This window comes from Nitrospira sp., assembly GCA_015709715.1.
GTDB lineage: Bacteria > Nitrospirota > Nitrospiria > Nitrospirales > Nitrospiraceae > Nitrospira_A.
The window spans coordinates 459,601-517,271 of record CP054184.1; the positions used below are offsets into that span (position 1 = coordinate 459,601).

Annotated in this window: 53 protein-coding genes (2 of these 53 only partly in view); 22 read left to right on the top strand and 31 right to left on the bottom strand. The window is 60.7% G+C overall.

Annotation, left to right across the window (positions count from 1 at the left end):
- The 9 genes from HRU82_02140 to HRU82_02180 form a co-directional block, all read right to left on the bottom strand.
- Window positions 1-1,864 carry the 5' portion of a transposase family protein gene (locus HRU82_02140; protein QOJ33819.1) on the bottom strand. Its footprint begins 233 nt before the window's first position, so 1,864 of the gene's 2,097 nt are visible here — the first part of the coding sequence; its start codon is at window positions 1,862-1,864; the stop codon falls past the left edge of the window.
- A gap of 131 nt (window positions 1,865-1,995) precedes the next feature.
- Window positions 1,996-2,661, bottom strand: a complete 666-nt coding sequence (locus tag HRU82_02145) for a TnsA endonuclease N-terminal domain-containing protein (GenBank protein ID QOJ33820.1) — start codon at window positions 2,659-2,661, stop codon at window positions 1,996-1,998.
- Between the two features lie 410 nt (window positions 2,662-3,071).
- Window positions 3,072-4,028: an IS5 family transposase gene (locus tag HRU82_02150; GenBank protein ID QOJ33821.1), complete on the bottom strand. Its 957-nt coding sequence runs from the start codon at window positions 4,026-4,028 to the stop codon at window positions 3,072-3,074.
- A 182-nt stretch (window positions 4,029-4,210) separates the two neighbouring features.
- A complete protein-coding gene (locus HRU82_02155; GenBank protein QOJ33822.1) occupies window positions 4,211-4,732 on the bottom strand; it encodes a Mov34/MPN/PAD-1 family protein in 522 nt (173 codons plus the stop codon).
- Window positions 4,720-6,528 carry a ThiF family adenylyltransferase gene (locus HRU82_02160; GenBank protein ID QOJ33823.1) on the bottom strand — a complete coding sequence of 603 codons (1,809 nt, stop codon included), beginning with the start codon at window positions 6,526-6,528 and terminating at the stop codon, window positions 4,720-4,722. The genes HRU82_02155 and HRU82_02160 overlap by 13 nt, the downstream gene beginning before the upstream one ends.
- Window positions 6,521-7,543: a hypothetical protein gene (locus tag HRU82_02165; GenBank protein QOJ33824.1), complete on the bottom strand. Its 1,023-nt coding sequence runs from the start codon at window positions 7,541-7,543 to the stop codon at window positions 6,521-6,523. The genes HRU82_02160 and HRU82_02165 overlap by 8 nt, the downstream gene beginning before the upstream one ends.
- Before the next feature lie 79 nt (window positions 7,544-7,622).
- A complete protein-coding gene (locus HRU82_02170; protein ID QOJ33825.1) occupies window positions 7,623-8,657 on the bottom strand; it encodes a patatin-like phospholipase family protein in 1,035 nt (344 codons plus the stop codon).
- 710 nt (window positions 8,658-9,367) lie between these two features.
- Window positions 9,368-12,904: a vitamin B12-dependent ribonucleotide reductase gene (locus tag HRU82_02175; protein QOJ33826.1), complete on the bottom strand. Its 3,537-nt coding sequence runs from the start codon at window positions 12,902-12,904 to the stop codon at window positions 9,368-9,370.
- A 334-nt stretch (window positions 12,905-13,238) separates the two neighbouring features.
- The gene (locus HRU82_02180) at window positions 13,239-13,610 is read right to left on the bottom strand and encodes a DUF4359 domain-containing protein (protein QOJ33827.1); all 372 of its coding nucleotides are present in this window, start codon (window positions 13,608-13,610) and stop codon (window positions 13,239-13,241) included.
- Window positions 13,611-13,762: 152 nt separating this feature from the next.
- Between HRU82_02180 and HRU82_02185 the strand changes: the two genes are divergently transcribed.
- Window positions 13,763-14,056, top strand: coding sequence for a hypothetical protein (locus HRU82_02185; GenBank protein QOJ37083.1), 294 nt, complete (start codon window positions 13,763-13,765; stop codon window positions 14,054-14,056).
- A 324-nt stretch (window positions 14,057-14,380) separates the two neighbouring features.
- On the opposite strand, the gene HRU82_02190 is transcribed toward HRU82_02185, so the two are convergent.
- Entirely contained in the window at window positions 14,381-14,509 is a 129-nt protein-coding gene (locus tag HRU82_02190; protein ID QOJ33828.1) for a BrnT family toxin, read from the bottom strand.
- Between the two features lie 57 nt (window positions 14,510-14,566).
- Entirely contained in the window at window positions 14,567-15,832 is a 1,266-nt protein-coding gene (locus tag HRU82_02195) for an MFS transporter (protein QOJ33829.1), read from the bottom strand.
- A gap of 161 nt (window positions 15,833-15,993) precedes the next feature.
- Here HRU82_02195 and HRU82_02200 point away from each other — a divergent pair, with 161 nt between their 5' ends.
- Window positions 15,994-16,392 carry a hypothetical protein gene (locus HRU82_02200; GenBank protein QOJ33830.1) on the top strand — a complete coding sequence of 133 codons (399 nt, stop codon included), beginning with the start codon at window positions 15,994-15,996 and terminating at the stop codon, window positions 16,390-16,392.
- Here the strand turns inward: HRU82_02200 and HRU82_02205 are convergent, their stop codons facing one another.
- Genes HRU82_02205 through HRU82_02245 form a run of 9 tightly spaced genes read right to left on the bottom strand, consistent with a single transcriptional unit; the run spans window position 16,393 to window position 25,328 of the window.
- Window positions 16,393-17,289 (bottom strand): formate/nitrite transporter family protein, encoded by an 897-nt coding sequence (locus HRU82_02205; protein ID QOJ33831.1) that lies wholly within the window; start codon window positions 17,287-17,289, stop codon window positions 16,393-16,395.
- Window positions 17,235-19,958 carry a formate dehydrogenase subunit alpha gene (gene fdhF, locus HRU82_02210; GenBank protein QOJ33832.1) on the bottom strand — a complete coding sequence of 908 codons (2,724 nt, stop codon included), beginning with the start codon at window positions 19,956-19,958 and terminating at the stop codon, window positions 17,235-17,237. Before fdhF ends, HRU82_02205 begins: the two co-directional genes overlap by 55 nt.
- Window positions 19,959-19,966: 8 nt before the next feature.
- On the bottom strand, window positions 19,967-21,457 hold the full coding sequence (locus tag HRU82_02215; protein ID QOJ33833.1) for an SLBB domain-containing protein: 1,491 nt from the start codon (window positions 21,455-21,457) through the stop codon (window positions 19,967-19,969).
- A 6-nt stretch (window positions 21,458-21,463) separates the two neighbouring features.
- Window positions 21,464-21,874 (bottom strand): NAD(P)H-dependent oxidoreductase subunit E, encoded by a 411-nt coding sequence (locus tag HRU82_02220; GenBank protein QOJ33834.1) that lies wholly within the window; start codon window positions 21,872-21,874, stop codon window positions 21,464-21,466.
- Window positions 21,875-21,884: 10 nt separating this feature from the next.
- Window positions 21,885-23,249, bottom strand: a complete 1,365-nt coding sequence (locus HRU82_02225; protein ID QOJ33835.1) for a hypothetical protein — start codon at window positions 23,247-23,249, stop codon at window positions 21,885-21,887.
- Window positions 23,233-23,427: a DUF2934 domain-containing protein gene (locus tag HRU82_02230; GenBank protein ID QOJ33836.1), complete on the bottom strand. Its 195-nt coding sequence runs from the start codon at window positions 23,425-23,427 to the stop codon at window positions 23,233-23,235. Before HRU82_02230 ends, HRU82_02225 begins: the two co-directional genes overlap by 17 nt.
- Window positions 23,428-23,458: 31 nt before the next feature.
- Entirely contained in the window at window positions 23,459-24,397 is a 939-nt protein-coding gene (locus tag HRU82_02235) for a universal stress protein (protein QOJ33837.1), read from the bottom strand.
- Window positions 24,398-24,400: 3 nt separating this feature from the next.
- Window positions 24,401-24,784, bottom strand: a complete 384-nt coding sequence (locus tag HRU82_02240; GenBank protein ID QOJ37084.1) for a hypothetical protein — start codon at window positions 24,782-24,784, stop codon at window positions 24,401-24,403.
- Between the two features lie 43 nt (window positions 24,785-24,827).
- A complete protein-coding gene (locus HRU82_02245; GenBank protein QOJ33838.1) occupies window positions 24,828-25,328 on the bottom strand; it encodes a universal stress protein in 501 nt (166 codons plus the stop codon).
- 416 nt (window positions 25,329-25,744) lie between these two features.
- On the opposite strand from HRU82_02245, the gene HRU82_02250 reads away from it, so the two are divergent.
- From HRU82_02250 to HRU82_02260, 3 genes are read left to right on the top strand one after another with little or no spacing between them, the layout of a single operon-like run.
- Entirely contained in the window at window positions 25,745-26,695 is a 951-nt protein-coding gene (locus HRU82_02250) for a magnesium transporter (GenBank protein ID QOJ33839.1), read from the top strand.
- Window positions 26,696-26,728: 33 nt separating this feature from the next.
- Complete coding sequence (locus tag HRU82_02255) at window positions 26,729-27,415, top strand: dienelactone hydrolase family protein (protein ID QOJ33840.1); 687 nt, start codon at window positions 26,729-26,731, stop codon at window positions 27,413-27,415.
- Window positions 27,412-28,275 (top strand): universal stress protein, encoded by an 864-nt coding sequence (locus HRU82_02260; GenBank protein ID QOJ33841.1) that lies wholly within the window; start codon window positions 27,412-27,414, stop codon window positions 28,273-28,275. The genes HRU82_02255 and HRU82_02260 overlap by 4 nt, the downstream gene beginning before the upstream one ends.
- A 51-nt stretch (window positions 28,276-28,326) precedes the next feature.
- On the opposite strand, the gene HRU82_02265 is transcribed toward HRU82_02260, so the two are convergent.
- Window positions 28,327-28,731 carry a hypothetical protein gene (locus HRU82_02265; protein QOJ37085.1) on the bottom strand — a complete coding sequence of 135 codons (405 nt, stop codon included), beginning with the start codon at window positions 28,729-28,731 and terminating at the stop codon, window positions 28,327-28,329.
- Window positions 28,732-28,876: 145 nt separating this feature from the next.
- On the opposite strand from HRU82_02265, the gene mtaB reads away from it, so the two are divergent.
- The 3 genes from mtaB to HRU82_02280 all read left to right on the top strand — a co-directional run bounded on the left by mtaB (window position 28,877) and on the right by HRU82_02280 (window position 33,155).
- Window positions 28,877-30,223 (top strand): tRNA (N(6)-L-threonylcarbamoyladenosine(37)-C(2))-methylthiotransferase MtaB, encoded by a 1,347-nt coding sequence (gene mtaB, locus HRU82_02270; GenBank protein QOJ33842.1) that lies wholly within the window; start codon window positions 28,877-28,879, stop codon window positions 30,221-30,223.
- A complete protein-coding gene (gene miaB / locus HRU82_02275) occupies window positions 30,220-31,566 on the top strand; it encodes a tRNA (N6-isopentenyl adenosine(37)-C2)-methylthiotransferase MiaB (GenBank protein QOJ33843.1) in 1,347 nt (448 codons plus the stop codon). Before mtaB ends, miaB begins: the two co-directional genes overlap by 4 nt.
- Before the next feature lie 587 nt (window positions 31,567-32,153).
- A complete protein-coding gene (locus HRU82_02280; protein QOJ33844.1) occupies window positions 32,154-33,155 on the top strand; it encodes a hypothetical protein in 1,002 nt (333 codons plus the stop codon).
- A 19-nt stretch (window positions 33,156-33,174) separates the two neighbouring features.
- Here HRU82_02280 and HRU82_02285 read toward each other — a convergent pair whose 3' ends face one another.
- From HRU82_02285 to HRU82_02300, 4 genes are all read right to left on the bottom strand, one after another.
- Window positions 33,175-33,891, bottom strand: coding sequence for a ribonuclease H-like domain-containing protein (locus tag HRU82_02285; protein QOJ33845.1), 717 nt, complete (start codon window positions 33,889-33,891; stop codon window positions 33,175-33,177).
- A gap of 6 nt (window positions 33,892-33,897) precedes the next feature.
- Window positions 33,898-34,293 (bottom strand): (deoxy)nucleoside triphosphate pyrophosphohydrolase, encoded by a 396-nt coding sequence (locus tag HRU82_02290; GenBank protein QOJ33846.1) that lies wholly within the window; start codon window positions 34,291-34,293, stop codon window positions 33,898-33,900.
- Window positions 34,294-34,353: 60 nt separating this feature from the next.
- Window positions 34,354-35,076 (bottom strand): A/G-specific adenine glycosylase, encoded by a 723-nt coding sequence (locus HRU82_02295; protein ID QOJ33847.1) that lies wholly within the window; start codon window positions 35,074-35,076, stop codon window positions 34,354-34,356.
- 143 nt (window positions 35,077-35,219) lie between these two features.
- A complete protein-coding gene (locus HRU82_02300; GenBank protein QOJ33848.1) occupies window positions 35,220-35,585 on the bottom strand; it encodes a hypothetical protein in 366 nt (121 codons plus the stop codon).
- Between the two features lie 298 nt (window positions 35,586-35,883).
- Here HRU82_02300 and HRU82_02305 point away from each other — a divergent pair, with 298 nt between their 5' ends.
- Complete coding sequence (locus tag HRU82_02305; GenBank protein ID QOJ33849.1) at window positions 35,884-36,168, top strand: PilZ domain-containing protein; 285 nt, start codon at window positions 35,884-35,886, stop codon at window positions 36,166-36,168.
- A gap of 113 nt (window positions 36,169-36,281) precedes the next feature.
- Window positions 36,282-36,899: an acetate uptake transporter gene (locus HRU82_02310; protein ID QOJ33850.1), complete on the top strand. Its 618-nt coding sequence runs from the start codon at window positions 36,282-36,284 to the stop codon at window positions 36,897-36,899.
- Between the two features lie 5 nt (window positions 36,900-36,904).
- Here the strand turns inward: HRU82_02310 and HRU82_02315 are convergent, their stop codons facing one another.
- Window positions 36,905-37,624 (bottom strand): SDR family oxidoreductase, encoded by a 720-nt coding sequence (locus tag HRU82_02315; protein ID QOJ33851.1) that lies wholly within the window; start codon window positions 37,622-37,624, stop codon window positions 36,905-36,907.
- Window positions 37,625-37,677: 53 nt separating this feature from the next.
- Window positions 37,678-39,831: a PAS domain-containing protein gene (locus tag HRU82_02320; GenBank protein QOJ33852.1), complete on the bottom strand. Its 2,154-nt coding sequence runs from the start codon at window positions 39,829-39,831 to the stop codon at window positions 37,678-37,680.
- 178 nt (window positions 39,832-40,009) lie between these two features.
- Here HRU82_02320 and HRU82_02325 point away from each other — a divergent pair, with 178 nt between their 5' ends.
- From HRU82_02325 to HRU82_02335, 3 genes are read left to right on the top strand one after another with little or no spacing between them, the layout of a single operon-like run.
- The gene (locus tag HRU82_02325) at window positions 40,010-40,225 is read left to right on the top strand and encodes a hypothetical protein (protein ID QOJ33853.1); all 216 of its coding nucleotides are present in this window, start codon (window positions 40,010-40,012) and stop codon (window positions 40,223-40,225) included.
- A gap of 3 nt (window positions 40,226-40,228) precedes the next feature.
- Entirely contained in the window at window positions 40,229-40,507 is a 279-nt protein-coding gene (locus HRU82_02330) for a hypothetical protein (GenBank protein QOJ33854.1), read from the top strand.
- A complete protein-coding gene (locus HRU82_02335; protein ID QOJ33855.1) occupies window positions 40,501-40,809 on the top strand; it encodes a hypothetical protein in 309 nt (102 codons plus the stop codon). Before HRU82_02330 ends, HRU82_02335 begins: the two co-directional genes overlap by 7 nt.
- A gap of 89 nt (window positions 40,810-40,898) precedes the next feature.
- Here the strand turns inward: HRU82_02335 and HRU82_02340 are convergent, their stop codons facing one another.
- The gene (locus HRU82_02340) at window positions 40,899-41,441 is read right to left on the bottom strand and encodes an NUDIX hydrolase (GenBank protein QOJ33856.1); all 543 of its coding nucleotides are present in this window, start codon (window positions 41,439-41,441) and stop codon (window positions 40,899-40,901) included.
- A 29-nt stretch (window positions 41,442-41,470) separates the two neighbouring features.
- Here HRU82_02340 and HRU82_02345 point away from each other — a divergent pair, with 29 nt between their 5' ends.
- The 6 genes from HRU82_02345 (at window position 41,471) to HRU82_02370 (ending at window position 50,558) form a co-directional block, all read left to right on the top strand.
- Entirely contained in the window at window positions 41,471-42,655 is a 1,185-nt protein-coding gene (locus HRU82_02345) for a class I SAM-dependent RNA methyltransferase (GenBank protein QOJ33857.1), read from the top strand.
- 102 nt (window positions 42,656-42,757) lie between these two features.
- A complete protein-coding gene (locus tag HRU82_02350) occupies window positions 42,758-44,245 on the top strand; it encodes a trehalose-6-phosphate synthase (protein ID QOJ33858.1) in 1,488 nt (495 codons plus the stop codon).
- A gap of 80 nt (window positions 44,246-44,325) precedes the next feature.
- Complete coding sequence (locus HRU82_02355; protein QOJ33859.1) at window positions 44,326-46,368, top strand: hypothetical protein; 2,043 nt, start codon at window positions 44,326-44,328, stop codon at window positions 46,366-46,368.
- 95 nt (window positions 46,369-46,463) lie between these two features.
- Entirely contained in the window at window positions 46,464-48,863 is a 2,400-nt protein-coding gene (gene lon, locus HRU82_02360) for an endopeptidase La (protein QOJ33860.1), read from the top strand.
- Between the two features lie 22 nt (window positions 48,864-48,885).
- Window positions 48,886-49,305 (top strand): peptide-methionine (R)-S-oxide reductase MsrB, encoded by a 420-nt coding sequence (msrB, locus tag HRU82_02365; protein ID QOJ33861.1) that lies wholly within the window; start codon window positions 48,886-48,888, stop codon window positions 49,303-49,305.
- A gap of 194 nt (window positions 49,306-49,499) precedes the next feature.
- Window positions 49,500-50,558, top strand: a complete 1,059-nt coding sequence (locus HRU82_02370) for a hypothetical protein (protein QOJ33862.1) — start codon at window positions 49,500-49,502, stop codon at window positions 50,556-50,558.
- A 174-nt stretch (window positions 50,559-50,732) separates the two neighbouring features.
- Here the strand turns inward: HRU82_02370 and HRU82_02375 are convergent, their stop codons facing one another.
- Window positions 50,733-51,308: a DsbA family protein gene (locus tag HRU82_02375; protein ID QOJ33863.1), complete on the bottom strand. Its 576-nt coding sequence runs from the start codon at window positions 51,306-51,308 to the stop codon at window positions 50,733-50,735.
- A gap of 14 nt (window positions 51,309-51,322) precedes the next feature.
- A complete protein-coding gene (locus tag HRU82_02380) occupies window positions 51,323-52,132 on the bottom strand; it encodes a cyclase family protein (protein ID QOJ33864.1) in 810 nt (269 codons plus the stop codon).
- 123 nt (window positions 52,133-52,255) lie between these two features.
- Here HRU82_02380 and HRU82_02385 point away from each other — a divergent pair, with 123 nt between their 5' ends.
- The 3 genes from HRU82_02385 (at window position 52,256) to HRU82_02395 (ending at window position 57,066) form a co-directional block, all read left to right on the top strand.
- Window positions 52,256-53,413 carry a ribulose 1,5-bisphosphate carboxylase large subunit gene (locus tag HRU82_02385; protein QOJ33865.1) on the top strand — a complete coding sequence of 386 codons (1,158 nt, stop codon included), beginning with the start codon at window positions 52,256-52,258 and terminating at the stop codon, window positions 53,411-53,413.
- 96 nt (window positions 53,414-53,509) lie between these two features.
- Entirely contained in the window at window positions 53,510-54,829 is a 1,320-nt protein-coding gene (locus HRU82_02390) for a DUF3391 domain-containing protein (GenBank protein QOJ33866.1), read from the top strand.
- 47 nt (window positions 54,830-54,876) lie between these two features.
- Entirely contained in the window at window positions 54,877-57,066 is a 2,190-nt protein-coding gene (locus HRU82_02395) for a B12-binding domain-containing radical SAM protein (protein QOJ33867.1), read from the top strand.
- 109 nt (window positions 57,067-57,175) lie between these two features.
- Here the strand turns inward: HRU82_02395 and HRU82_02400 are convergent, their stop codons facing one another.
- Window positions 57,176-57,671, bottom strand: partial view of a peroxiredoxin gene (locus HRU82_02400; protein QOJ33868.1) — the 3' portion only. 140 nt of this gene lie beyond the right edge of the window; only the last 496 of its 636 coding nucleotides appear in the window; the start codon falls outside the window, past its right edge; the stop codon is at window positions 57,176-57,178.

Here is a 57,671-nt window from a genome sequence, read left to right on the forward strand (position 1 = left end):
TGATGACATCCTTTATCTCCGCCCTCGAATCAGCGAGGCGCTGCTCTTCATTTGAGCGCGAGCGTTCCCTCTGTTGCTTTTTCACAGCAAAATAATCGATCACGTCATCCCAATGTCGATCGGCAAAGGCATGATCGCGTCCAAGCAAGTGGCATTCCTCAAGCCGCCCGTTTGGAAGCCTCACGAAAATGCTGCTGGTATTTTCTTCGTGGTAGCTAACTCTGATCGATTCCGTGCCGTTCACGCGAGCCCTATCAAACCAATGTCCTCGTATTGCCGATTGGCAACTGTAAGACAAACCCTCAAAGATAATGCCCTTCGGTGTGATGCGCGCTTGAGCACTGGGAAGTAGATTTGGCAAGAGTTCGGGTGACACTTCTCGCAGATGGCTACGATTACCTGCTCCCCAATGCCATAGATCCACTGGATACGGCGGCACGTCGTCCTCGATCATGAACTCCTCGTAGGGATACTCTTTTATCGGAAGTACATTGTTATGCTGATAAACGAGTTGAACGAACAACTGTTTGAACTCGAGCAAGGTCAACTTCGCATCCAGCCGGTAGTCTTCCCCCATCAAGGTTCGCTCTTCACGTACTGCCCCTGGCGTCCAACTCAACCCACGTTCATTGATCAACTTAAACTGTCGTTCCACTAGGCCTTTCCAGTCCGCTCGATAAGGCGCAGTGTTGTCCAACTGAATGTCAAGCCCCAACACAAGATCATCTGATGCATAACTCAAGTATTCTTTGCCGCGATCTGCGCGAATGGTCTCTGGCAAGTAATGGCAGGGCCATTCCTCCTCTGTTATCGGCCTAGCTAGCCCAATGGATTTGCAATATTCCGTTTTATCTTCCGCAGCATTCTTGATTGCTGCTATCGCACCACGCCATGAGGCGGGTCTAAGACCAATGTAGAAACCAACGATCAGACGACTAAAGACATCGATGACGACATAGATGATCGGTCGTCCGATGATCCTTCTCCGGGACAGTTGGCTCACGAGATAGACGTCGGCTACAGTGGAGTCAATTAGAAAACACGAACCAGGCCCAAAGGCACGCTTGGTTGGGCTGCCCACCATTCCTCTGTATTTGAGCTTGACGATGCGCTGGCCTTTTCGTCTCGACAAGTCGGCGATCCAGCGATCGCTATGACGATACCAATAGTGGGCCTGTCCTTTGGTTGGGCGCCGAGAAGGGGGGAGCAGGATTGGGGCGAGTACGCGGCTACGCAGCTCATATTCGCCGGCATTGAAATACTCTTCGGTCAGCCTTCTAAATGCTTCAGCGAAGGATATCCCTTTATGCTTGGCGAATATCTTTCGAAGCCCACGCAGGGTTCGATCTCGCATCTCGATAGTCATATTGGGGCCGGTTTGCTCGTTCGTAGATCTGCTTAAGTCACTAGGCCGTCCCCTCTTAATGCATTCTGTCCGCTTCTCCTCTTTTTCAGATCGCAGTCGTGTCTTTCCCTTTCCGCCGCACAGGTGACGGAAAGGCAAAAATGCATTCTGAACTTGCCCCGCTTGCCACCAGCGATGGAGGTATTTGTAGATGACAGGCTTTTTCCATCTATGGATTTGAATGAGCTCATTAACGATCTTGCTTCGTTCTTCCCGATCAAGGATGTTGATCCCTTCGACATACTGCCCCAATACTTGCCACACCTTGTCTCGCTCGTCGCGATGCGCTTCTGGCAGATCCTTTTCCTTCCATAAAAGACGATGAACGGGCAAACCACCCTCAGCACCATCTGTCTTATCAGTTGATGGCTTTTGCGTATATAGATCTTCCAAAACGATCTTGGCCGTACCATTATCAACTGACGATTGCAGAACGTCGGCCTCGATGTCGTACGGCATACCAATCGGCTTCTTGTTATTGACGGGCATTGGATAGAGTGAGGCCCAATTCCGCTCCAGATCGATACGGAGTACCCGGTCTAGTCGACTATCCTCCACCCACTGAATAAGCGAGTTCTTAGCGATACCCATTAGGCGGCCGTCACGTATGAGGCGAGGGGTGTGTCAACTGTGTGCGTCAAGGAGAGAGGCCGGCGGGGGTTATAGGGCTTGTGCAGGTCTATGGGCCACTCTCGATTGGCAATTAAATGCCTCGAGACCTTTAAACATGTTCCCACCCGATACCCCAAATTGTGGTCCAGGACAGTGCACAGCTTAACGAGGCTCGTCTTCCGCCTGAGCACTCCCGGTCTCAGTAGTCTTGCAATTCTTTTCACCTCTCGAGCCGAAAGGGGATAGAGCGACTCTAGTCGCCTATATGGACGGATGATTTCCAAGTTTCCTACATATGGAAGCGACGCCTCCTCCTCCGTCAATATCACGTGTCGGACAAGAGTGGGCATTGAATGCCAGTAGTCGCGTTCTATGGCTAATTTGTTCCGAACTCGTGGCCTAATGGCATCCTTCATGTATTTGACCGCGATGGCGACATCCCATTGTCGGCATCCACGCTTGAAGGTCACCAGAAAATCCGTCGTCATAACCGTCGGCACCCCTGTCCTAGGATAATAAGGATGACGAATGCCGAGATTATCGGCAATAACAAGAGTCCTAGCCCTATCGAGTGGGTATTGCTCTCTGATGTCCCACACATTGGGGAGGTCTTCGAGGAGCAAAAGTACTTGTCGCTCGAGCATGCTAAATGTGTGATGAATTCGATCGCAGAAAAGACTCTTTACTCGGCTCGATAAACCATAGGACGAAAATCTTCTTACGGTGAGCCACGGCTTATAAGAATCGCGAGAGCCACTTCCGAGTCCCTCCTCATACCATTTAGTGATCTGATCTTCAGAGATTGGAGTCCGGCGAGCCATCGTACTTTCCTGCCGTTCCGAGTAATAGTAGACACTCAATATCAGCAGGCATATCGGATAATCTGACCAGAAACTTGAACTAGGGAACGTCTGATTAATTCGCGTTTCCACGAAGCAATCTGTTTCTCGGTGGATCAAGACGGGCCATCAGCTGGGAACCCGCTGGTCCGAGAGCGCCTTTCTCGGATTCCTCCGCCGTCAGGCGGCCCGCGCCCCGTTCGCACCCCCGTCCGCTAGGCTGCCGCCAGCAAGTGCCGGCGTGCTACATACAGATTCGCCAAGCCGCAACTGATAGACAACCAGTGCGCATTCTTCGCGAGCCCCCGGTACCGCACTTTGGCCCACCCGAAGATCCGCTTGATCACCAAGAACACATGCTCGACTTTGGCACGAACCTTCGACTTCGTCCGATTGCGGGCCCGCTCCGTCTCGCTCAAGGGCCGATGGCGATGGGCTTTCGTCTGGACGAAGCTCTTGGCATGGGGAGCATGGTGCTGAATCATGTCGCGTTGCCCGCTATAGGCGGCATCGCCCCATACTCGTGTCTCCTGTCCATGCAGCAACTCCGGCAACACCTGGCTGTCATGGACATTCGCCGCCGTGGCCGCCACTGAGTGAACCAGCTTCGTCCGGCTGTCCACTCCAATATGCGCCTTCATGCCGAAATACCACTGGTTCCCCTTCTTGGTCTGATGCATCTCCGGATCTCGCTCTTTCTGGCGATTCTTCGTCGAACTGGGCGCATTGATGATCGTGGCATCCACGATCGTGCCCCGGCTGACCTTCAGCCCGTGGGCAGCCAGATACGCGCCGATCCGCGCAAAGAGCTGTGCGCCCAAGTGGTGGGCTTCCAGCAGATGCCGAAACTTACAGATGGTGGTTTCATCCGGTACGGGCTCGCGGCCCAGATCAATCCCCACGAACTGCCGCATGGCGTGTGAGTCGTACAGCGCTTCCTCCACCGCCGGGTCCGACAGGTTAAACCACTGTTGCAGACAATGGAGGCGCAACATGCGTTCGACACCCACGGGCGGACGCCCTGGGCCCTCGGCCTTGGGGTAGACCGGCTCGATCGCCGCTACCAATTCCGCCCATGGAACAACCTGGTTCATCTCGTTGAGAAACTGCTCCCGGCGGGTGGGCTTGCGATACTGTTCAAACGAGACTTCGGCAAACGTCTGTTGCTGCATGGGGCACGCCTCCAGTTCAGTGCTGCGCTACCCTTAGCACATCATGCAAAGAGAATAAATCAGACCTTCCCTAGGTGAATCTGATGACTGATATAGCCAGGCAACAGAAGTTTCTGTCTATGCTGCCTCTTAGGAAGGTAGGTAATGAGTCTCAGCGATCAAAGCTAACTGATAGCCTATTTTTATGATAAGCGTTGTCCCGACCCCAGCTGTATCTCTTCAACGAGTCGTGAGGAGTAGGTACCATCATGCCAACCGACCCATAATCCATCAGCATGGTTAGCGGTCCCTACGATGACCAAGACGAACCCGACGAGCTCATGTGTGGATTTCTTGAAGGAGTCAGCAATTCTACTCAAATCTTCGCTGGAAGGTTCAGGGTGCCTCTGTGGATGTGTATGCCAATCACCGACATAGTGCAGGCCCTGCATGAAGCAGGCTTCTATATCACTGTTCTCCTTTCCACGATCAGGACGAAAAAAGTACCGTCCTCGACTGTCACTTGTATAGGGCCCCGTTGCTTTAGAGATTTCAATCTGCGAGGGAGACAGCTTTGCGAACAACTGTCCTCCCGCCTCAGCGCGCCATGACCAGCGCTGACGATGGCGCCGAAAGTGCTTGACCGCGTCTTCGGTGAAGAGAAGTGTGTGACCGGTCTCTGCAACCCGATAGCGGAGCGGCGGCCGACCTGTCATTTTTGGCATAAAGGACAGTGCTCCTGTACTGGCCACGCTAAACGGTAGACTCGTTCACCTGTGCCTATCTCGCCATACCGGGCGATCCAGGCTTCGCTCCATTGGGCACCATGGCTGGTCAAAGCTTCCGAAGAACCAACCCAGAGTCGGTGGTGGGATCGTGCGATTGTTCCTTCAAGCACATCCAGGGCAGTCGAAGCAATCATGGCGTTGATGGGATTTGTTGCGATAGAACCAAACGGTTGAAAAAATCCGCCGCAGCCTGGTTCTCGTTGCGGTATCGGCGTCACGGACCATGAGATGGGCGAGTGCTGAAAGGTGCCTAATCCATCCATTCCACATGTGAGGCAGCCCCCCATATCAAGCACCGCCACCGCGTGGCCAGCACAGGCGTAGGCCTCGCTCCATCCGAAGACCACGGGAGGAAAGTGCGGACTCCGTCTAGCAAGCAGATTCAAGGCAGCCTCGGAAGCCCAATCTCCTGTCGTCGACACGATGACATCGCATTCCCTAAAGAGTTGCTCCTTCTGCTGATACACGTCTTGCCATCGACGACCAGCCGCGACGATATCCAACTCCGGAAACCGCTGTTGCAGTTCCTTGCCGATCGCCTCAGCCTTGTTCGTTCCAACCTGGCCCGGACCACCAAGGATATGCCTCCCTACATTGTCCCATGACAGTGTATCGTGATCCACAAGCACCAGTCGTCCGACTCCACCTTGTGCAAGCAACTCTGCGATTTGTGAACCGAGCGCACCGCAGCCAATGAGCATGATCCGCTTGTGCACGTGGCGAGCTGCCTTCGCATCGCCTCCTCGGGCATGGATCCATGCCCGATCACACCGCTGGACTCTTCGCTTTTCCAAGACACCGGGCGACGCTAAATATCGTCTGGCAATGACAGCCGGAGGAATCTTTCCGGAGCGAAAGCCTCGAGTTAGCGACGAACGAGCATTGTGGTGAGGGATCGAATGGTTCAGTGGCAACGACCAGGCACCGGCTAGAACAGAGTCCTGGCCAACATCAAATCCAAACACGACGGGAAAACCTTCTTGGCTCGACTTGATGACCTTCACGAGGACATCAACACTGTGCTGCCCTAGTTTCTTCGCGATCTCTCGAAGAAAGGTGTTATTGGCCGGGTATTGTTCTGGGTAGAGTGGTGCAGGAAGCCACAAGAAAATCCCGGAACTGAAGGAGAACCGACTGCCCGTAAATTCTCCCTTGAAATGCTCGAGCCAGGTCCTCCCCTTCTCTGCGGTCTCGGCCAATAAGACGAATCGTTGGCCTTCCCAATAGGCAATGCTCCGAGTTGGTCCAACTGGCTTCAGTATGCTCCAGAACCGCTTAACCTTCGCGTCATTAAGGCCTGCGCCCCAGTAGCTGATGACTTCGGTGGCTAAATCCGCCCGATTGGAGCCGTCCAGACACTGGCGAATCAAGTCACGGGCGTTCTGGACCAAATGGTCGATAAGCCGCACATCCGTAGATATTTCAAAACCGGCGTGTTCCGGAAGGAGGCACAGCTTCCCGCTTTGTTCGACGTGCGGCCAGCTGAGGAAACGGTCTTGGCCAACGAGAAAGATGCTGGGCAGCGAGAAGGGAAAGTGAAGATCGACGATGATGTCCAGTTCAAACGATTGGCCGTTGACCTCAGTCGAGATCCGCCATCCCCTAGATGGCGAACTAGACCGACCCAGTTCTGAGGAAGATAGCTCTCGGCCGGGAGGTGTGTGATTCTGAATATACGCAGCAAGTGCGGCTACGGCCTTTCGGTGCCAGGCCGCAAGCGGCCAATCAGGCATATCTCTCCCCGCCTTCTCTCTTAACGGGAAATTGAGGCTGGTTGCCCGACGTCGTCAGAATCGTGGGCCCTTGCGTCTTTCCTTCGTCATCTAGGAATTTGTTAAAGAAGTTGGTATTGAATACCTTGCCCCACGCCTGAAGCGCTGCTTTCTTCGTGCAATCCCGATCGTGAAGAATTGCCAACCACTCCAAGGCCTGCTTCAGCTGGGTCCTTAGCTCAACCATACTTGCGTCTTCGGCAGTTTTTGTCAAAGCCTCATCGACCACTGGATGCCGAACCGTCAGATCCCATTCCAATCGGGCATGGATGCCACGGATGGTTTCATAGAAACTGACATCCTCTCGTCCTGCCAGCGCATGATATTTTTCGCTGGCCAAGACTGAAAGGATAAAACCGCTGGGCATATTCCATGATTCACGGCTCTTCGCAAAGGCTTTCAGGAGTCGAACTTGGCGACGCAGCTGCTGTTTTTTCCCCTCTTCATCGGGACTATGCGTCTGCACTTGGGCGTCGAACCACTCGGTGACGGCCTTGGGATTAGATTGGCGCCATTCAACGCTTGCGAGTTCAAGATAGGTAGCTCCAAGAATCGAGATCATCTGCCGGTACACCGGAATGTCGACATTGTGCCCTTCCTCGTAGTACACCCGCACGCAGTTAGTCCGTACTTCGGGTTCCTTCTTGAACCGTGAGTCCTGCACCGCCTGGCAGACGACCTGGCGTACTTGCAAGGGGGTCCATTGCCCACCTTGAGAACCGTGCAAATCGTCTGCACTGAAGATGACACCATCGTCAATGTCATAGTCACTTTTGGGCTGCTGGATAATGGTCTCCATATCGTAGGAACCCTGAATCAGAAAACTAGTCGGTGTCAGACCATGCGAAGCTTTGAGACCGTTCGAGACGCGCTCTCTATTCGTGTTTCGATGATCACGCAGTTTTTCCTGTACGGCTTCTGACAGACGGACTTTCTCATCGTGGAATGTGAGTAACTCGTGCGAACAATCAGGCATATGTGTTCCTCCATGACGAAATCTCGATGTAGGCAGCAAGTAGGCTAGACATCCAAGGCCCGCTCCTATCAAACGGGAATCATTTCGACGGTAAAATGGCTGGCATGTCATGAAACAGGCCGTTCAAACACTCTCCCTGGCGATCTCCCACTCTCTGTGTCAGCCGGTACGCGAGGTCGGCATCTGTCTTACCCAGTTCGCTTAACACATCGAGAGCCTCTTCCGTGGCCTTGTCCAAAGCGAGATGGGCCACCTGGGACGGGGACGGAGGGGACTGCGGAAGACGGATGACGGTACAGGGCCGAGTGAGGTGTTTGGCAAGAAATTCCGCCATGAACTGGTACCCGGAAGACTGTGCGTCAAGAGCGACTGACAGGGCTCGTGATCCAAACTGCCATTCCACAATCCCCCAGGAGGTAGCATTTTTCTTGATTGGCTCTCCCTCGGGAGGTGCACAGGTGCCGACCGATAAAATCTCCACCGGTTGTCCTGGGGCTGCCGTCTCGAGTGCTTCTATCAAGCCAACGAGCACTGGGTTGTTGGCCCATAGACCACCATCAACAAAAGTACGGGCATGGGCAGGATCGTCCGGATCAGGAATCTTGGCGATCGGCAAAAACATGGGAGCGGCGCTCGTAGCCAGACATAGATCAACCAGCCGATATTTGTCATCTCTCCGCTTGTTCGCCAGATGAGGCGTCTTAAAGACCCAGCTTTTCTGATTCCCCATATTGACCGTGGGAATACAAAGCGCAACCTTCCGCAACTTGAAAACTTGCTCAAGCGTGAGATCGCCAAAAAACTCCCACAACGCCTGTTTCAACGTCTCTACGTCGCATGAGGCCTTCGAGGCATTCCTCCACCCCCACCTGACGAGGCTCGCAAACGTTGACGGCATTGGATCGATAAAGATCTTCGGTCCAAACTGTCGATAAAGGGTGATCAGCTGCTCCATTGGAACTCCCTTGGCAAGCCCACATGCCAGGATTCCCCCCGTACTGGTTCCAGTGATCAGATCAAATCCTTTGCCGATATCCAAGGACGCGACATCGCGTGAGCGCCCGAACCGAGCCGCCAAAGTCTGCAGCAAGACCGCTGTGTAGAGTCCCCGCATTCCTCCACCATCGAGGGCAAGAACGCGATATGGATGTGTGTGCTCGTTCGTCATTGGTAACGCCACCGCGGCATCATTATTCGCCTATCCTCGTCCACTCTTGTTTCTTGTTCTGTCGTTGATAACGTATGTTTGCCCTTGCTTTGGCGTGGGTGGAAGTGGTTCGCCTTTCACTACGGTTCTCTCTTCCCCGGTATTTCCTCCTCGTTGTCCGCGAATACCGTATTGCGCGGATACTGGAGCCGGTGTACCAGGTTTGAACGGACCTCTTTTTGGCATGACTATCTCCTTATTAGGTTAATGTTCACTACGCTCACTCACGGCTATAGATCAAAAAAACCAAAAGGCCGCCCCCACCTTAGTTGTTTCCAAGGCAGTCGCGGCCTCTCCGTCAAACTGACGGTGCCTCTGCGACTAGGTTATTTTTGCAGCCGGATTAAATGATTCCGTTTGGGACTTTAATCCAAGCGTTACAACGGCATTGGACAGTCAGTTGACCACCAAGGCGGTGAACCGCCTTATATCTGGTCACTAGACGCCCGTCACGCTCCTGAGCGCTTTCAATAACTGCGCTTCTACAACGAGGACATCTAATCTTGATCGGCTCTTGCTCCATATCACTCTCCGATTATGCTGGTTTTCGTAGTAAACAGGTTTATTTTTCCGTTAACGACTATGTTTTTCAGTTAATGACTTAATTTTTCTCCACACTACGAGCAGCCGCTCGTCTCGCCGCAGCTCATGCACTTCAGGCAGGTTCCGTTACGCACGAGCGTGAACTGCTTACAATTCTGACAGGGGTCGCCCTCGTAGCCCTTCTCCCTGGCTTCCTGACGCACCGAGGTGACGGTCAGAGTTTCCCGCTTCAGCTCCAGTTTGTGGGCGACGCTGCCGTTCCCATTACCCTGCCGGCGGCTATGGCCATTGCCGCCGTGCAGTCCGTTCCGGCGGACCGGCAGGTGCTCGGTGAGGATCGAGGCCTTTGCGAGCGCGCTCATGTCCGCCTCCTCCTCGACGCACTCCGGGTCCTGCTCGTCCTTCTTCATCGAATCCATCCGCAGGTCGTCTTCCTGCACCTGCGACAGGTCCTTCCGTTCGAGATAGGTGATCGCCAACTCGCGGAAGATGTAGTCGATGATCGACGTGGCCATCTTGATCCGATCGTTCAATTTGACCGGCCCGTTCGGCTCGAATCGCGTGAAGACGAAGGCCTCCACGAATTCCTCCAACGGCACGCCGTGCTGCAGGCCGAGCGAGATGGCGATGGCGAAGTTGTTCATCAAGCTGCGGAACGCCGCCCCTTCCTTGTGCATGTCGAGGAAGATCTCGCCGAGCGTGCCGTCTTCGTATTCACCGGTCCGCAGGTAGACCTTGTGGCCGCCCACGATGGCTTTCTGCGTGTAGCCGCTGCGCCTGGCCGGCAACGGTCGTCGTTTGGCCAGGTACCGCACCAACACGCGTTCGGCGACTTTTTCCGCCACGCTGGCGACCGTCGGCGCCACCTCCGCCGCCTTGCCGCTGTCCGAGGACGCATTCAACGGCTGGCTGAGTTTGGAACCGTCGCGGTACAGCGCTACCGCCTTGACCATACTCTTCCAGGCGAAGAGATAGGCCGACTTCACGTCCTCTAAGGTGGCATCCGCCGGCATATTGATGGTCTTGCTGATCGCGCCGCTGATAAAGGGCTGAGCCGCGGCCATCATGCGGATGTGCGCATCCACGGCGATCGAGCGTTGCCCGATTCGCCCGCACCGGTTCGCGCAATCGAAAATGGGCAGGTGCTCGACTTTGAGGTGAGGCGCCCCCTCCACCGTCATGGTACCGCAGCAATAGTCATTGGCGGCCGCCACCTCCTCCTGCGTGAAGCCCAGGAACTTGAGCATGTTGAAGGTGGGGTCGACCAATTGCGCATCGCTGATGTGCAAATTCTCCCGGCAGAACTCCTCACCGAGGGTGAATTTGTTGAAGGCGAACTGGATCTCGAACGCCTGCGCCAGCGAGCCTTCCAGTCGCTCCAGCGCCGCATCGTCGAACCCCTTTTGCCGCAACACCTCATGGTTGATGAAGGGCGCACCCTTCAAGGTCTGATGACCGACGCAATAGGCGACGATATCCCGAATCTGTTGGTCGGTATAACCCAAGGCCGACAAGGCCGGGGGCAGGCTCTGGTTGATGATCTTGAAGTACCCGCCGCCCGCCAGCTTCTTGAACTTCACCAACGCGAAGTCCGGTTCGATACCGGTGGTGTCGCAGTCCATCACCAAGCCAATCGTGCCGGTCGGAGCAATGACCGTCACCTGGGCATTCCGGAACCCATAGGCAGTCCCCAATTCCAGGGCTCGATCCCAGGCTCGCCGGGCCGCCAGCAACAGGGCCGGAGGACAATGCTCCGGTTGGATCGACATGGGCTTGATCGTCAAGCCCTCATAGTCATCGGCGGGCGCGCTGTAGGCGGCACGCCGGTGGTTGCGAATGACGCGCAACATCGCCTCACGGTTGCTGACGTAGCCAGGGAATGGGCCGATCTCCGCCGCCATTTCGGCCGAGGTCGCATAGGATTCGCCGGTCATGATCGCCGTGATGGCGCCGCAAATCGCGGTCGCCTTGGGCGAATCGTAAGGCACGCTCTGTTTCATCAGGATGGTGCCGAGATTGGCATAACCCAGGCCGAGCGTCCGGAACTCGTAACTCTTTTGCGCGATGGCGCGGCTCGGGAACGACGCCATCAACACGCTGATCTCGAGCACGATGGTCCAGATGCGCACGGCATGGCGGAACGACTCCAAGTCGAACTCGCCTTCCGCGTTGTAAAACTTGGCGAGGTTGAGCGACGCCAGGTTACAGGCCGTGTCGTCCAGGAACATGTATTCGGAACAGGGATTGGACGCGTTGATCCGGCCGTCATTCGGACAGGTGTGCCATTCGTTGATCGTGGTGTCGTATTGGGTGCCGGGGTCGGCGCAGGTCCAGGCCGCCCAAGCGATCTTGTCCCACAACTCGCGCGCCTTGACCGTCTTGCTGACCTTGCCGTCGGTGCGGCGCCGCAACTCCCAGTCACCGTCCCGCTCCAGCGCGTCGAAAAAGCCGTTGGGAATCCGCACGCTGTTGTTCGAGTTTTGCCCCGAGACGGTCTGGTAGGCCTTGCCGTCCCAATTGGTGTCGTATTCATGGAACACGAAGTGGGTGTAGCCCTGCTTTGCATAATCAAACATGCGGTGGATGTAGGCCTCCGGCACCATGTCGCGGCGCGCCGCCGCCACGGCATCCCGCAAGGCCTGGTTCTTCTTCATGTCCAATTCGACCGTGCCCTCCGCCGTCACGCAGGCCTTGAGCACGCTGTTGAGGCGCTGAGCGCAGATCTTCGACCCGGTGACCATGGCGGCCACCTTCTGTTCCTCCACCACCTTCCAATCGATGAACTCTTCGATGTCGGGATGGTCGAGGTCCAGGCAGACCATCTTGGCCGCGCGCCTGGTGGTTCCGCCGGACTTGATGGCGCCGGCGGCGCGATCGCCGATTTTGAGGAAGGACATCAAGCCGGAGGAACGTCCGCCGCCGGAGAGAGACTCGCCGTCGCCCCGCAAGCGCGAGAAATTCGTCCCGGTGCCGGACCCATACTTGAACAACCGGGCCTCACGGACCCACAGGTCCATGATGCCGTTCTCGTTGACCAGGTCGTCCTCGATGGACTGGATGAAGCAAGCATGCGGCTGGGGATGTTCGAAGGCGTTGGTAGCCTTGACCACCTCGCCGAGCTTGGGATCGACATAAAAATGGCCTTGCGCCGGGCCCGACAGTCCGTAGGCATAGTGCAGCCCCGTATTGAACCACTGAGGACTGTTGGGAGCGGCCATCTGGTGGGCCAACATGTAGCAAAGCTCATCGTGAAAGACCGTGGCATCCTCGGGCGTCTTGAAATAGCCGTGGTTCTTGCCCCAGAAGGTCCAGCAGCCCGCCAGCCGCTCGAACACCTGGCGCGCATCCCGTTCTCCGCCCAAGACCGGCTTGCCGGCCTGATCCAACACCGGCTTCCCGTCCGCATGGACCTGCGGGACACCGGCTTTGCGGAAGTACTTCTGCGCCAGAATATCGATCGCCAACTGCGTCCAATGTTCCGGCACGTCGATCTGATCCAACTTGAAGACCGTCGATCCATCGGGATTCCGGATCTCCGAGGAACGTTTTACGAACGCAAGACCCTCATAGGGGCTCTGCCCACGCGTGGTGAATCTTCGTTCAATTCTCACTGGTTCCTCCTTCGAGAGAAAACTGAAAGATGATGGGAGCGGCGAACGACCATGGCGAGCCTGGCTATGTGTGGAAGTGAGGGCGCCTGATTACGTTCAGTCTGGTGGTCGACGCCTTGCCCGACGAAAGATGCTACTAGATATAGTGATCCGATTTTTTTGTCAAACAAAATGTTGTGGCAACGCTGTGATATCTGGGGATAAGGTGGTGATAGCAGGAGCGCCAGATCTGGCGCTGCGTTGGCCGCATTTTCGGCCAGGTTATCCACAACAATCCCCGCTCTCAGGTCGGTAGGACTTTTATACCGGAGGCGAGAAAAATGTCCGGCTGGACTCAGAAAGCCAGCCGACCGACCTTCAGCGTCGCCTCCTCGACCCCGTGTACCGGTACGAACTGGCCGCCGACGCCCAACACCAGCACCGATTGGTCCAGCACATTCGTCTCGAACAGGCTGAGGAGCCCGAAATTCGTTCGCACCGTCTTGGGCCGCACAAGCCCCTCGATCAACTTGCCGCCCTGCGCGCGCACGACCTGCTTGATCAAATCACGGTCGCCGCGCGGAGCCGACTGATCCATCTTGTCGAGTTCCGCCGCCAGTCGCACCTCGATAAAGCGTAGATAGGCCTCCATCGTGGGATTCGTCGCGGCCAGCCCCACCGCCACGGCCAAGCTTGCCGTCACCGCGGCCAATGTCCCTGTCCTCATGCCTCCTCGCCGCCGCACTAACCAGGCCGCTGCCGATGGTGGTTCGGCATAGCGGCCGGTTTGACAAATACCACGCGCCTGTTTAGCTTACGCCCCATTTGATGCAATTGAAACCCCGGACCGCTCGGTACGGCGGTGATCAGGAGGACCTCATGTTCGTGTGGAGTAAGCGTCTCGTCGGCGGGCTACTGGGGGGCTTCGTGCTCCTCATTGCAATCTTTCTCGTTCAGGGTGAGCCGGAATCGGTCAGCGGCCTGAAGATCCATACCACGCGATGGATGGCCGCCAACTACATCGGGCTGTTGATCTGGGTATTCGTCTGGATGTTCGATCAGGCCCGTGTGCGGGGAAAAAACGTATGGCTGTGGCTGGTGCCCTTCGCGCTGGCGCCACTCCCGACGCTCATGCTGTTCGTGCTGTTCCTGCAAAAAAAGCTGAAGCCGTAAGAGGTATGAAAGGAAGCAGGATATGGTTCCAGATTCGCCGAGGCATGACTGGCTTCCCCGGCAGTGACCTTGGCTCCATACGCACTCCCTGCCGCGTTGAGTTATGACGCCCACCTCAGATCAAGCTTCTTCTGATTGAGCGCGCAATCCCGCAGATACAAATTGATGAGATTCTGGTATGGCATCCCGATTTCGTCGGCCAACCCCTTGAAGTAGGCCACGGTCATTTTGTCACAATCGAATCGTGATCGGTTGCTTCAGCTGCCCCCGATACGGATTACGCTGCCCTTTCACCTTTGAGAAATCATATTCCGCCCTCATACATCACCTCTTATAATGCTCGCCCTCCTGTCGTGTCGCTTTTCTGGCTGAAATAATCCGGATGACGGAGTCTCGCTCCCGATAACAGTGACACACAATCAGAATACGCAACGTAAAACTCAGGCCCAGCATGAGAGATGCCCGTTACCGCGCGATGCTGGATACAGTCTCACACCATTCCGGGAATCTTCAGCAAGACACACTCGCTTCACTCTTCCCCTCATTCATCTCCGCATGCTGGGCTACTGGCCTGCGAAGTACCCACAACAGCCATAACCCCGGCAGCGCGGCGAGAACGGTCACGAAGAAGAAAGGCCCCCATCCGGCGACCCCGACCAGCTTGGCCGCCGGCCAGCCGAGAAAGACCCGTCCGAGGGCTTCCACAGAAGAGAGCAGGGCGAACTGGGTCGCCGTGTAGCGATGGTTGCAGAGCGACATGACCAGCGCCACAAAGGCCGCGGTCCCCATGCCGCCGGTCAAATTTTCGAATCCGACCGTAAAGGCCATGACGGCGTAATTCTTCCCAGCCCAGGCCAGCCAGAGAAACGAGAGGTTCGACAACGCCTGCAGGATTCCGAACAGCAGCAGCGAGCGATACAGTCCCAGCCGCGGCATGAGGCCGCCGCCGATGAAGGCGCCCAGGATCGTCGCTCCGATCCCGAAGGCCCGGACTACCCCAATGTCCTCCGAAGAAAACTGCATACCGCGAAGCAGGAACGACGTGGTCAAGGCCCCGGCAAAGGCATCACCGAGTTTGTACAGCACAACCAACCCCAACAACGCCCAGGCCATGGGGCGCGACAGGAATTCCGCCAGGGGCCCCCACACCGCCTCCGCCATCGACTGCGGCGCGGATCGCGCCGCCTCCGGTTCGGGAATCAGGAGGATGGTCAGTACCCCGAGCGCCATCAGCCCGGCCATGCAGAGATAGGCGGAGGACCAGCCCAAGCGGGCCGCCACGATCAGCGCCAACGAGCCGGACGTAATCATGGCAATGCGATACCCCATCACCCAGGTGGCGGCACCCAACCCCCGTTCGTCCGGCTTCAACAGATCCGTGCGGTAGGCGTCGAAGACGATGTCTTGCGAGGCCGAGAGAAAAGCGACCCCCAAGGCCAGCGCCGCAAAGAGCTGGGCGCTTCCCGACGGGCCGACGAGCGCCATCGTTGCCAGCGCCAAGGCCAGTCCGCTCTGGGTCATGATCATCCAGCCGCGACGGTGGCCAAGCCAGGGCGGCACGATCCGATCCATCACGGGGGCCCACAGAAATTTCAACGTGTAGGGAAGCCCAACGTAAGCGAACAGGCCGATCGTCGCAAGGTCCAGCCCCTCCTCGGTCAGCCAGGCTTGGAGGGTGGCGCCCGTGAGGGCCAACGGGAGCCCCGAGGCGAACCCCAGGGGCAACATGGTCCCGAGTCGCGGAGTCGACAGCGCGCGGAGGGTCGTCCGGCTCATGCGATTTCGTATGATAAGCGAATCACGAGCTGCAGCATACCACTGCCGTAGGGCCGCTGCGCATCAGAATCGCGAAAGGTTAACGGGCCGCCGCCGATTCAAGGAGGCTTTTCCGCAAACGACCTGGTATAAGAGGGCCAGCCACGAGAAGAGGGATGACCATGACCAACTTAGGCCTGTGGTGGAATGCTAAGTATGTCGAGCTGGAACCGACGGAGCTGGCCGTCGGCGGAGCCTTGGCAATCCTGATCGGCGCGGCAGTTCTGTACGTCATCATCAAGGTCCTGAGAAGTCGGATCGTGAAATTGATCGGCATGGGAGCGCTGCTGCTCACGGCGGCCTTCATCGGTTGGCTGGTGGTGGATCAGCAAGTGCGGGGGGAACGTGAACGGATTGCGCAGATCTGGAGTCGCACGTTCGACAACAATGAGATCAAGGATTTCGAGTCCTGTGTCGCAAATCGCTCCCCGCGGATCGCAGGCACGCAGTACCGCGTGGAATTGGTAACGGAGTGCGGCGAGGTCGCCAAGGCGATCAAACAGGGTTTGGAGGCCCGCTGATCATCGCACTGGGGCGTCCGTCCTCAGGTACACAAACCAATACACGAGCGCCACCAGCAGGGTCCCGCCGATGATGTTGCCGAGCGTGACGAGCCCAAGATTCACAAGCGCGCCCGCAACCGACAGGGATGCCGCGCTCCCGGCGGCCAGGACGAGGCCCAACGGCAGGAAAAACATGTTGGCGACCGAATGTTCGAAACCGCAGGCCACAAAGGCGCTGATCGGCAGGACGATGGCCAAAATCTTGTCCGCCACGCTCCGCGCCCCCATGCAGAGCCAGACAGCCAGACAGACCAGCACATTGCAGAGAATGCCGCGCGCCACCGCCTGAACGGGATCGAGCGCGATCTTGCTGCGCGCAATCTTCACCAAGGTCTCGCCCACCGCCCCGTCGCCCAACGTCTGCACCCCGGCCGACCAGACAAGTGCCGCAGTGCCGACAGCCCCCAGCAAGTTCCCCAGATAGACCCAACACCAATTCCGAACCACCTGATGGGTCTGAACGCAGCCGGCGGCCCAGGCCATGGCAATGAGGTTGTTGCCGGTGAAGAGTTCCGCCCCGCCCACGACCACCAGCACCAGGCCGAGGCTGAAGGTCAGGCCCCCGGCCAACCGCAGCAGCCCGAAGGGCGGAGCCGCCGCCCCCGGTCCCGTCGTCACGGTCACGGTATAGAACAGCGCGCCCAGCGAAATAAAGGCACCGGCTAGGACGGCCAAGCCGACCATCGTGGAGAGGGGCGTGCTGACCTTGGCCAAACCGACCTTACAGACACGCGCGGCGATCTCGGGAGGAGGATAGGCGTCGGCGACGGACACAGTGGAAGGCGTAGTGGATTCCGTCGTCACGTGATCAACATCGCATGGATCGGCGCCGCGCGGACCCCGGTCGCCGAGCATTTCTCAACCCGCACCGTCGACACCTTGTACTCAGGACACTTGGAGCTCTCGTCGGCGCTGGACGACAACAGGACATTCACATCTCGGTCGGGAAAATGAAAACTGGTGAAGAGTTCTCCTGGTTGAACCCGTTCGCTCACCACCACCGGGAGGGTCGCCTCCCCGCGCGCGCTGATCAAGCGGACCAGCTCGCCGTCTCGCACCTCCAGCCGTGCAGCGTCGCTCGCATGCATCTCGAGGACGTCGGTATCGACCACCTGCATGATGCCGGTCCGTCTGGTCTGAGCGCCGCAATTGTAATGCTGCAGGATGCGTCCGGTGATCAACACCAACGGATAGGCCTCGCTCGGAGATTCGCCGGGCGGTAGATAGTCCACCGCCACGAACTGCGCCTTACCCTTGGGGAACGAGCGGTCGTGCATCAAGGCCGTACCGGGATGGTCGGTCGACGGGACCGGCCACTGCAGCCCCTGGGCTCCTTCCAAACGATCGAACGACACCCCCGCAAACAACGGCGCGAGTTGGGCGATCTCATCCATGATGGCCGAGGGGTGGTCGTACCACATGGGATACCCCATGCGTGCCGACACTTCGCAGACCACTTGCCAATCCGGCAACAGGCCGTCGGGCGGCTCCACCACCTTGCGGATGCGCTGAATCCGCCGTTCCAGGTTGGTGAAGGTGCCATCCTTTTCGAGGAACGAGGCGCCGGGAATCACCAGATGCGCCAGCTTGGCCGTCTCGCTCAGAAACAGATCCTGCACGATGAGGAACTCCAGGTTCTTCAGGGCGGCATGGACCTTCTTCAAGTTGGGGTCCGTCTGGGCCACGTCATAGCCGATGACCCAGAGGCTCTTGAGCGTGCCCGCCAAGGCCGCATCCCACATATCGGGCGTTTTCATGCCGCGCGCGGTCGGCAGCGGGCGTCCGGTCACCGCCAGGTGGGCCGCCGCCAAGGTTGGATCGTTCAACGATTGGTAGCCGGCAAAGTAGGTCGGCAGGCAGCCGACGTCCGAGGCCCCTTGCACATTGTTCTGGCCGCGCAGGGGATTGATCCCCGTCCCGGGCTTGCCGATATTGCCGGTCGCCAAGGCCAAGTTGACCAAGGCCATGACCCCGTGGCTTCCCCATCGATGTTCGGTCATGCCGAGGCCGTGCAGGGCCATCGAGGCCCCGCTCGTCGCATAGAGGCGGGCCGCTTGGGCGACCAGGTGAGCCGGGACGCCGGTGATCTGGGCCGTGCGCTCCGGTTCGCAAGCCTCGACCGTCTTGACCCACTCCTCGAACCCCTCGGTCCGTTCGCCGACGAAGGCCTGGTCTACCAGATGCTCTTTGACGATCACGTGGCCCAGACCGTTCAACAGCGCGACGTTCGTGCCGGGATGTAATTGGAGATGCAGATCCGCCAACCGGGCCAGTTCGGTCCGGCGGGGGTCCACCACGATGAGCGGCACCCCTCGCCGCATGGCCTGTTTGATGCGCGCCCCGACCACGGGATGCGACTCAGTCGGATTCGCGCCCACCACCAGCAGCAGGTTTGCCGCCTCCACATCCTGGATGCTGTTGGTCGCCGCCGAGGCGCCGAGTGTCTCCATCATGCCGGTGACGGTTGCGCTGTGGCAGACGCGGGCGCAATTGTCGATGTGGTTGCTGCCGATCACGCAACGCATGAACTTGCCGAACAGATAGTTCTCCTCGTTCGTGCCTCGGCTGGATGAAATGGTCGCGAGCGCATCCGTCCCATGCTGCTCCTTGATGCGCATCCATTCTTGGGCGATGCGATCGCAGGCATCCGACCAGGAAATCTCCACCCACTGGTTCCCCTGCCTCAGCAGCGGCCTGACCAGCCGGTCCTGTGCATAGTTGTAGGTCCAGCCGAACCGACCCTTCATGCAGGCATGCCCCTGGTTCGACGGGCCGTCGTCCGCGGGCACCATGCTGACCACGCGCCCATTGCGCACGCCTGCGTCGAACGCACAGCCGACGCCGCAATAGGCGCAGGTAGTGCGGACGGCCTTTGTCGGCGGCCCCTGTGTGACGATCGTCTTCTCCACCAAGGCGCCGGTGGGACATTCCTTGACGCAGGCTCCGCAGGACACGCAGTTCGACGAAGCAAACCCTCCCGCCTGGCCGGTCAAGGCGGCGGCCCCGGCCGTCGGCCTGGCCTCGAATCCGCGATGTAACATCGTCAGGGCATGGGTGCCTTGGATTTCATCGCAGGCTCGCACGCAGCGGGCGCAGGAGATACAGATCGCATTGTCGAACGAGAAAAACGGATTGGAGTGGTCGACGACCTGCGCGCGCAACGCCGGCTGCCGATACCGTACCTTCTCCAGCCCCAACCCCTTGGCCAAGCGCTCCAATGCCTCGGGATGCTCTCCGCCGGCCGGCTGTTCCGAGCGATACAGTTCGAGGATGTTCCGGCGAAGCCGAGTCAATCGTTCGCTTTCCGTGTGCACCACCATGCCCTCGCGCACGGGCGTGGTGCAGGAAGCCGGCAGCCCCGCCTGTCCCTCCACCTCACAGAGACAGAGCCGGCAGGAGCCGAACGGGTTCAAGTGGTCGGACGCGCACAGGCCGGGAATCGCGATCCCGGCCTTCTTGGCCGCGCTGTAGACCGTCTCGCCCGGCGAGGCCACCACGAGCCGATGGTTGATGGTGAGTTTCATGGTCCGCTCTACGCGTTCAGCTTGCTCCGGAACTCCGACGGAAAATGTTCGATGGCCGTCAACACCGGATAGGGCGCCCTGCCGCCGAGGGCGCAGAGACTGGCAACCTTCATGGTCTCGCCCAGGTCGTGCAACAACGCAAGGTCGTCCAGGCTGCCGCCGCCGCTCTGGATACGTTCGAGGATTTCGCGGCCGCGGACCGACCCGATTCGGCAGGGCGTGCATTTGCCGCAGGACTCGTAGGCGGTGAAGGCCATGAAGTGCCGGGCCAGGTCCACCATATCGGTCTCATGGTCGTAGACGACGATGCCGCCATGGCCCAGCACGGCGCCGGCTTGGGCGAAGGCATCGTAACAGATCGGCAGATCCAACTTGGACGAGGGAAACAGACTTCCCAGCGGTCCGCCGACCTGCACCGCCTTGAACCGCGCCCCGGGCGCCATCCCGCCGCCGAACTGATCCAGCACCTGCCGCAGGCTCATGCCGAAGGGTACCTCCACCAGACCCGGTTGCTTCACCCGCCCGCCCAATTGCAACACCATGGTGCCGCTCGACCGCCCCGTGCCCAATGAGGCATACCAGGATCCTCCCCTCGCCAGGATCGAGGGGAGGATGGCGAACGTGAGCACATTGCTCACGATAGTGGGACGGCCATAGAGCCCGGCTTGAGCGGGATAGGGCGGCCTGGCCCGCACCACGCCTCGTTTGCCTTCGAGCGATTCCAGCAGGGCGGTCTCCTCGCCGCAGACGTAAGACCCTGCCCCCTCGACGACCTCGATGGGAAAGGGCTCCCCGTCCAGCTCCAGCAGCTCCGCTTCGTCCGCCTTGAGGATGGCGGCGCGGAGGGTCGCCGCGGCGGCGGGATATTCTTGGCGGCAATAGACATAACCGCGGCTCGCGCCGATCGCACGGGCGCAAATCAGCATGCCTTCCAACAGCCGGAAGGGATTCCCCTCCAAGATCATTCGATCACAGTAGGTGCCGGCATCTCCCTCGTCGGCATTCGCCACCACGTACTTTTCATCCGCTTCAGCTTGCCGTGCGACCAGCCACTTATTCCACACCGGAAAGGCGGCGCCGCCGCGGCCACGCAACCGGGACTGTTTGAGTTCCTCGATGATGGCGTCCGGCCCCATGTGCAGGGCCTGTTGCAGCCCCTGAAGCCCGCCGCGCGCCTGGTATTCATCCAATGCCAAGGGCTCCGTCTCGCCGAATTCGGCAAAAGCGATGCGGGTCTGGCGCGCGAGAAAGGGAATCGCCTCGACCGGCGTGCCGCCCGTTCCGGCGAGGATGCGAGGCAAATCGTCCTGGGTCACATTGAACCAGGCGATTCGTCCCGCTGCGCTGTCGCGCTCCACCATCGGTTCCAGAAAGAACGCACCGCGGGACGAGGTGCGGATGAGCTGCAGGTCGGGCCGCTCAGCCCAGGCATCGGCCAGTGCGGCAGCCCCGGCGGCTCGCGCCGACGTGTCATTCGAAAGGTATAGTCTCGTCGCCATGTTCCGTCACCGATACCGGTCCAACAGGCCATCGAGCTGCGACGGCAACACCCGTCCGTAGAGATCGCGATCGATGATCACCGTCGGGGCCACCGCGCAATTGCCGGCGCAGGACATAGTCTCCAACGTGAACTTCCCCCCGGCGGTGGTTTCGCCTGCATCCACGCGCAGCCGATCCTGCACCCACCGCAAGAGCCGGCTGCAGCCGTTGGCATAACAGGACTCCCCCATACATAGGCGGATCACGTGACGCCCGGGCGGCGCGTCGCGGAGATCCGGGTAATAGGACAGGACTCCCGCTACCTGAGCCGTCGTCGTCCCCAGTTGATGCGCAATGCCGCCGATCGCTGCAGGAGTAATCGCGCCCTCTCGCTCCTGCAGGGAGAGCAGGGCCTTGAGAATATTTGGTTCAGTCATTTCCGACCTCTCAACAGAGACCGACATGCGCACGGAGTTTGTTGTAGTCGAAAGCCGAGACGCCCGAACGGAGCAGCCCCAGATCGGTCTGCTCCATCTCAGTGATCAAGGCTTCGACGCGGACCCTTCCCTCGGCGCTCGCCGCGGCATGGCGCGGCACATCACCTCCCAACGCGGGCGATTCGCGGTCGGCCCATTCCAGGTACGCGGTCTCGAAAAACGTATTCAGCAGCGCGCGGTCTTCCTCGGCTGTCACCACCACCGTGAGGGGCTCATCGGCTGCCAATTCAGCCGGAGTGACACGGCGAAGCGGCGGCTGTTCGATCTCCCCCCTGAAATGGAGCGAAAATCCGAAAGCGGCTGCCAAGGCATGCTTGATCGTATCCAATCGTTCCCGTGAGTCACACTCGACATACAGCTGCGTCCCCGTGATGGTCACCCGCCCCACTGCCTGATCCGCCGCTCCTTTTTCGGTGAGCACCCATCGACGCAGTTTCTTCGGCATCGGCGCACCGGGCGGAAGCGTCGGCGGCTCCTCCTGCCATCCGTCCAACAACCCCATCCCGCTGCTCAGGCAAGTGAATTCGTGGTGCTCGTACAGCGCAACCACATAAAAACAGGGCGTCCCTCCGGCAGTCCTGTAGCGAATCTCGCTGACCGCCTCCACGAGCGCCCCCAACCGCATCCGCGCGAACGTCCGCAGCAGCACATACCCAAAACGTTTGGCGAATTCCGGCCAGTCGCCGAGTTCGAAGGCGCCGCCCACCACCTCCATTTCCCGGCGTTCGTCGCAGGCGCTCTCGTACAGCGCCTTCGCATCCTGCGGCGACAGGATAAGCAACGGCCCCGCCACCACCGCCAAGGGGCTCTCAGGATCACCGGGCTCGCGGATCAGGCGGGTGAAGAGAGATGACCCTGCCTCCGGATCTGGCCCCAGGCGCCCCACCTCGACCTCGTAGATCCGGCCGTTTCCGAGCGAGCGTAACCCGCGGCGAGCCGCGCCGGGAGAAAGGGGCAAGACCTCCATCAGATCCATATAGGAATGTTTGAGCGGATCCAACCAGGCCCGTTGTTCCTCAGGAATATGTTCCGTGATGACGTCGCGCAGCTGCTCGATCAAGGTCAGCTGGCCGTCCTCCGGATAGAAATCGGCGTAGAGGAAGAGATCGGCCAATTCGACTTCTTCGGGCAACGGCGAAAGCGGCGACTGCGCGCCCATTTCCACATAGACCTGCAGCGCCCGCCGAAGCGCGATCTGACGCTGCAAGGCGAACTCGGGCGCCATGGACAATCGGTCCAACCGATTCAAGAGCTGATCCAGCTCCTTCGACACCTCCACCGACCGTCCGATCGTCCGCTCACTCCCGAGCTTCATGGATTTCCTCCATGACGATCGCCTCGGCGTCCAGCCAGTCCTGCAGGGCATACCCCTCTCGGAATCCGCGCTCCCTCCACAATTCGTAAGCTTTCTGCGAAATCCGCTCCCACATCCCGTCCGGCAACTCGATCGAGGCGGGGCCGGTCGCCAACTGCTTCTTCGCCGAGGTCTTCATGGCTCGCTCCTTTGGTCAAGGGATCCCACGATTACGTTTCTCCAAGAGGCACGATGCGTTCCGAATCCGTCGGGACCGTGAACTGCCGAACCGTCAACACCGGACAGGAGGCATGGCGCAACATGGCTCCTGCGATGCTGCCCACGAGAATGTGCGACAACCCTCGCCGGCCATGCGTCCCCATAATCATCAGATCGAATCCTTCCTGCGTAACATAGGACGCGATAGAATCGGCTGGCAAACCGGGCTTCAACACGTACGCGGCCCTCACGCCCTGCGCCGCCAGGCAGTTCGCCAGTACCTGTAACCGCTCCTCCAAATACTCCCGTTGCCGCCGCCATTCGTTCGCATGGCTCAGACTGAAGTCCAGTCCGTAGGCCACCGGTTCCATGGCATGCAGGAGGGTCAGGGCTGCGCCGCTGTGTTTCGCAAACCGCGCGGCATACTCGAGAGCGTCCAAGGAACAGCGGGAGAGGTCGACCGGCGCCACGATCCGCTTGAGGTCTCCCGCTGCGCCGCTGCCCGCAGCGCCCTTCGGGGCCTTGACCGACAGGACGGGACAGGGTGCCATCCGCACGACCCGCTCGGCCGTGCTGCCGATCAAGACATGGTCCAGCCCCGTACGGCCATGGGTGCCCACCACCAACAGGTCGGCCCCGATCTCCGTAGCGACCGTCTGAACCACCTGGCTTGGAATACCGACTTCGATGCGGGTGGCGGCCGATCGCCCCCCTGCGCGAGCGCGCGCCGTCGTCCCCTCCAACTTGCGCGCGGACTCGTCCCGGAGGTGGTCCAGATACATCTTGTTGACCGTGTAGTCCGGGTCCATGCCCGGATAGAACTCAAGGACGGTCAGGACAGTGAGCTCGGCCTGCCATTGCGCCGCCAGGGCCACTGCATAATCCAGAGCCCGATCCGCACAGGCGGAAAAGTCGGTGGCAAAGAGAATCCGTGTGATCAGCGGTGCCATGGTTCAAACCGCCTCCACGTTCAAGAGCAGCAACTCACCCTTCATGTTCGGATGAATAGAGCAACGGAATTCATGCCGCCCGGGCCGTTCCATCGTGAAGCGGATGGTCGCCTCCTTCCGGCCATCGAGGAAGACGCCGCCGATACCCCTCCCGTACGAGAGAACGCCGCCCGACTCGACCCTGGTTTGAACACCGTCGAACATGGCGGATCCAAAATCGTGCCGCTCCTCATCCCTATTCGAGATGGCGATCACGGTGGGGACCCCCAGGCGCAAGGGCACCTGTTTCGTGACAAACGCAAAATCCTTGATCGTGACCTCGATCCGCTGTTCGGCCTGCGCCCCGCCCTGCGAACAGAGCGCCAACACGAACCCGATCGCAGACATCCATCGCCCTGTCGAAAGCCTGCTTCCGCCCATGGTTCCTCCTTCAAATGGTTTTGCTCGCGCGAGCCTTCATCCGCTTGGCCGGCAGCGGAACCGTGAGGACCGGGCACCCCGCGGTCCGCACGACCTTCTCCGCCGTCGTGCCGAAGAAAATCTTATCCACTCCGCCGACCGCCCCGCCATAACTGCCCATCACCACCAAGTCCACCCCCTCTACGCGGGCCGTCCGGGCAATTTCTTCGAAGGGGTTGCCGGCCGCCAACAACCGCCGCACGGTCACGCCTTTCGCATCCTCCCAGGCCAAGAGTTCTCTCGCCTTCAAGCGGGCGTAGTGATGAAGTTGTTTCTTCTGTTTGGCGGCTTCGGAAGGAGCGGCCAACCCCAGGCGATTCAGCGCATCCAAGCTCTTGGTATCAATCACGTGCAACAGCAAGACTTCCGCCTGAAACTGTTTGGCAAGCGAGAGCGCCAGACGGAACGCCTCTTCGGAACAGGAAGAAAAATCCACCGGCACGAGGATTTTGGAAAAGAGACGCGTCGCCATCACCCCTCCCTGACTGACCTCTTTACACCATTCCGCCTACCAATTGCTCAGCAAAGCTAGTGCCATCCGAACGGATGCCGCGACGACCGGCAGCCGTAGGAAGGACGGCACTTATCGCACTGGGCTCCCATGCGCCCTCTGCAACCGTCATCAATCGGGGGTGTCCTGCTACAGCATCCGCATGTGTCCTGTAGCGGAACGCCACAGATTTGGCCGAAGTGGCTCGTGCTGTCTGCGGACCTCGGTGGCACTGCTCTTGCTCGACCTGAGAAGAAAGGACTCAACTATGTCGCAGACAAGGTGGCTCTTGCTCGGAGCGGTGGTGGTGGGATTGACCGTCGCTCTGTACCTGATCTTCTTCTGCCCAACTGAGTGCCATTGAGCCTTGCTGGATATCTGTTTCCGATGAATCCCCTATGCCGACTGCCGCCGACTTGATGACCGCTCTGGTTCCACGAGCCGGTGCCGAAGACACCGTGGCGGCGGCCCTCGCGAACCTGCGAGGATCGGAGTGGTCGGAAGTCGGGCACCTCTACCTTGTCGATGCCCATGCCCACCTCGTGGGGCAGGTGCCGATCGAGCGGCTGCTCATCGCGCCCGGCGAACAGGTCCTCGAATCTCTCCGGGGGGATCCACCGATCGAAGTCCGAGCGGGAGAAGACGCCGAGGTGGTGGCGTTGCTGGCAGTCGAACGCCACGATGCCGATGTGGCCGTCACCGATACGGATGGGGTGCTGCTGGGAGCCATCCCCATCGGACGCTTGCTGGCACAGCTGCACGACGAACATGTGGACGACCTGTTGCGGATGGGAGGCCTCGGTGCCAAGTATCCAGCCCCGACGGCGCCTCCGAGCGCGGCAGCCGCGTTCCGAGCCAGGATCCCCTGGTTGGTCGTCGGCCTTGCGGGCGGCATGCTGGCCGGCGGAGTCGCTGCAGCCTTTGAGGAGGCCTTGCGACAGGAAATCGCCCTGGCGTTCTTTCTACCCCTCGTCGTCTACATGGCAGATGCGGTGGGAACCCAGACGGAAACCCTCCTGGTGCGGGCCTTGGCTTACGGTCACGTCGACCTCACACCACAACTGCTACGAGAGGGGCTGGTCGGGCTCCTCTTGGGCGGCGCCATCGGAGCCCTGGCGGGGGTGACGTTCCTATGGTTCGACGGGCGCGGTTCTATCGCCCTGGTGGTCGCCGTCACCCTCGGAGTCACGGCCGTCGTCGCCACCATCGTAGCCAGCCTGCTCCCGATGGCGCTCGCGCGATTGGGGGCGGACCCCGCGTTGGCCAGCGGACCCGTGGCAACCGTGTTGCAGGACATTCTGAGCGTCGCCATTTATCTCGGCATCGCCTCGACCATTTTGCACTGGTAGGGAGGCCGACGAGGCACGAGAGGACCACGGAGCATGGACGCACACACGCAGCAGGTGACAATTGCCGGAAAGGATATCTCGCTGGATGGATTACTGGGATTGGCCGACCGGGCCAAGGGCGTGGTCGCCTTTGCCCATGGCAGCGGCAGCGGACGATTGAGTCCCCGCAACCAGTTCGTCGCTCGCCACCTGCAGCGAGGAGGCTTTTCCACGCTTCTTTTGGATCTCTTGGAGCCGGATGAGGCGGACGATCGCCGCAAGGTATTCGATATCGATCTGCTTGCCGACCGGCTGCTCCTCGCAGCGGCCTGGCTGGGGAAACAGAACCGTACCGCGGGACTCCCTCTCGGATACTTCGGTGCGAGCACCGGCGCCGGGGCCGCCCTTCAAGCTGCCGCGCGCGAGCCGCATCTGGTGGGCGCCATCGTCTCGCGCGGCGGTCGGCCGGACCTTGCCGGCCCCTACCTCAGCCGGGTCACGGCGCCGACGCTGCTCCTGGTGGGCGGTGATGACGAGCCGGTGATCGGAATGAATCAGGAGGCCCTCGTTCGATTACGCTGCCCCAAGCAACTCATGATCATTTCCGGCGCCACGCACCTGTTCGAAGAGCCGGGAACCCTCGAACAGGTCGCGGAGGAGGCCCTCCGTTGGTTTACACGGCACTTGGCCGCCGACTCACCCACAGCAAGCCGCACAGAGCGAAAGGAGTCCATACCATGAAGCTGGTTCTTGCCGTCGACGGCTCCGACCATTCTTATGAAGCCGTCCGGGCCTTGAAGTACCTACGGCGCGCCGACGAGTTGACGATTCTGCACGTCGTCGACCCGCCTCGGCCCTCCTACCCGATGATGATGTCCGATGTCGCACAGGACCTCTACCGCCAGTTGGAAGAGAGCATGAAGGAGGATGGCGAGCAGCTCCTGACCCGCGTCCATTCTCTCTTGCCGCCGCACAGCGGACCGGTCACGAAGCGGCTGGAAGTGGGCTCGCCCGCCGACATCATCGTGAGCATGGCCGAATCCGGCCATGCCGATCTGGTCGCCATGGGCGCCAGAGGGTTGGGCCCGGTCTCTGAGCGGTTGTTCGGAAGTGTCGCCCACCGGGTGCTCAGTTATGCTCCCTGCGCCAAGCTCTTGGTGAAGGAGCCGCTCCGGGCGTTGGACAAAATCCTGCTGCCGATCCAGGGCCAGTATGATGCCGACGCGGCGATCCGGTTTCTGGAGAAGCAGCCCTTTCACAAACCGGTCGAGATCCTCCTCTTGACCGTCCTCCCACCGACCCGGCCGCCCTGGCCCGTGGACCACGCCGCAGCTGAGCAACTCGAGGCCCAAACCCTCCGACATGCGCGTGACTTCGTCGAGGATGTGGCGACCAAGGTTCGTGCGCTCGGACATCACACCCACAGCGCGAGTCTCCTGGGAAGCCCTGCGGCTACGATCGTGCACGAGGCGGAGAAGGCCGGGACGGACTTGATCATGGTGGGCTCGCGTGGGAGACGCGGTATCACCCGCATGGTTCTGGGCAGCGTGTCCCATGCGGTGTTGCACCAGGCTTCCAGTCCGATCCTGGTATTCGAGTAACGGCGGCCGGGGACGTATCGGCAAGAGGCCGGAGCACAAGCGAGACAGGTCTCAGCAGGGCTGTCCGTTGAAGAGGCAGGGCTTGTAGCGGGCGATGTCGAACTCGACGTCTTCCTGGTAGACGCGCTCGTTGCCGTTCACCCCGTCTTGGTCGGGATCATTCCACATCGTGTGGTTCCACCAATAGAAGAGTGGGTACTGCTCCGTGTAGTAGACGGGATTCCCATAGTTGCTGCGTGAATAGTCCTGCACCAATCGTCCGGTTATGTAGTCCACCTTTCCGTCGCCTTTGAGGGAATAGAGCATGATGAACAGACGGGTCTCATGGTCATACAGCTCATCCACGCGACTGTTGACGTCTGGCTCGACCGGAAGATTTTCTTTGGGCCACCCCGCAGTCCACGGGAGGAGCAGCAGTGCGAGGAGCAGGACGGCAGTGATGGTGCGATGGTTCATCATGATTCGCTCGCGCGACGCACACCCGGGCCCAAGCGATTGCGGTCATGCTACCACCCGCCTGAGACCTGTTCAAGCCGCACGGTGAGTTTTCCTCCCGCACTCGGCTTGCCGATGGCTCAATCTCCCACTTATAATCCCGCCCATGCTTTCGTCGCACCAACCGCGCGCCTCGTTCCACACTCTTGGTTGCCGGCTCAGCCAATCGGAAACCTCGATGTTGGCGGACAGCCTACAACGCCAAGGGTACCGGCTCGTAGAATACGGCGAGGAGACCGATCTCCTTGTGCTCAATACCTGCTCCGTCACGGAAAACGCCGAAAAGGATTGTCGGTACGCGGTGCGCAAGACATTGCGTCATTCACCGCACGCCTTCGTCGCCGTCACCGGCTGCTATGCACAAACGGGCGCCTCCCGGCTCCAGAGCGTCTCGGGTATCGACTTGATCGTCGGCACGCAGTTCAAGATGAACCTGCCGGACTATCTGCCGGCACCGACCGAATTGCGGAAACAGCCGGCTGCGGAACTTCGGCATAGCCGCACGATCGACCGCGAAGACTTCGTCCTGCCGGGAACGGCCTACTCCGATTCCACGCGCGCCCTGCTGAAGGTCCAAGACGGGTGCGACTTCATGTGCAGCTTCTGCCTCATTCCCTTCGCGCGGGGGCGTGAACGCAGCCGGGTCCTGGAAGACGTGTTGCGTGAAGCACGGGAACTGGCCGCCCACGGCTATCGGGAGTTGGTGCTTACCGGCGTCAATATCGGCCGCTACCACCACCAGGGCGCGACGCTGGTGGACCTGTTGCGCGCGCTCGACCGCGTGCCAGGCGTCGAACGGATCAGAATTTCTTCCATCGAACCCACGACCGTTCCCCTCGACTTGCTGGAGTACATGGCGGGATCACCAAAGGTCTGTCGGTATCTGCACCTTCCGCTCCAAAGTGGAGACGATACGATTTTGCAGGCGATGAACCGCCGCTATAACGTCGAAGAATACAGGCGCTTAGTCGACCATGCTCGTGCGCTCATGCCGGATCTCGGGCTCGGAACGGACCTGATGGTGGGGTTTCCCGGTGAGGACGAAGATTCCTTCGCCAGAACGGTGCAAGTCGTGGCGAGCCTTCCCTTTTCTTACTTTCATGTGTTCAGCTATTCCGCGCGGCCCGGCACAGCGGCGGCCCGCCTCGACTGCCCGACTCCTCCCGGCCTGATACGACGGCGCAGCAGAGCTCTGGCGGAACTCTCGCGCGCGAAGACCGTAGAGTTCTACCAACGTTATCTTGGCCAAACCTTGCCGATCCTGTTCGAACAAGGAGAGCGGGCCGGTTTTCGAACCGGCACCAGCGGCCACTTCATGAAAGTGGCCGTTCCAGCACGACTCGTCGAAGCAGGCTCCATCCATGATGTGACGATCACCGGCGTCACGGATGGCCTGGCCTACGGGCGCCTCGCCGATCCCGGTTTTTCGACTTCTTTACGGACACTCCTATGAAAGCCCATAAAGTCCACATCGAAACCTTCGGCTGCCAAATGAACGAGTATGACTCGGAACTCGTGCGATCCCTGCTGCGCAAGGCGGGATTCGAGTTCACCGAAGACCGAGAACGAGCCGACGTCATGCTGATGAACACCTGCGCCATCCGCGAGAATGCCCACAATAAGGTGTTCGGCCATCTCTCGGAGCTCAAGACCGTCAAGGAACAACGCCCTCTGGTGGTCGGCGTGCTCGGATGCATGGCGCAGAACCTCAAGGAAGAGTTGACGGAGCGGCAACCGCTCGTCGATGTGCTCGTTGGTCCGGATGGATACCGTCAACTCCCCGTGCTGCTGGCCAAGGCCCTGGAGAGCGAGGAGCAGGGACACGCCCAACGAGGCCTGGCCGTCGACCTGTCTGAGTACGAGACCTACGACGACGTCCTGCCGGAACGTGACGGAGGGATGAACGCGTGGATCGCCATCATGCGCGGCTGCGATAACTTTTGTAGCTTCTGCGTCGTCCCCTACACGCGAGGGCGCGAACGGTCACGTGATCCGCAGGGACTGCTGCGTGAGGTGGAGGCTGCGGTGGCAAGCGGCCATTCTCAGATCACCTTGCTGGGGCAAAACGTCAACTCATACCGCTTCGAAGATTGGGACTTTGCGCGCCTCATCCTCGCGGTGGCGGAGGTGTCGGGCGTGCAACGCGTGCGGTTTACGTCTCCACATCCCAAGGATTTTCCGCCCGCCCTGCTGGATGCCGTGGCCGGCCACCCGAACATCTGCAAACACATCCACTTGCCGTTGCAGTCCGGAAACGATCGCATCTTGGATCTCATGAACCGTACCTATACCCGCCGGGAGTACCTCGACCTGGTCAGGCTCATCCGTCGGCGACATCCTGGGATCGCCCTGACCACCGACATCATTTGTGGGTTCTGCTCCGAAACGGAAGAGGAGTTTCTCGACACCTATCGAGTCGTCGAGGAAGTCACCTATCAGTCCGCCTACGTGTTCAAATACTCCGAGCGCAAAAACACGATCGCCGCTCGGAAATATCCGGATGACATTCCCGAAGAGGTGAAAGGTGAACGCGTCAGCCGTCTGGTGGACCTGCAACGTCCGATCACGGCCCGTTACAACAGGGGCCTGATTGGGCAGACGCTGCCGGTCATGGTCGAGAACGACTCCAAGCGGTCTTCCGATCAATGGATGGGTCGGACCGATACGAATATTACGGTCATCTGGAATAAGGACGATGCGCCGGCTACCGTGGGTAGCATTCAGCCCATCACGATCCACGAGGCCAATGCCGCCGCCTTGATGGGGCGCCTCGTTCGCCCCCTTGCCCACACTTGAACAACGATTGCCAATTTTTAGACATGACTTCTGTCAGACTGACGGCCCATTCCGTAATCACTGCAGTCGCCTCATGAGTCGCTGCATCATTGTGGGTCACTCAATCTCATGGCCTTTGAGGAAGCCGACTCACAGCCGTACATTGGAACTTCAATAGCTTAGGGCATGGAGTCCAGCGCCGGTACCCCAGGGACGTTCCCCCAGCCCACTGCACCGACCAGTCGTACCAAGAGCTGCACATTGGTATCAAACAAGAAAACAACAGGGCATAGCCCTTGCTAGGTCCCATCTGGCAACTAGAGCGACCCATCGCGTACCGACCGCAGGCCCAGAGGACCTTCCATCATGAATAAGGACAAATCGCAAATCCGCACGGAAGAAGCTCAACGTGGCATCAGCCTCGAAACCATCATCGCCGTAGGCGTCTTCGGCTGGATGGCCTTGGGAGTGGTCATGATGGGCTTGGGCATCTGGTAAAGATCGCCTATCCGTCCCCGCGCCTGCGCCTCCTCCGTCCAGCATCGAACAGTCCAGAGAAGGAATATGCTATGCGGAACCGCGGCTCTTTCGTTTCTTTGACACAGAGCATGACTGTCGGGCTTTCATTGATGACCCTTGCCGGAGTCGCGGCTACGGGCTGTTCCACATCGTCCCTCCTGCACCAGCATGCCACCGCACAATCACAGGGTTCCGTGCGGTTGGAGGAAGTCGCCGATTGGGAATTTGAAGCCACACACCCCAGTACCATCGATATCGCCACCCTCGAAGGATTGCTGCGTGGTGTCGTGATTGCCGAAACACTCACTGATGTTTCCAAACTGCCCGTGGATGGCGGCAAGCCGATGAACGTATTCAGCGATGAGGACGTCCGATACCTTGCTCCCCTGCTGGCCGAGGCGCTCACCCAAGCGCAACCTGAATATGTGGTCACGTTCCGTGTCTCCTCATCGGCAGGGTCAGGCTCTGCACCCACCGCGGGCACCCTTTATGTCAAAGACGACCGGTTGTTTCTCACCATTACCGAGCACGACGGCTCACTGGAGAAAATCGAGTCCTCGTGGTTTCGTGAGGGGCGACCGGCGCGCATTGTGACTATGAACCCGGAATCAGCCGGACGCGTGGAGCAGACCCTCCCCTCCATCGCGCAGGGCCACAGTCACCTCAAGTCCCTGGCTATCGATTACACACTCTTTGCCTCGAATCAGGATAAGTCATCGGCCATGGTCGCTGCGGTTCAACCTTCGCTGGCACAGGGCGCGCCGGCGGCCGTGAAGGGCACCATGATTCAGGTCGACTCCGAAATGCAGCAGGCGAAGGCCGTCCTGCCGGTGTCGCAATCGACCATCCGGCAGCCGAACATGCCGGCACCCGCCGATCAGGCGGAGCGGCTGAACGAGGCCTTGCAGGAGGTACAGGAAGTCAAACAGGCCATGGCCCGAAAGGATGCCAAGATCGATGCGCTGCGGAAGGATTTGGAGTCGATGCGCGTGCAGCTCGAGATGAAGGATCGAGAACTTCGGACTGTGAAGACGAAATCACTACCGCCCAAGCCAGAGAAGCGCCGCACCGCAGAAATTACCGTCCGCTGACAATCCGCGAGAACGCCTCTCAGCCCACGTCGATCAAATCCGGCTTCAAGAGCACCACCTCCCGTGAGATGGGTTGCCGGAAGTTCATGCGACAATAGCAGCCATAGGTCACGTAGGTATCCTGCAAACAATAAAGCGCGATTTCCCGCCCCTGCCCCTCCGCCCACATCTGTGCCACTTGAGATCCACTCCCCGACTTGGTCTCCACCTGTAACGCCCTGGCTAGGACATCCAGCTTGACCCAGCCGCGATTGTCCCAATTGCTCCAGATCGCCATGGTGTCATAGACCGGTTCGGCCCGAAACTTGGCCAAATTGATCTCCATCGTCGGCTTGATCTGATGGATGATGGATCGCTTCTTGATGAAGGGCAGGTCAAAGTTGAGCCCGTTGTGGGTGATGAACAGGGAGGGCCTGATTTGCCCCACATGGGTCCAGAAGGCACGCAACAGTTCCCGCTCATTACCTCCATACCAGGAAGTCGCGCCGCGGGGATCGAGGGTGTCGGAAAATTCCAAGAGCCCGATGCAGACGATCCGGCTGAAGGTCCCGTCGAACGATGACTTTTCGTAGAGTTCATCGTCGAGCCGCCGCTGGTGCTCGGCCTCGCCGACCGCGAACAGATCACCGTCGGTTTCGTCGAACGCCGCCGCTCCCGAGACCAGATCGCGACCGGCCAACCTTGCCCATTCTTCGCGAGGAGCCTGGACCGTTTCGATATCCAACACGACCTTCACGGTAACCTACGAAGCCTCCTGCTGAAGCGCCTCGATAACGGCTTGGTCGGCTGCAGGAAACTCGAACGAGGCCATTTCATGAGGAGCGACCCATCGAAGCTCCGCACAGTCCACCGCCGTCGCCTCGCCTGCCTCGATGCGGCAGCGGAAAAAATGCAGTTCCACCGTTTTCTCGGGATATTCATGTCGCACCACCCGGAAGGGAATCGGAGGGGCAATGCGCACGTGCAATTCCTCCCACAATTCCCGCGCTAAACAAGCCGCCAGGGACTCTCCTGCCTCGCGTTTGCCCCCCGGAAACTCCCAGAGCCCGCCCAGATGCACTTCCGGTTTGCGGCGCGTGATAAGGTACCGCCCCCCCTGCAGGATCAATCCGGCCGCAACCTCGATGGTTTCCGGCATAGTGACTCCCGTCTGATTGCTGACTTCTCCCGCCCAAGCGCCCGCCGGACAGCATCGCCGCTACTTTCCACCGTTGAAAGGATAGGTTTTGCAGAACGTCTTCATGGGACAGAGCAGACAATAGGGATCGCGGGCCGTGCAAACCGTCGCCCCGAAATCCATGATCGCCTGGTTGAAATCATAACCCTTGCCGCGCGGAATCAAGGCTTCGGAGAGATTCCACAAAGTCGCCTTGTTCGCCTTGGGATCACCCTCCGCGATAAAGACGCGGTGTAACACACGGATGACATTCGTATCGAGGATCGGAGCATCTTCGTTGAACGCGAAGGATCGGATCGCGCCGGCCGTATAGCGTCCGATGCCTTTGAAAGACAACAACTCATCGGGATCGCTCGGCAGCTGCCCGCCGTATCGGACCACCGTTTCCCGAGCGATGCTATGCAACCGCTCGGGCCGTATGTTGTACCCCAACGGATACCAAGTCTGCTTCACTTCCGCGACGGGAGCACCGGCTAACTCTGCGAAGGTCGGATACCGTGCAAGAAACTCATGGTATTTCGGAATGACCCGATCGACTTGGGTCTGCTGCAGCATCACTTCGGACACGAGGATGTGATAGGGATCGGAGGTCTTGCGCCACGGAAGGTCTCGCCCATGCTCCTTGTACCAAGTCAGCAGACGGCGTTGAAACCGCTGTTTTACGCCCCGCGCCAGCGGCACGGAGGACGGAGTCGATTTGGTCGTACGGCGGGGCGATTTCGTGGTGCGGGATTTCGTGGGCATAACCGGTCGTGATGTAGTGGCGGCATTCTAGAAGGCGGGAATGCGGAAAATCAAACCTTATGGAGGGCGGCCGAGCAGGGCCCTGCATCACGGTGCATCGCCCTGCCCTGCGCGTCGGTCGTCACATCCGACTTGGTTTCTCCCTATTTCGGCGAAGCCTGGACCTTGGTGGCCTCCTTCACCGGCGGATCGATCACGATGTTGGGGCCTTGCACTTTCGGTAGTAACCCGGCTCCCGGTTTCTCCAACAGACGCTGATCGTGGTCGTTGATCGGCAGCCGTTGCGAGGTATGCCGATCATCGAATGCCGCCGCCTGATTGAGCGCGGACTCTCCGACCGCATTGGAACGGCCCGGATCGTTGGCAAGCATCTGGCCGTTCACCGGATCCGTGGCCTTGCCCATCGGATAACCTGGATGCTGCGGCAACATGGCTGGATTGCCCCAGGTCGTTGCGGTAACGAATAACCCCGTCGACAAGGCCAGACCTATGACAAATAAGGCTCTCATGGTGCAACCTCCTTCGTGACGGTGAAACATCAGCCCTTTCGGGACAGGCCCCGAGAGTGCCGTGAGCCGACGTCATGCGGAAATCGCAGCCCGGACCCCTCACGGCCTCCGGGTCATCAAGTAGCTTGACGCCCGCCGAAGACCGTAGTCAAGCCTGATGACCTAGTAAACCTCCCAATACCAAATGGTCCGAGACGTTATCCTAGTCGCAGTCGTCACGGCGATGTGTTATGTCTCTGGAAGAAAGGCCGGGGCCTTGAAAATATTATCCCTGCAGGGCCGCCGACCCGTCACACGCATGAAGGTTCACTACCGTGTCTCCCTGTCACCGACCTCCACCGCCAGCGGCGAGGCACGGCTGTTGGATCTGTCTGCGGAGGGTTGCCGTATGGACTGTCCCAACCCACCCCCTATCAACACCTATCTCTCGCTCCGCCTGGAGTTGAGCGCGACGGAACTGCCGATCATTGTGGACCTTGCGGCTGTGCGCTGGGCCAAAGGTTCGGAATGCGGCTTGCACTTTCTCTCCATCCAACCGCCGCAAAGGCAACGTCTCCTGGCCTTCGTCAACCGCCGCGCCTAGAAGCCCCTCTTGCCTTTTTCTCGCGACTTTTGCATGCTGTCGCCCGCTCCGCCCCCGGCACATCCACCGACCGGAGACCGGCATGGCTAGAATCACACCTCACAGAGGGAAATATGACCCCTGACAATCAGAGTCGACAGATTGATGTATTGGCGATCGGCCTTTTCGGCTTGGCCGTGGGAGCCTTGACGCTGGGCGTCGCACAGCTCGGCTGGATTTCACACAAGAACATGGTGGGGGCTCTGGTCATCGCCCTTATCTTCGGCGGGGTGGTGCAACTCCTGGCCGGTATTACCGACATCCGCTACAACGAGCAATTGGGCGGTACGGCGTTGACGATGTATGGGTTCCTCTGGGTCACCCTCTGCACCGTCAAGCTGGTGAGCGCCAGTACGACCTTTCAATTCGACGCAGTACTGTACGCACCGATCAACCTGGTCTACGCCGTCTTCTCCGGCGTCATGATTTTCCTGACGGCCTACCGGAACTTGACCTTAAGCGCCCTCCACGTCGTCATCACCTTGACGTTTCTGACCACGACCTTTGCGCGACTGGACTTCATCAGTGAACTCCTCCCGGGGTGGGGCCATATCGTCGTCGGCTTGATGGCCTTTTACCATGCAGTCGGCAGCCTCACCCAGGCCTTCATCGGCAAGGCCATCCTACCGCTCGGCCCCCCGCTGCTGCACCACACGCCGAAGCCCCTGCACTCCATCGCCAAGGTCGTATAACCGCATCACCAGTCGGCGCCGATTCGGTCCACGATCACCTGTTGAACCGTAGCCTGCGGCCCCAGGCAAGCGAGGTAGAGAGCCGTTTCTGCGATATCGAAGGGATCGATCTTTTCGCTTCGCGCCCGTTCTGAAGCCGGAGCGTCCACCAGTTCATCGGCCACCCCGGCGGGGCAAATCGCGCTGACCTTGATACCGAACGCCCGCCCCTCGTCAGCCAAGGACTTGGTCAAGGCCATCACGGCATGTTTCGAGGCGCTGTAGGTCCCGGTGCCGGTCCACGCCTGGACGCCGGCCACACTCGACATGTTGAGGATCAGACCGCCTCCCTGCTGCTTCATCTGCACGAAGGCGGCGCGGCAGCAGAAAAAGGTCCCGCGTACGTTGGTCTTCATCACGTCGTCGAAAGCCTCGGTGCTGGTTTCGGCCAGTCGACGGCCGCCGAAGATGCCAGCGTTGTTCACCAAGATGTCCAGCCGCTGATACCGCCGCACGGTCTCGCTGAAGAGATGCCCGACCTGCCCCTCATCCGCAATATCAGTTTGAATTGCCAGGGCGATTCCCCCCGCCTCCTGAATCTGCGTCACGGTTTCTTGGCACCTCGTTAGCCGCCGAGCCGCCACCACCACCGTCGCTCCCTCTTCAGCGAACCGGAGCGCAATGGCCTTGCCGATGCCGCTGCTGCTCCCGGTCACCACAGCAACCTTCCCGTTCAATCGTCCCATGCGAGCCTCCTGTCTGGTCGTTATACCTTGCATGGAAACCGACTTCCATCGGCTCAGGTCGAGGAAGAAGGCTTGGCGAGTCGCACGGTAAACCAGAATCGGCTGCCTCGATCGTCGCTCTCCACCCCGATGTCTCCCTGCATCAATGTGACGAGCCGTTTGCAGATTGCCAGGCCCAATCCGGTTCCTCCATAATAGTTCCTGCTGCTCGACCCATCCACCTGACTGAAGGGCTGAAAGAGTTTCTGACGACCGAGCGGACCGATGCCGATTCCCGTATCCGTCACCTCTCCGCGCAGGAGCACGGCATGTTCCGTCTCGTGCACGACGGCCAGATACAGGCCGACCTGCCCCTCGGCGGTGAATTTCACCGCATTGTTCAACAGATTTTCCAGCACCTGCCGCAGTCGATCCGGATCCCCTCGGAGGAGCGGCGGCACTGAGGAATCGACCTGCCACAGCAACTTCAACCTCTTAGGCCCCAGCCCCTCGGCCAGTTGATCCAACACGCCTTCCGCCAGCGACCGGACATCGACATCGCGCGATTCCAACACCACGCGCCCGGCTTCGATCGTGGAATAGTCGAGGATGTCTTCGATGAGCGCCAGCAGATGTCGCCCGCAGGAACGGGCCGTACCGACAAAGTCCCGCTGCTCGTCCGTGAGGCTGGTTTCGAGCAGCAGCTCCGTCATCCCGAGTACGCCGTTCAACGGGGTCCTGATCTCGTGACTCATCGTCGCGAGAAACTCCGTTTTGATCCGGGCCGCCTCCATCGCCTGGTCGCGCGCCACGGCCAACGCCTGCTCGGCGCGTTTTCGTTCGGTGATGTCCGTGGCGATGCCGCCGATGGCATAGGGCACCCGATCGGGAGTCAGGAGCGGGAACTTGAGCACGATGCTGGTGCGTACACCGTCCGGATGCGCAACGACCTCTTCGAACCGCAGCGGACGTTTCACGTCCAACACCAGGCGATCATTGACTTGGAAAGCCGCCGCCTGCGCGGGAGCAAACAGTTCGGCATCGGTGCGGCCGATGACATGGTCCTTCGTGAGGTGAAAGGTCTGCTCGAACTGGCGATTGACGTCGAGATACCGTCCTGCCGGATCCTTGAGAAAAATCAGCGCGGGGCTATGGTCGAGAATCGCTCGTAGATGGGCTTCGCGTTCCGCCAACCGCATCTCCGTTTCCTTGCGGGCCGTCACATCCGCCACGGTCCCCAGCATGCGAAGCGGCCGGCCGGCATCGTCCCGCAACACATCGCCCCGGCAAGCCACCCACCGGAGGGTTCCGTCCGGCCAGAGGATCCGGTGCTCGATGCGATAGTCATCCTGGCCTTGGATGGAGCGGTTGATGGCCGCCAACAGCCGATCCAAGTCCTGAGGATGCACTAACTGCAGGTAGGCCTCATACGTGCCGGCAAAGGTTTCAGGAGTCACACCGAAGATGGTATGGACGTTGCCGGCCCACTGCACCTCATTGGTCTGGATATTCCAATCCCAGATACCGAGTTGCGCGGCGTCCAGCGCTAACCGGAGGCGCTCCTCGCTGGCCTGCAACGCCGCCTCGATACGCCGGCGTTCCGTGACATCGATCGCGACTCCGCCGACGTACTGATTCCCCTCATCATCCACAAAAGGAAACTTCCAGGACCACCAGTGCTGCATCCTGCCGTCCAGGCCCGGCACCACCTCCATAAACTCTCGGGACCGACCTTCCGACAACACCAACCGGTCGTGATCCCGCAACTGCGTCGCGACGTCGGGCGGGAACAACTCGGCGTCCGTCTTTCCGCGACTCTGCTCGGGGTCCAGCGCAAACCGGCGAGCGAACACGCCGTTGATATACACATGCCGGCCTATCTCGTCCTTCATCCAAGCGACCGTCGGCCCCTGGTCCATGAACCCGCGAAAACGGGCTTCGCTCCGGTGTAGCGCCGCTTCGGCTTTGTCCTTGTCCGAGATTGCCGCAGCTTGTCCGTGCGACGACTCCGCCAGCGCCCGTTCGAGATCGCGTAGACGGGCAATGAGCGAGACGACCAACGTGGAGACGGCAAGCGAGATCACAAAAGCCGTGAGGGGATAGTCCCAGGTGATTCGATCGTGAATGAGATAACTGAGGAGGAGACTCAGGAGGCAGGAGAGCAGGACCGAGCCCCAGATGAAATGCCAGAGGCTTCGGGGGGCAAACCGGACCAGCAGCGGCGTCATACCTATCTGCGATCCCTCAACGGTGACCGAACGGGACGTCGCACCAACAGCCCCCCTTTCCGTAGGGGCATTATACCGAGGTCATCACCTTAAGGGTAGAGGAGAGAAAAATCTCGCCACCGCGCTTGCATTGAATGCCTGAGCGCCGTATGCTCTGCCCCTTATTTGCGAGGAACCCATGACAGACCCCACCACAATCTCCAATCTCAGTCCGGCTGAATTGAAACAGTTGGTCGAAGGCATCGTCGACGATCGGCTGCGCACCCTGCTCGGCGATCCTGATCTGGGCGCGCCGCTGGGTGAATCGGTCCGTGAACGGCTCAAACAGTCGCTGGCTTCGACCGAGCGCATCACGGGTGACGAGGTGGCCGAGAAGCTCGGCCTGCGCTGGTGACCCATGCCCTGGTTTCGCCTCGCCTTCCGCCCGGGAGTGGTCTCCGATCTGAGCGCCGCCGATCCCGTTATAGCGCAACGGCTCTTTGACAAGACGAAATGGCTTGCCTCTAACGTGGACAACCTGCGCCACGAGCCGGTCGCCGCAGACCTGCCGGGCATCCATAAATATGCGGTCGGCGACTGGCGCATCTTTTACTCCATCGACCGAGCCGACTGCCTGGTCGACATTCACTACATCCACCACGCGCCGCCCAAGCCCGCGCAGGCCCGCCCATGCTGAATCTCACCTGGGCCGCCATTGAACGGTTGCGTCAGCTGGTGGAGGAACATCCTCAAGACCCGGTCGTGCGGATCACGTTGCGCGACGTGGACGACACGCGCCTGTCCCTGTCCATCACTCTGGAGTCGGCCGCGCAGGAACAGGATGAGGTGCAGGAGGTGGGCGGCTTAACGGTGGCCGTGGAACGGCGGAGCGTCTCCCGCACGAACGGCTTGACGGTGGATTACCGGGAAGGCGGAGGATTTTCTTTCGTGCACCCGCCGGCGAACGACCTGGGCCTCATCATGCCCGGCAGGAACTAGCCGGGATGCGGAAACAGCCGCCGGATTTGTTCTTGCGCCGCGACAGGGCCTATCACGTTTTCCCTTCACGCTGTACGCTTCAGGCCCGTTTAGGACTTCATCCTGGGGAAGACGCTGCCCAAATGCATGGAGAAGGTGCCACGGGCCACATCGGCGACGTAACGTTCGAGGGCTTCATGAATCACGGGGAAGGCCAGATCGTCCCAGGGAATGTCCTTGAGTGCAAACAACTGCACCTCAAGGCTCTCGGTGCCGGCCTTGAATTCCGGCCTCAGCATGCTGCCGCGGAAGACCATATGGACCTGGCTGATTCTGGGCAGGCTCAGCACGGCATAGAGCGAGGTGATCTCCACGTCGGCATGAGCCTCTTCGAAGGTTTCGCGGATGGCGGCCTGCTCGGTGCTCTCCCCGATTTCCATGAAACCGGCGGGAAACGTCCAATGTCCGGTGCGCGGTTCGATGGCGCGGCGACAGAGCAGGATCTTGTCTTCCCATTCCGGGATGCAGCCCGCGACGATCTTCGGATTCTGGTAGTGGATGGCCTGGCAGGTCTCACACACGAACCGCGGCAGATTGTCACCGGGCGGGATTTTCTTGGATAACCCCGCTCCACATTCGCTGCAGAATTTCATAACGGCCCCCGATCAGCACGGCTGAACGCATGGATAGCACAAATTACGATCTTTTTACACCCTGTCCGCGAGGACTCGAAACGGTCCTGGCGGAGGAACTGACGGAGTTGGATGCGTCGGCCATCCACGCGACGACCGGGGGGGTCCATTTCCAAGGCACGGCCGCGCTCTGTTACCGCGTCAACCTGCACAGTCGCATCGCAAGCCGTGTGCTCTTGCGTCTCTCGGAGACCCCCTATCGCTGCGAACAGGACATTTACGACGCGGCCCTGGCGGTGCGGTGGGACGATTGGTTTCCGCCGCAATCCACCATCAAGGTCAAGGTGAGCGCGCAGCACTGTCCGCTCAGGAGCTTGGACTTCGTGACCTTGCGGGTGAAGGATGCGGTCTGTGACCGTTTCCAACGCGCGTGTGGAACACGACCTTCGGTGGACACCCATGCCCCGGACCATCTGATCGCCGCCTTCCTCGACCGCGACACCTGCAGCCTCTATCTCGACACCTCCGGCGACCCCCTGTTTAAACGGGGCTGGCGCCGCTCGACCGGCGAGGCCCCCATCAGGGAGAACCTGGCCGCCGGCATTTTGCGCCTGGCCCGCTGGACGCCGGAGATGCCCCTGTACGACCCCATGTGCGGCAGCGGCACGTTCGTCATCGAAGCGGCCCTGATGGCTCGACGCATCGCGCCTGGTATCGATCGACGCTTTGCCTGCGAACGGATTCGTCGCTTCGATCCACAGCAGTTCCAGGAGATGCGCGAGGCCGCCAAGGTGGGCGAGCGGCCTGCATCGATCGGCCTGCTCCATGCCGCCGATCGCAGTGAACAGGCTCTTGCTTCGATCCGTACCAACCTTGCCATGGCAGGCTGCGGCGACGTCGTGACCCTTCGCTGCGGGGATGTGCTCGACCTGCTGCCCCCGGCCGACAGCGGCCTGCTCCTCACCAATCCTCCCTACGGCCACCGCATGGGCGACCAAGAAACCTTGCACCGGTTCTACCCGCAATTCGGCGATCACTTGAAGCGACACTTCGCCGGCTGGACCGTCCAGATCTTCACCGCCGACTTGAAACTCCCCGGTCTCCTACGGTTAGCACCCTCGCGCCGTGTTCCACTCTTCAACGGCGCCATCGAATGCCGCCTGTTCGAGTTCCGCATGGTGGCCGGAAGCCATCGAAAACCTCGTCCGCACGATCGACAACCGTCCACGCCGTAAACAGTATCCTCCCCGATCCGGCATTGACTTCATTCCGCGAGACTCCTATGGTGGATAGAGAAGGTCGGCCCCGTTCACCCACGAACTCTGATGGTCGAGGTTATGAACGAGTCCCCTACTCCCCTCGAAGCCTTGCAGCCGCATCCAGGCCCTCCGTTCCCATACCTGATCGTTGTCTCCAACCGCGAACCCTATGAACATCGAACGGTGAAGGATCACCTCGTGTGGGAGCGAACGGCCGGCGGCCTGACGTCGGCGCTCGATCCCATGATGCGGCGTCTGGGCGGAACCTGGATCGCCTGGGGCAGCGGCAAATCCGACCAGGACGTTGTGGACGCCGACATGGCCATGGCCGTCCCGCCCGACCACCCGAGTTATCGGCTTCGCCGGGTCTGGCTCCAGCCCAATGAGATCAAGGGTGGCTACCAGGGGTACGCCACTCAAGTCCTGTGGCCGCTCTGCCATGTTACGCTCGATCGCCTGGCCTATCGGAGGGCCTACTGGCACGCCTATCAGGCGCTGAACGCCCGGTTTGCAGAGGCCGTGCTCGCCGAGGTACAGGAACGTTCCGGTTTCGTCTGGGTACACGACTTTCACCTCGCCCTGCTGCCCGGCCTCATCAAGGCGTCACGGCCCGAGCAGCCCGTCGCCCTGTTCTGGCATACGCCCTGGCCCGGTCCCGACGTGTTCCGCATTCTTCCGGAGCGGCGCGAAGTGATCGAGTCGCTCCTGGCCGCCGACGTGCTGATGTTCCAAACCAGCCAGTACCTGCGTGGGTTCGTCTCATGCGCCCGAGAGTTTCTCTCATCCGACCTCATCATCGGCCAGGACACGATCGACTACAAGGACCATGTCACCCGCCTGGTCGCCAGACCGATCAGCGTGGACTTCGCAGAACTCTCCGACCTTGCGCAGTCGCCCCGCGTCGCCCGCTCCATGGACGCCTTGCGTGCTCTGCACCTGTTCCGGCGCGAGACCCGCATCGGCCTGGGCGTCGACCGGCTCGACTATACGAAGGGCCTGCTCAAGCGCTGTTGGGCCATCGACGCCTTCTTCCGGCAGAACCCCCATTATCGCGGCGCCTTCACTTTCATCCAGATCGCCATTCCAACCAGGAGCGACGTGGACACCTACCGTCGCTATCGGGAACAGCTCCGCGACACGGTGGACGACATCAATCGGCGCTACGGACGGATCACGGGTGCAGGCAGCCCCCAGGCGACGCGGTGGCGGCCCATCGAATTCCGCGAAGGCCAGATCGGGCGCGAGACGCTCGCTGCCTACTACCGGATGGCCGACTTGGCCTTGGTCAGCTCTGTGTACGACGGCATGAACCTCGTCGCCAAGGAATATGTCGCTTGTCAGGTCGAAGAACAGGGTGTGCTGCTCGTGAGCCACATGGCCGGCGCGGCGGAAGAGTTGAGCGATGCCTTGGTCATTAATCCCTATGACCATGAAGGCGTGGCCGAAGCGATCCGCGACGCCTTGGAAATGCCGCCCGGCGAACGCCATACCCGCATGCATCGCATGCGCGCCTACCTGGCCGCCCATGATCTTCGCGCCTGGGCCGACGATTGTTTGCGAAACTGAGGGCTCTTGCCACAGGACGACCATCCCACTATTCTGTAACCGGTCCGAGAAGGCCGGTGCGTCCCTGATCCCAAGTACTCATGAAAGCCATGCGACAAGCTCCGACCCCTGACTGCCGGGTGTGGCGTCTCATTCTGACGATGTTTGGCCTGTGGCTGGGCATCAGCGGCTGCACGCACCTTGGTCCCTGGCCGCAGGCCTCATCTTCGGAGCCCTCGGCTGACTCTCAGCAGCCACCTCTCATTCCGAACCTGGCGGCGCAGATCGAGACGGATCTCCGCGACAACTTACCGGCTCGACTTCCGGCCTTGCGAACCAGCCTGAGCAATCAGAGCAATAAGGTAGCAAAATTTAAACGCGGCGCCGTGACACGAATACTCGCTGACCCGTGGGCGGGACTGTCCGAGGTCGAGGGAGCAGCGCTCCTGGCCGTGGCCGCGGCGGAGTCGGGAGTCGAGGGACTGCCGGCGCTCGTCGACATTCTCGAAAATGAAATGGGTCGGACCGGTACGCCCTTCACGCCCCGCACCTTTCCCGCTACCATGGCCCGTGACGAATTACTGGGATTCCTCACGACGGTGTTGGAGGAAGCCCACCACGACCGCGAGGAGGCCCTGCGCCGCCTGTCGCCGCAGGAGCGCGAGTTCCTCTTCAGCCAAGCGCGGACTCTCGTCGAGGGCTTCATTCCGCAGATCACCCCGCCCGACCAACTGTCCGACGTAGAGGTCGCCGGCAAGTTCGCCGCGCTGTTGATGCAACAGGTGGACTACGCTGCCCTCATTACCGCCGCTCAGCGATTGGCGCGCTTCGGGAACAGAAAATTCTTGCGCCAGCTTGAGATCGCCTTCCAGAACCGCAAACCGATCAGCCACGCGCCGCCCGGCGTCACCGGGGAGATCTTGCTGGCAGAGCAAACCGCTTACGGCTGGCTGATCGTGGGCGGACGGGGTCCCAACAGTTATGACCTCGATCAAGGTGCGGCCTTGATCATCGATCTGGGCGGCAACGACAGCTATCGCGGCGTGATCGGAGCCAGCGCCAATAGCGACATCGGGAACGGCGTGGTCATCGACCTCGCGGGCAACGACCTCTACGAACCCCTGTCGCTTGGCTTCGCCACAGGGCGGCTGGGCGTCGGGCTCGTCATCGACCAGAGCGGCGATGACACCTATCGCCTCGCGCCCGGCACCGGCGGCGTCGGATTGGCCGGACTCGGGTTGCTGTATGATGGAGAAGGGCACGATGTCTACGAAGGCAGCCGCTTCACGCAAGGGGCCTCGTTCGGCGGGTTCGGCCTGCTCGTGGATCGCGCCGGGGACGACCACTATCAGAGTTTCGGGTATGCGTTGGGATTCGGCGGACCGCTGGGGGTGGGCGCCTTGATCGATGTAGCGGGGAACGATAGCTATGACTGCGGCGGGCGATACCCGAGCGCCTACAACGCGACTGATGCGCCGAACGCCCAACCGCAAGACCCCGCCTTTCAATACGATTGCTTCGGACTGGGCACCGGAGCCGGTCTGCGCCTCTTCAGCAAGAACCAGGCGCACCGCGCGCAGAGTCTCGCCGGAGGATGGGGGCTGCTCATCGACGCAGACGGCAACGACCGGTATCGGAGCGCGAACTTCTCCCAAGGCCACGGGTATTTTTTCGGCCTCGGCGTGAAGCTCGACCTCGCGGGGGATGACGAACACCAGGCGGCCCGTTATGGACAGGGAACCGCCGCCCATTTCGGCGTGGGGCTGACGGTCGATTACCAGGGCAAGGATCGTTACCGCTCCAAGGGCCCCTACTACAATGGAGGGTCGGCCTGGGACGGGAGCGTCGCCTTGGCCGTCGACGGCGGCCACGACAGCGACTTTTACGACCTCCCCGCCTCAAGCGGATTGGGTATGGCCGACCTTGGCGGGTGGGGCCTCTTCATCGAGCAAGGCGGCGCGGATCAATATGCCGTCAGCCGCGGATTAGGCTACGGCGCCGACACGAGCGTGGGGGCCTTCTTCGACTTGGAAGGGCGAGACGACTATTCTTCGGTCCCTCCTCCGGCCGATGGCCTGCATCCGGAACGGCTCAACCACAAGACCTATTTGGAAAATATGGGCAGCCTCTTTGTCGACCGGTAGCCGACGATCGGGCAGCACGCTTGACTCCCTCTTCTCCGTGGATATCTCCAACCAACAGGCATGGCCTGTCGAGGTCGGGAACTTTGGAGGATGACATGAACGATCCCAACACGTCGATATTCAAGAACCTACCGGTCCTTCCGTTAAAACGAACGGTGCTCTTCCCCGGCACGATGATGCCGCTGACCGTGGGGCGGGATCGTTCCGTGGCCGCCGTCGAAGCCGCCTTAAAGACCGAAGACAAGACCATCCTGGTGGTGGCCCAGCGCGATGCGCAGACGGATCAGCCGACGCAAGAAGACCTCTATACCATCGGCACGAAGGCCGTCATCAAGCAGACGGTCCGGGCGCCCGAAGGCCATTACAACATTTTGATTCAGGGATTGGAGCGCTTCGTCCTGTTGAAGCTGGACCAGGTCGATCCCTACCTGCAGGCGCGCGTGAAACAATTGCCGCCTCCGAGTGAACAGAGCACGGAGGTCGAGGCGCTGCACCGCGCGATTCTCGACATCATCACCGAATTGCCCAAACTCATCCAGACTCCCGGCGTCAACGAGGCGGTCACGGCCCTCGGGACGGAAGAAGACCCGGTGGTGCTGGCCTATCGAATCGCGTCCCTACTCAACCTCACGCTGGACGGCGAACAGCAACTGCTGGAAGCCCACACCCGCGCCGACCTGCTCCGCGGGCTCTACGCAGCCCTGTCGCGGGAAGTACAGATTCTGCAACTCCGCGACAAGATTGCGAGTGAGGCCAAGGAGAAACTCAGCAAGACACAGCGCGAGTATCTCTTGCGCGAGCAATTGAAGACCATTCAGCAGGAGTTGGGCGAAAGCGAAGGCGAAGAAGGCGACGTCGGGACGCTCCGGAAGAAGATTCAGGAGGCCAACCTGCCGGAGGCCGTCCGCAAGGAGACCGAGCGCGAGCTGACACGCTTGGCCAAGACGCCCAGCGGATCGCCGGAGCATCAGGTGATTCGAAACTATCTGGAATTGGTCCTTGAACTGCCGTGGAACAAAGCCTCAGAAGAACATCTGGACCTCGCGAACGTCCGGAACGTGCTGAACGAGGACCACTACGGCATCAAGGAAGTCAAGGAACGTATCGTCGAGCACCTGGCCGTCTTGAAACTGAACCCGGCCGCCAAGGCGCCGATTCTCTGCTTGGTGGGTCCTCCCGGCGTGGGCAAGACCAGCTTGGGTCAGTCCATCGCCAAGGCCATGGGCCGCACGTTCGAGCGGTTCAGCCTGGGCGGTCTGCACGATGAAGGCGAACTGCGCGGACATCGCCGGACCTATGTCGGTGCATTGCCGGGCCGAATCATCCAAGCGATGCGACGAGCCGGCGTGAACAATCCCGTGATCATGCTGGACGAAGTGGATAAGCTGGGGCGCGATTTCCGCGGCGACCCCGCCGCCGCGCTGTTGGAGATCTTGGACCCGGCGCAAAACCATACGTTCCGCGACCACTATCTGGATTTGCCGTTCGACCTCTCGAAGGTGTTCTTCATCACGACGGCGAACACCTTGGAAACCCTGTCGCAGCCGCTGCTCGACCGGATGGAAATCATCCGGCTGAACGGCTACAGCGAGCGGGAAAAGCGGGAGATCGCCCTGCGGTACCTCTGGCCGAGACGCTTGAAGGAGGCCGGTCTCAGGGCGGAGGACGTGCACCTGCCCGAGGCGGTCTTCGATCAGGTGATCGCACGGTACACGCGAGAGTCCGGGGTGCGGCAACTCGAGCAAATGTTGGGGCGGCTCACGAGGAAGGTCGCCGTCGCCATGGCAGACCGGCCTGCCGACTCCCCGGCTGAGACGATCGAGATCACCCACGCGTTGCTGGACGACTGGCTCGGACAGGAACGGTTCCAGCCGGAAGAGGCCCGCAAGGACCTGCCGGCCGGCGTGGCGACCGGCCTGGCCTGGACGCCGACGGGTGGTGACGTGCTCTATATCGAAACAAGCCTCCTGCCTGGAAGCCATGAATTGACCCTCACCGGCCAACTCGGCGACGTCATGCAGGAGTCGGCACGCGCCGCACGGAGTTATCTCTGGAGCCATGCCGAGTCCATGGGGCTCGACATCTCCCGGTTCAAGCGGAACGGCGTGCACATTCACGTGCCGTCCGGCGCCATTCCCAAAGACGGCCCCTCGGCGGGCATCACAATGGCCACGGCCTTGGCGTCGGCCTACGTCGGCAAGCCGGTGCGAAGTGACACGGCTATGACAGGCGAGATCAGCCTGACCGGGTTGGTGCTGCCGGTGGGCGGGATCAAGGAGAAGGTGCTGGCGGCCCATCGGGCCGGCATCCGGCGCATCATCCTCCCGAAGGCCAACGAAAAGGACTTGAAGGAAGTCCCGGAAGAGGTACGACAGGACCTCCAGGTCTTTCTAGTCCAGCGGCTGGACGAGGTGTTGCAGGCTGCGTTCCAAGAGGAAGCAGCGGGCCCTGTCCCGATCGCAGCGGAGGCGTCCGCGGGAGCCTCGCAAGGCTGACGGGATATGATTGGAGGACCAGATGGGCGAGAAAATTTCAATCGGCCCGATCGTGAAGATCACCAAGAGCGACAGTGACTGGAAAAAGCAGCTGACCCCGGAGCAGTATCAGGTGTTGCGTCACGAGGGCACAGAGCCGCCGTTTCGCAACGCCTTTCATGACAACAAGACGCCCGGCCTCTATCACTGCGCCGGTTGCGATTTGCCGCTCTTCTCCTCGGGACATAAATTCGACAGCGGCACGGGCTGGCCCAGCTTCTGGCAACCGCTGGCGCCCGAGGTGATCGCAACGAAGACGGACTTCAAGCTCATTCTTCCGCGAACGGAAGTCCACTGCGCCCGTTGCGATGGACACCAGGGCCACGTATTCAAGGACGGGCCGCCACCGACGGGGCTGCGGTACTGCATCAATTCCGCAGCCCTCACCTTCGTTCCCGCCTGACGTCATCCCGTCATCCGGCAGGGCGCGGGTCGCGCGGGCTCGGCTTGCTATTTCCTCGTCCGAGCCCTAGACTATTTGCCTTCATGTCGCCGTTGCCCTCCATACGCATCGCCCTATGCCTGCTCATGCCCTGGACTTCGATCTTGGGTTGTTCGCAGTCTTCCGATGTCCTCTCGGCCAAGCTCAATGCCTGTGTGATTGTGACCGAAGCCGATGTGGAGCTGGCCATCGGCACGCCCGTCACGGCCGGCAAGCAACAGAACGACCGGCAATGTCTCTACCAAGCCAAGGGCAATCCGGAAGAGTCCGTGATCGTCGATTTCAATCCGGTACTGGACAGAGACGGCAAGAGCGCCTTTCAGGACCAACGGTCGAAGGCCGACCATCACTCGGTGCCCGGGATCGGCGACGGAGCCTTCACGATCCGCTCGCCGGTCGGCGGAGTGCAACTGACCTTTCTCAAGGACGATGCGCTCGTCACGCTCTCGCTCTCCTCCGCGAAACAGGCCAATCAGCAGGCGGCCGTCACCAATCTGGCCAAAGTCGCCGCCTCCAGGTTGGGGATGCCGATACCCAAGCCGACGGCGGCATCCGAGAAATCGGCGCCGGTTGCGTTTTCATCGCAATGGGCAGGCGATTGGTACGGCTGCGTCCCGCTTGGCCTCCTCTACGGAAAAGGCCACCTGTCGCTGAGTGACCGAGGAGACTGGACCTTGGCAAGCGCCCTGGTCATGCCGGGAACCGTCACGGCAGACCACGGGCGCTGGCAAACGGAGTCCTATCAAGAGATTCTTCACGGAACCTATCAGGTGGCCGACCAAGATTCCTTCTCGACCACCGGCATTCTGAATGTGAACTGGTCCCGGCTCGGGAAGGCCCAGGCTCCTGGGCGCTTCGATCCTCTCCTCTGGCAATCCTTCGCGTCCATGCCTCCGCGCAAGGTGACCGTGAAGCGGCTACCGCCGGTCGAGCCTAAACTGGTGGGGACTTGGGAAGGGTCGGCGAAGTTCGTCGATCGACAAGAAGAGTTCGTCTGGTTGATCACCTCGGCCAACGTGTCGGAGTTTTACAAGGCCATCACCCAGACGGGCCGCATGGAGGCCGACGGCGATCGCTTCAAGTTGATCGTCCCACAGAGTAAGTCGACCCCCTTGACCGTTCGCTTTCAGGCTCAGGACAAGCTGGAATTGACCGACGGCAGCGGCGCGTCGTCCACCTGGGGGCGAAGCGAAATGCAGCTCACCCGCTGCTGACCCTCCACGGCACTCCCTCAAAAACCGTTTCCGCCATCCTCTTCAGGGCCTTGCCTTGACTGCCCATCGAGACAACCGATAGATCGGACCAACAGGAGTTAATCCTCCGCTTCTCATCTCCACACGACCCGCGCCCTCCCATCAACGACGACGTGATCTACGCTGTGGCGGTCGTTAATCGTGCAAGAACGCGCGCAGGGATTCGGTCGGCACTAATCCCACCAGGATCGACTGATCCTGCCGCTCAAGCAGCGGCACGCCGGCATGATCCGTTTCCGTCCATTGTTCCTGCCAGGTCCACAAGAGGGAATCGACCGACAGTGCTGCAGGTCCCACCACCTCGGTCGGCGCCAGCTCAGAACGTCGCGCCGCTTCCCGTAAGACCTCTTCGTCAGACAGATCCTTCCCCTCCAACCAGAACGACCGATACAACGCTCGTGCGAAGACGAGGCCGCGGGAACGATCTTGCTGAACTGCCCGCGCGGCTGCGGCAATCGCTCGCTTCGTGTTCGGCTTCCCCGACGGAACCCGAATCGGCACCTCCGGCGCCAATCGGCGGATCAGTTCGACTTCCTGCCTCAATTCAGCGGCAAGGGGTCCGCCCCAGGTCGCCATCGGAAGCGAAAGATGCGGCGCATGTTGCACCCCCTGCCACAGCACCCGGTCCAGAAGCCCGAGCCCATGGAGTCGTTCATGGAGGGCGTAACAGAAGGGACAGTTGAAGTCGCTGTAGAGTCGAACCTCGTTCATCGCGCGATCCGGTGCTACGGGACGATGGCGATGATCCGCACCGGCGCGCCGGTTCCGCCGGCGATCTTCATGGGCAAGGCCACGACCGTCGCTCCGACGGGCGGAAGTTCATCAAGGCGGGCCACGTTTTCCAACCCGTACACCCCAGCGGCACTCAGAATTCGGTGGACCACAAAATCTTGCGAGGGCCCATGGTCCATGCTGGGGGTATCGATGCCCACACCGCTGACCCGCTTGGCCACCAGCCACTCCGCCGCCTCTTGCGAGATCCCAGGGAAATGCAACGTCGTAAGGTGATCCGGCGTCGCGCTCCCGAAATACCTCGTCCGGTCCTTCCAATAGGTTCCCCAGCCGGTGAGCATCAGGACGATGGCGCCATTCGGCAAGGGGCCATGATGAGCCTCCCAACGTTGAAGGTCTGCTGTCGAGACTCGATAATCCCGGTCGAGTGCGGTGGCCTCACGGACGTCGATCACGGCGGCAAGCCCCATGAGTTGTTCCACGGGTATGCGGTCGATCTCCACCTGCCCTTGTGCAAAATGGATCGGCGCATCCATGTGGGTGCCCGCATGTTCCGACAATGCCACCTGTCCGGTCGCGTACCAGGCCTCCGTCTCGGTTCCGCCCTTGGTCATGCCGCTGCGATGGAACGGTGGATTGGTCGGCCAGACCTGTGTCGTCTCATCGAATGCGTAGGTCAAATCCACCAGGCGTTGGCCTGCGCTCGCCTCGCACCATGCTCCGAGCCCGGGAAGACAGAACAGAAAGACACCTGCGGCCAGAACGGCCTGCCGAACTGCGGAGTTCACGGGATCATCGGTCATGCTGCGCTCCTTCATCTCTACGACCGGTCGGCCATCGGCCCGGCAACAGGCGACTGGACTCCGACAGGTCGGAGGGCTACGCTACCCTCTCTCATCTTGAACTGCAACTGTGGAGATCAGGTCATGGCAAGCCTCCCAGGGCGAGTGGATGGTCACAACTTTTCAGGCCGTCGGTTCCTGGCCGAATACCACATCGTTGGCACCCGCGCCACGGCAGAGGAGCGGGCGAAACTGCTCTGTGTCGAGCAGACCGTCGAGGCGGCTGAACACGTCATTCCGCCCGGTCCGATCCGAGACCACGTGCTAGGCCGTGTGGAAGAGACAGAATCGCTGGACCAGGATCACCACCGATTCAAGATCAGCTTTGCCGCGGAGTTGCTGGATGGCTCCATGGGCACGTTGCTGCATGTGGTCTTCGGGATGGCCGCCTTAAGCAGCGGCGTGCGCCTCACGGATCTCATCCTTCCCGACGCCCTCGCTGATCACGGGACCTGCCCACATTTCGGTTCATCCGGCCTGCGGGATCTCCTCGCTGTTCCGACGCGCCCGCTGACCTGCGCCGTGCTCAAACCTCTCGGGCTCTCCCCGAAGGAACTGGCCGCCTTGGCCAGGGAGTTCGCGCTCGGCGGAGTAGACATGGTCAAGGACGACCAAGGCCTAGGCGACCATCCCTTCTGCCGATTCGAGGAACGGGTTGCTCGTTGCGTCGAGTCCATCGCCGATGCCGTGCGCGTGACGGGGAAACGTTGCCTCTACGCGCCGCACATCTCCGGCCCATGGCCCGCCCTGTTGCAACGTGCTACTGCCGCACAGCAAGCGGGTGCGGGCGCCCTGCTGATTTGCCCGGGGCTGATCGGGTTCGACGCGATCGCGTTGCTGGCGCGCCATCAACCCCTGTCACTGCCCCTGTTGTCGCATCCCGACTTTCTCGGCCATTTCGTCCACCCGGACAGCGGGATTGCGCCCTCCGTCCTGTTCGGCCTGTTGCCTCGACTGGCCGGCGCCGACCTGTCCATCTACCCCACGTTCGGCCTGCAGTACCCCGTCTCACAGGACGACTGCCGGAACATCGCGGAGGCCTGCCGCCGCCCGCTCGGAGCACGCCTGCCGATCTTTCCCACCGCCGCAGGCAGGATGGAAGCCTCCCGTATCGCCGAAATGATGCGGGTCTACGGCCGTGATCTGGTCTTCATCCTGGGAAGCGACCTTCGCAGAGACCCTGCTCGCATCAGCCACGCCTGTCGGACATTCATTCGTCTCACAACCGCCGAGTTCCCATAGGATTCGCTCAAGTTCATTCTCGCCCGGTCCGATAAAGCAGAGGGCCGTCCTACGTAGTGGTCTCGGGATTCACGCTCCAGAGAAAGTGAGAAGGCCTTGTCCGAGAAGCGAGACAACAACAGCACGCATGCGGTCGCCCCGGAAGCCGTCGTCCTGCAGCCGTCCAAGCTCCGGGTGGGCATGTATGTCGACTTGAACTGTGCCTGGTTCAAGCATCCCTTCCCCCGGCGCTCGTTCAAAATCAGCACGGCGCATCAAATCGCCACCATCCAAGGCATCGGCTTGGCGACGGTCCTGGTCTATCCCAGCCTGTCTACCCGGGAGGCGTTGGAGGAAGAAAAAGAGCAGGAGGCGAGTCGATCGGAGGCGTCGGCGGATCCTCTCGGCCAGCAACCGCCCGCCGCCCCCGCAACAGCTCAGCAGGACTATCAAGAAGCCGTCGAACTGACATCCGAGGCCTATCGGAGTGTGCTGGATCGCAGCGCTCAGGTCATGAGCGACCTCTGCAGCGGCTCTCCGGAAGGGTTGGCCAAGGCCGAGGGCATGATCAAGGGTCTCAGCGGCCTGATGACCCATGGCGATGCGACCGGCGCCGTGGCCAGCGGCTTCGACCCCGTCGAGGTCGACAATGTGAACGTCCTGAATGCACTGAACATCGCAACCCTGTCGATGCTGGTAGCGAGGCAATTCGAACTCGATGAGGAACAGGTGCGGCTGATCGGCATGGCAGGGTTGCTGCTCGATATCGGCGAACAGCGTGTCCCCCAGCACATCCTGCAGACCCGGTCGCGCCGCGCGCAGGTGGAACAGGTGAAGTATCAGCACCATCCCTATTATTCGGTGGACATGCTCCGCAAGTATCCGGGGATTCCCGAAGCCGTGTTGGACATGGTCCGCAGCCACCACGAGCGGCTGGACGGATCCGGGTACCCCGAGAAACTCAAGGGCGACCAACTGTCCCTCCCCCTTCGCATCATCACCGCCGTCGAGCAGTACAACTCCCTCATCAACAGTCTCGACCCGCAGGATGCCCTCTCACCCGCCGAAGCCTTGGCCACCATGTACAAGATCCAGAAACACCTGTTCGCATCCGACGTCGTCATCGCCATGATCCACGCGTTAGGCGTCTATCCGCCGGGAACAGTCGTCAATCTGTCGGACGAGTCCCTGGCCCTAGTGCTCAACATCAACTTCGAGCATCGGCTCAAACCCCTCGTGCTGGTCTACGACCAGGTCGCATCGAGCCGGCAACCGGCCACGCTGGATCTCTCCTTGGACGCACAACTCTCCATCGTTCGGGCTGTCCCGAAGGCGGAACTTCCCGCCGAGGTGGCCGACTACTTCCATGTGAAACGTTGGACGGGCTACTTCGTTCAGGCCGCCCTCCATCCCGCCGATGAACAGGCCGCGGCCTAACGCCAGACGACTGGCGGCGGTACGTTCCGGTATGGTATGTCCCTCGCATGCCCCTGCCGCGCGTCCTGTTTCTCATTCCACCCTTGACGCAGCTCAATACGCCCTACCCTTCTACCGCCTACCTGACCGGCTTCTTACGCTCGCGGGGCTATGAGGCGACGCAAGCCGATCTCGGCCTCGACATGGTCCTTCGCCTCTTCAGCCCTGCAGGCTTGAGCGAGGCATTCAGACGCATCAAGCAGGCGGGGGAGACTTGGCCGGGAGAGGTTCGCCAAATGTTGGCGCTGGAGGGGGCCTATCTCACAACGATCGAACCGGTGATCGCTTTTCTCCAAGGCCGCGATCCCATGTTGGCGCCGCATCTCGGCCGGCCGGGTTTTCTACCGGAAGGGCCTCGCTTCTCGATGGACCAGCGTCCGGGACATGACCCCTTTGCCGCCTCTCCCTCCGACCAGGCCCTCCATCGAGCGACGTTGTATCTTGAGGACCTGACCGATCTGCTGCACGGCACGGTGGCCCCCCACCTCGCACTGAACCGCTACGCCGAACAGATCATGCAGGCCACCTCGTCGTTCGATGGTCTCGAGCAGGCGTTGGCCCGGCCGCTCTCCTTGACGGACGAATTGCTGCTCCAAGGCCTCTGGGCCACCGTCGACCGCACCAAACCGGACGTAGTCGGATTGACCGTCCCTTTCCCCGGCAATCTCTTCGGCGCCTTGCGCATCGCGCAGACCCTCAAACGCAGACGGCCCGACCTCGCCGTCCTGCTGGGCGGGGGCTACGTCAACACGGAATTGCGGCGGCTCGAAGACCCCAGGCTCTTCGATTATGTCGACTACGTCACGCTGGACGACGGCGAGCGGCCGCTCCTCTCCATCTTGGACCATGTGACAGGCACAAGACCGGAAACGAAATTGCACCGGACCTTCGTCCGCGTGAAGGGCAAAGTTGTCTTTCGAGACGGAGGCACCGAACCGGATGTGCCGATGCAGGAACTCGGCACGCCGACCTACCAAGGCCTACCGCTGTACGACTACCTATCCATTCTGGACAGCTTGAACCCCATGCACCGCCTCTGGTCGGAGGGGCATTGGAACAAGTTGACGATCGCCCACGGTTGTTATTGGAAACAATGCACGTTTTGCGATGTCGGCCTGAATTACATCGCACGGTACGAACAGACTCCGACCGAGGCGCTGGTCGAACGCATCCAGGCCCTCATCCATGAAACCGGACAACGGGGCTTCCACTTCGTCGACGAGGCCGCGCCGCCGGCTGCGCTTAAGGCATTAGCGCTCCGCCTGCTGGAAGAGGGCATCACGATTTCCTGGTGGGGCAACATTCGTTTTGAGGAGGCCTTCACCCCGGACCTGGCCCGGCTGCTTGCGGCCTCCGGCTGTATCGCCCTGACGGCCGGCTTGGAGGCGGCGTCGGATCGAATCCTGGAGCGTATGAAGAAGGGCATTACCGTGGATCAGACAGCCCGCGTGGCGGAGGCGTTTCACCGCGCGGACATCCTGGTTCACGCCTATTTGATGTATGGTTGCCCAGGGGAAACCATTGCCGACACGGTGGATTCGTTGGAGCGGGTGCGGCAGCTCTTTGCTCAGGGATTGCTGCAGTCGGGGTTCTGGCACAAGTTCACGGCCACCGCCCACAGCCCGATCGGGCTCAACCCCGCCGCCGAGGGCCTGAGGATTCTTGGTCCGACCTTTCAAGGGTTTGCCGAAAACGACTTGCGCCATGCCGACGCAGGGGCGACCTGCCCGACGTGGCTGGGAGAAGGGTTGCGGGCGGCGCTGCTGAATTACATCGAGCAGGCTGGACTGGACATGCCGGTCCAACGTTGGTTCGCACAGCCGGTCAAACCACCCAGGGTGCCGCGCAACTGGCTGCAGCAGGCCCTGGCCGACGCGCCTTCCTTATCCCTCACGGCTGAGCGGCGTTCGGTCTGGATCGGGGCCCCGGCGCAGCCGACCCGCGCAGGCAACAAAACCAGGGTGATCTTACCAACCCGCAGCGAAGACTATGCGGTCAGCCTCTCCCCGGCACAGGCTGAATGGTTACTTGACCTGCTCCAGCACTCGACGCCACACCCCCACCGGAAGGGCGAAGACTATCCCCGTCTCGCAGCCCTGCGCGAAACCTTCCCCGGCAACGACTCCACCGGATTCGACCGATTCAGCACGACCCGCGCCTGGAAGACGATTCGTAAGGCCGGTCTACTCCTCGTTTGACCTCGAACCCTGTCGCTTCCGTACGCACGAGGAGAGGCTCCACACACACAAAGGGAGCCGGCCACGAGGCCGACTCCCCTGGTTATCGTCCTTCCCGCTTCGAGCCGAGTTACTTATTGGGTTGCGGGGTCAGGCGCAGATAGGGCTTCACGGTCTTGAAGCCCTTGGGAAAGAGCGTCTTGGCTTCGTCGTCGTTGACCGCCGGGGTGATGATGCAGTCCTGCCCGTCCTTCCAATTGACCGGGGTCGCCACCTTGTACTTCGCGGTCAGTTGCAGCGAGTCCACCACCCGCAGCAGTTCATCGAAATTCCTGCCGCAAGATGCCGGATAGGTCAGCATGAGCTTGACCTTCTTATCCGGGCCGATCACGAAGACCGAGCGAACCGTCATATTGTCCAGCGAATTGGGATGGATCATGTCATAGAGCGTGGCCACCTTCTTCTCGGGATCGGCAATAATCGGGTAACTCACTGTGCAATTCTGCGTCTCGTTGATGTCCTTGGTCCACCCGCGATGGGAGTCGAGCGGGTCCACGCTGATGGCCAGGATCTTCACGCCGCGTTTGTCGAACTCACCCTTGACCCGCGCCATGTATCCCAGTTCG

Bases quoted from the DNA above. Each gene is read 5' to 3' on its own strand.
- HRU82_02145 (QOJ33820.1), bottom strand. From the start codon at position 2,661: ATGCTCGAGCGACAAGTACTTTTGCTCCTCGAAGACCTCCCCAATGTG.
- HRU82_02150 (QOJ33821.1), bottom strand. From the start codon at position 4,028: ATGCAGCAACAGACGTTTGCCGAAGTCTCGTTTGAACAGTATCGCAAG.
- HRU82_02155 (QOJ33822.1), bottom strand. From the start codon at position 4,732: ATGCCAAAAATGACAGGTCGGCCGCCGCTCCGCTATCGGGTTGCAGAG.
- HRU82_02160 (QOJ33823.1), bottom strand. From the start codon at position 6,528: ATGCCTGATTGGCCGCTTGCGGCCTGGCACCGAAAGGCCGTAGCCGCA.
- HRU82_02165 (QOJ33824.1), bottom strand. From the start codon at position 7,543: ATGCCTGATTGTTCGCACGAGTTACTCACATTCCACGATGAGAAAGTC.
- HRU82_02170 (QOJ33825.1), bottom strand. From the start codon at position 8,657: ATGCGGGGACTCTACACAGCGGTCTTGCTGCAGACTTTGGCGGCTCGG.
- HRU82_02180 (QOJ33827.1), bottom strand. From the start codon at position 13,610: ATGAGGACAGGGACATTGGCCGCGGTGACGGCAAGCTTGGCCGTGGCG.
- HRU82_02185 (QOJ37083.1), top strand. From the start codon at position 13,763: ATGTTCGTGTGGAGTAAGCGTCTCGTCGGCGGGCTACTGGGGGGCTTC.
- HRU82_02190 (QOJ33828.1), bottom strand. From the start codon at position 14,509: ATGCTGGGCCTGAGTTTTACGTTGCGTATTCTGATTGTGTGTCACTGT.
- HRU82_02195 (QOJ33829.1), bottom strand. From the start codon at position 15,832: ATGAGCCGGACGACCCTCCGCGCGCTGTCGACTCCGCGACTCGGGACC.
- HRU82_02200 (QOJ33830.1), top strand. From the start codon at position 15,994: ATGACCAACTTAGGCCTGTGGTGGAATGCTAAGTATGTCGAGCTGGAA.
- HRU82_02205 (QOJ33831.1), bottom strand. From the start codon at position 17,289: ATGCTCGGCGACCGGGGTCCGCGCGGCGCCGATCCATGCGATGTTGAT.
- fdhF (QOJ33832.1), bottom strand. From the start codon at position 19,958: ATGAAACTCACCATCAACCATCGGCTCGTGGTGGCCTCGCCGGGCGAG.
- HRU82_02215 (QOJ33833.1), bottom strand. From the start codon at position 21,457: ATGGCGACGAGACTATACCTTTCGAATGACACGTCGGCGCGAGCCGCC.
- HRU82_02220 (QOJ33834.1), bottom strand. From the start codon at position 21,874: ATGACTGAACCAAATATTCTCAAGGCCCTGCTCTCCCTGCAGGAGCGA.
- HRU82_02225 (QOJ33835.1), bottom strand. From the start codon at position 23,249: ATGAAGCTCGGGAGTGAGCGGACGATCGGACGGTCGGTGGAGGTGTCG.
- HRU82_02230 (QOJ33836.1), bottom strand. From the start codon at position 23,427: ATGAAGACCTCGGCGAAGAAGCAGTTGGCGACCGGCCCCGCCTCGATC.
- HRU82_02235 (QOJ33837.1), bottom strand. From the start codon at position 24,397: ATGGCACCGCTGATCACACGGATTCTCTTTGCCACCGACTTTTCCGCC.
- HRU82_02240 (QOJ37084.1), bottom strand. From the start codon at position 24,784: ATGTCTGCGATCGGGTTCGTGTTGGCGCTCTGTTCGCAGGGCGGGGCG.
- HRU82_02245 (QOJ33838.1), bottom strand. From the start codon at position 25,328: ATGGCGACGCGTCTCTTTTCCAAAATCCTCGTGCCGGTGGATTTTTCT.
- HRU82_02250 (QOJ33839.1), top strand. From the start codon at position 25,745: ATGCCGACTGCCGCCGACTTGATGACCGCTCTGGTTCCACGAGCCGGT.
- HRU82_02255 (QOJ33840.1), top strand. From the start codon at position 26,729: ATGGACGCACACACGCAGCAGGTGACAATTGCCGGAAAGGATATCTCG.
- HRU82_02260 (QOJ33841.1), top strand. From the start codon at position 27,412: ATGAAGCTGGTTCTTGCCGTCGACGGCTCCGACCATTCTTATGAAGCC.
- HRU82_02265 (QOJ37085.1), bottom strand. From the start codon at position 28,731: ATGAACCATCGCACCATCACTGCCGTCCTGCTCCTCGCACTGCTGCTC.
- mtaB (QOJ33842.1), top strand. From the start codon at position 28,877: ATGCTTTCGTCGCACCAACCGCGCGCCTCGTTCCACACTCTTGGTTGC.
- miaB (QOJ33843.1), top strand. From the start codon at position 30,220: ATGAAAGCCCATAAAGTCCACATCGAAACCTTCGGCTGCCAAATGAAC.
- HRU82_02280 (QOJ33844.1), top strand. From the start codon at position 32,154: ATGACTGTCGGGCTTTCATTGATGACCCTTGCCGGAGTCGCGGCTACG.
- HRU82_02290 (QOJ33846.1), bottom strand. From the start codon at position 34,293: ATGCCGGAAACCATCGAGGTTGCGGCCGGATTGATCCTGCAGGGGGGG.
- HRU82_02295 (QOJ33847.1), bottom strand. From the start codon at position 35,076: ATGCCCACGAAATCCCGCACCACGAAATCGCCCCGCCGTACGACCAAA.
- HRU82_02300 (QOJ33848.1), bottom strand. From the start codon at position 35,585: ATGAGAGCCTTATTTGTCATAGGTCTGGCCTTGTCGACGGGGTTATTC.
- HRU82_02305 (QOJ33849.1), top strand. From the start codon at position 35,884: ATGAAGGTTCACTACCGTGTCTCCCTGTCACCGACCTCCACCGCCAGC.
- HRU82_02310 (QOJ33850.1), top strand. From the start codon at position 36,282: ATGACCCCTGACAATCAGAGTCGACAGATTGATGTATTGGCGATCGGC.
- HRU82_02315 (QOJ33851.1), bottom strand. From the start codon at position 37,624: ATGGGACGATTGAACGGGAAGGTTGCTGTGGTGACCGGGAGCAGCAGC.
- HRU82_02320 (QOJ33852.1), bottom strand. From the start codon at position 39,831: ATGACGCCGCTGCTGGTCCGGTTTGCCCCCCGAAGCCTCTGGCATTTC.
- HRU82_02325 (QOJ33853.1), top strand. From the start codon at position 40,010: ATGACAGACCCCACCACAATCTCCAATCTCAGTCCGGCTGAATTGAAA.
- HRU82_02330 (QOJ33854.1), top strand. From the start codon at position 40,229: ATGCCCTGGTTTCGCCTCGCCTTCCGCCCGGGAGTGGTCTCCGATCTG.
- HRU82_02335 (QOJ33855.1), top strand. From the start codon at position 40,501: ATGCTGAATCTCACCTGGGCCGCCATTGAACGGTTGCGTCAGCTGGTG.
- HRU82_02340 (QOJ33856.1), bottom strand. From the start codon at position 41,441: ATGAAATTCTGCAGCGAATGTGGAGCGGGGTTATCCAAGAAAATCCCG.
- HRU82_02345 (QOJ33857.1), top strand. From the start codon at position 41,471: ATGGATAGCACAAATTACGATCTTTTTACACCCTGTCCGCGAGGACTC.
- HRU82_02350 (QOJ33858.1), top strand. From the start codon at position 42,758: ATGAACGAGTCCCCTACTCCCCTCGAAGCCTTGCAGCCGCATCCAGGC.
- HRU82_02355 (QOJ33859.1), top strand. From the start codon at position 44,326: ATGAAAGCCATGCGACAAGCTCCGACCCCTGACTGCCGGGTGTGGCGT.
- lon (QOJ33860.1), top strand. From the start codon at position 46,464: ATGAACGATCCCAACACGTCGATATTCAAGAACCTACCGGTCCTTCCG.
- msrB (QOJ33861.1), top strand. From the start codon at position 48,886: ATGGGCGAGAAAATTTCAATCGGCCCGATCGTGAAGATCACCAAGAGC.
- HRU82_02375 (QOJ33863.1), bottom strand. From the start codon at position 51,308: ATGAACGAGGTTCGACTCTACAGCGACTTCAACTGTCCCTTCTGTTAC.
- HRU82_02380 (QOJ33864.1), bottom strand. From the start codon at position 52,132: ATGACCGATGATCCCGTGAACTCCGCAGTTCGGCAGGCCGTTCTGGCC.
- HRU82_02385 (QOJ33865.1), top strand. From the start codon at position 52,256: ATGGCAAGCCTCCCAGGGCGAGTGGATGGTCACAACTTTTCAGGCCGT.
- HRU82_02395 (QOJ33867.1), top strand. From the start codon at position 54,877: ATGCCCCTGCCGCGCGTCCTGTTTCTCATTCCACCCTTGACGCAGCTC.